Here is a 48682-nt window from a genome sequence, read left to right on the forward strand (position 1 = left end):
GGCAGAGAGGTCACACCCGTTCCCATACCGAACACGGAAGTTAAGCTCTCTAGCGCCGATGGTAGTTGGGACCTTGTCCCTGTGAGAGTAGGACGTCGCCAAGCAACTAAAAACACAAGTCATTTGACTTGTGTTTTTTTGTATTGTTAAAAAGAATGGGAAAGAAGTAATGGAAATACAAACACGTTGCCCAAGAGTTAATCATATTATATAAAAGATGGGTGTATATTTTTCTGTAAATTGTTAAGGATTAGAAGTATAAAATAGGTTCACTTAAATAGGGAGGGAAGATTATGACATTACAAAGTGAAGTTTGTATTGTTTGTGAGACAAAAAGAAAAGAAGGTATATATGTTTATAATAATTTAATATGCCATGAATGTGAAAAGGATATGGTGAATACAGAGACAGATGATCCGAAATATATATATTATTTAAAGCAGCTTCGAAAATTAGAAGTATCATATTTTTAAATAGGCATATGCCTATTATTTTTTTTGTTCTGTATAATAGATAGAGAATGAATAATAAGGAAGAGATGTAGATGAATCAAAATCGTATGCCTTTATATGAGGCGTTAATAGAGTTTAAAGAAAGAGGGCCGTTATCCTTTCATGTTCCTGGTCATAAGAATGGTTTAAACTTCCCTCAGGAGGCAATAAGAGAGTTTAAAGGTATTCTATCTATTGATGTAACTGAATTAGCAGGACTAGATGATTTGCATAGTCCGTTTGAATGTATAGATGAGGCACAACAATTATTGGCTGAAGTTTATAATACAAAGAGAAGTTATTTTTTAATTAATGGTTCAACAGTCGGGAACTTAGCAATGATTTTGTCTTGTTGCGGGGAACATGATATTGTTCTTGTACAAAGAAATTGTCATAAATCAATTATTAATGGTTTAAAACTTGCGGGAGCAAATCCCATTTTTTTAGATCCATGGATTGATGAAGCTTACAACGTACCAGTGGGAGTTCGTAATGAAATTATTAAGAACGCAATTAGAAAGTATCCAAATGCGAAAGCACTTATTTTAACGCATCCTAATTATTATGGTATGGGGATGGATTTAGAGGCAAGCATCGCTTTTGCACATGCACATAAAATCCCTGTTTTGGTAGATGAGGCACATGGGGCACATCTATGTTTGGGAGAACCATTTCCGAAGTCAGCATTAACATATGGTGCAGATATTGTAGTTCATTCTGCACATAAAACATTACCCGCAATGACAATGGGTTCCTATTTACATATAAATAGTCATTTAGTAGACGAAGATAAGGTTACTACTTATTTAAGTATGCTACAATCTAGTAGTCCATCGTATCCAATTATGGCTTCCTTGGATATAGCACGCTTTACAATGGCGCGTATAAAAGAAGAAGGTCACAGTGAAATTGTTGAGTTTTTACGAAGATTTAAGGAACAATTACGTTCTATTCCCCAAATCGCCATTTTAGAATATCCGTTGCAAGATGAGTTAAAGGTCACCGTACAAACTCGTTGTCAGTTATCAGGGTACGAATTACAGTCTGTATTTGAAAAGGTCGGTATATATACAGAGATGGCTGATCCGTACAATGTCCTATTTATTTTACCCTTACAAGTAAATGAGGGATATATGAAGGTTATAGAGATGATCCGAGTAGCATTGCAACATTATGAGGTGAAAGACAAGAGGGAATCTATTCGTTATACTTATAATGGTGAATTCTCTCTTTTACCGTATACGTATAAACAACTAGACGGATATGAAACAAAGATAGTATCTATAGAAGATGCTGTTGGAATGATAGCGGCGGAAATGGTGATTCCGTATCCACCTGGAATTCCATTAATTATGTATGGAGAGAGAATTACTTCAGAGCATAAAGAGCAAATTATGTATTTAGAAAGAGCAGGAGCTCGTTTTCAAGGTAATACGAAATATATGAAAGTGTATGATATAGAAAGTAGGTTTTAGGATGAAGGGATTATTTGTAACAATTGAGGGCCCAGAAGGTTCAGGTAAAACAACGTTAATTAAAAGCTTATTGCCATATTTTGAACAAAAAGCACAAAAGGTAATGGCGACAAGGGAACCAGGCGGTATTGCAATTTCTGAGGACATTAGGACGATTTTACATAAACAAGAATATACGATGATGGAAGCACGTACAGAAGCGCTTCTTTATGCTGCTGCGCGCAGACAACATTTAGTAGAAAAAGTTATGCCAGCACTTAATGAGAACTACCTCGTGTTATGTGATCGTTTTATAGATAGCTCTTTAGCATACCAAGGCTATGCAAGAGGATTGGGTATGGATAAGGTATTTGAAATAAATCGTTTCGCAACAGAGGACTGTATGCCTAGTTTAACAATTTATCTAGACATTGAGCCTGAGGTTGGTTTGGCTCGGATTGAAAAAGATGCAGGACGTGAAGTAAATCGACTAGATATGGAAGATATCTCTTTCCATAAACGTGTGCGCGAAGGGTATTTACAAGTTGTAGAACGTTTCTCGGATCGTATTGTATTGGTAAATGCTGATCAACCGATGGAAAAACTTATAGAAGAAGTTGTTCAGATTATAGAAGATAAATTGTTATAATAGAAGGAAAGAATGAAATAAGTGAGGTATGCATTATGACGAAGACGTGGGAGCAGCTTTCTGCTATACAACCCATCGGTGTAAAAATGTTGATGAATAGCATTGCAAAAGAGCGTATATCCCACGCTTACTTGTTAGAGGGAGGGAAAGGGACAGGAAAGTTTGCGACAGCAATTCAAATGGCAAAGAGTTTCCTCTGTTCTGAGCGGAATGGAGTAGAGCCCTGCCATGTATGTACAAACTGTAAGCGAATTGATTCAGGTAACCACCCTAACTTACATATTGTAAAACCAGACGGATTATCTATTAAGAAGCAGCAAATTCATGATTTACAAGAAGAGTTTTCCAAAACAGGATTAGAGGCAAATAAAAAAATATATATTATTGAGCACGCAGATCGTATGACAGCAAATGCGGCAAATACACTTTTGAAATTTTTAGAAGAACCAAGTAGTGATACAACTGCTATTTTACTTACTGAACAAAGTCATCAAATTTTAAATACGATTTTATCTCGCTGCCAAGTTGTTACGTTTAGACCGTTACCTACGGAATCTTTAATTAGAAGATTACAGGATGAAGGGATTACAGCATCTTTATCGACACTTGCTGCTCAACTTACAAATAGTTTTGATGAAGCTTTAGCTTTATGTAGTGATGAATGGTTTGCACAAGCACGAGCTTTAGTGATAAAATTATGTGAAGCGCTCGAAAAAGATAAAACCTCTATTTTTTTTGTACAAGAAAAATGGGGAAAACACTTTGGAGAGAAAGAACAATTACAGCAAGGTTTAGATATGTTACTCCTTATTTATAAGGATTTATTATATGTTCAACTTGGAGAAGAAGATCGTCTTGTTTTTCATGAGCAGAAAGAGATGTTTGAATCGTTTTCCTATGCTCAGAAGCGCATTGTATCAGCTCTCTTTAATATATTAGAGGCAAAAAATAGAATCAACGCTAATGTAAATGCGCAGCTTGTGTTCGAACAGTTAGTGTTGCGGTTGCAGGAGGGATGACCGTTTTGTATGATGTAGTAGGTGTTCGCTTTAAGAAGGCCGGAAAGGTATATTACTTTGATCCAAACCAGTTCGATATCTCTGAAAATGAGTTTGTCATTGTAGAAACGGTAAGAGGTATTGAATACGGAAAAGTAGTTATTACCAAAAAACAAGTTGATGAAAACGACGTTGTATTACCGCTAAAAAAGGTTATTCGTATTGCAAATGAAAATGATCGTACCATTGTTGAAGAGAACAAACATGCTGCCAAAGAAGCATATCAAGTTTGTCAACAAAAGGTAGTAGAGCATAATCTTGATATGAAACTTGTAGATGTAGAGTATACATTCGATCGTAATAAGATTATTTTCTATTTTACTGCGGATGGTCGGATCGATTTCCGCGAACTAGTGAAGGACTTAGCCGCAATTTTTAGAACAAGAATTGAACTAAGACAAATTGGTGTTCGTGATGAAGCGAAGATGCTAGGTGGTATTGGTCCATGTGGTCGTATGCTTTGTTGTTCTACTTTTTTAGGGGATTTTGAACCTGTATCCATTAAAATGGCAAAGGATCAAAATTTATCATTAAATCCTGCAAAAATCTCTGGTTTATGTGGTCGCTTAATGTGTTGCTTAAAATATGAGAATGATGAATATGAGGCAGCAAAGGAACAACTTCCTGATTTAGATCAACGTATACAAACCCCGCATGGTACTGGCCGTGTTATCGGATTAAATATTTTAGAAAGATTAATTCAAGTGGAACTAGTAGACAAGGAACGGATAGTAGAATATACGTTAGATGAGTTAGTGAATAAAGGGGTCGTTTCGAGTCAAACCACAGATTAATGAGGTGGGTGCTTGTGGAGAAAAAAGATATTTTTGAATCGGTTTCTAGTATGGAAGAGCAAATTGGACATTTATATAAACAGTTGGGAGAGTTAAAACAGCATCTTGCAGAGTTGTTGGAAGAAAACCAACATATAAAAATGGAAAATAACAATTTGCGACACCGTTTTGAAGAAGTGCAGAATAAAGAAAAACAAAAAACTCAAAAACGTAAAGAAGTGAAGCCGAAAACAGATATTGGTGAAGGCTATGACAATTTAGCGAGACTATACCAAGAAGGTTTTCATATTTGCAATCTACATTATGGAAGTGTACGTAAAGAGGGAGATTGTTTGTTCTGTCTTTCATTCTTAAATAAAAAGTGAAATTACCTTTCCAATTATAATTGGAAAGGTAATTTTTTATACATGAAATAGGGTAGGTTAAGGGTAAGAAAAGGAGCAGTATATGAATTTATATGAAGATGAACGTTTAGATTACTTATTAGCACAAGACATGAAGATTATACAAAGCCCATCAGTATTTAATTTTTCTTTAGATGCCGTTTTACTTGCAGATTTTGCATGGGTACCAATTCAAAAGGGGAATTTACTTGATTTGTGTACAGGTAACGCGGTTGTTCCCCTTCTATTAAGTACAAGAACAAAAGGAAATATTACTGGTGTGGAAATTCAAGAACGCTTATATGATATGGGAGTAAGAAGTGTTCAATACAATGGGTTGGAAGAAAGAATTCACCTCATACATGGAGATTTGAAAGATATGCCAGAGAAACTTGGGCGTCATCAATATGATGTTGTTACATGTAATCCACCATATTTTCAAACACCTCAAACTTCAGAGAAAAATATGAATGAACATTTAGCGATAGCTCGTCATGAAATTATGTGTACATTAGAAGATGTTGTATCTGCAAGTAGTCAGTTAGTAAAACAAGGTGGGAAAGTAGCGTTTGTACATCGTCCAGGGCGATTACTAGACATTGTCACATTAATGCGTAAATATAAAATTGAACCAAAGCGTGTGCAATTTGTTTATCCTAAGGTTGGAAAAGAAGCAAATACATTGTTAATTGAAGGAATTAAGGATGGAAATGCAGATTTGAAAATTTTACCGCCTCTCGTTGTATATGAGAACAATAACGAATATACAAAGGAGCTACGTTCAATTTTATATGGAGAAGAATAAGCACTTTTTTTATGTGGTAGAGTGCTCTGATGGAAGTTATTATGCTGGATATACAAACCATATAGAAAAGAGAATTCAGACTCATAATAGCGGCAAAGGGGCTAAGTATACACGCGTCAGGCTTCCTGTCGTTTTAAAATATGTAGAGACCCACGATGATAAGCGTACAGCTATGCAAGCGGAGTATTACTTTAAGCAATTAACGAGAAAACAAAAAGAGGCATATATGCAAAAAGGAGAACGCTATGTGGCAACAAAAAAGCTTTCAACAAAATGAAAAGGGAGTTTTATATTTAGTACCAACTCCTATTGGAAATCTAGAAGATATGACATTTCGTGCAATCCGAATTTTAAAAGAAGTTGATTTAATTGCTGCTGAAGATACGAGACAAACGAAAAAACTTTGTAATTATTTTGAAATTGAAACACCTGTCACGAGTTATCATGAGCACAATAAAGAAGTAAGTGGGAAGAAACTATTAGAGAAATTAGAGGATGGAAAGAATGTAGCACTTGTTAGTGACGCTGGTATGCCGTGTATTTCTGATCCAGGTTACGATATTGTCGTTGAGGCAGTAGCTGAGCAATATCATGTAATTCCGCTTCCTGGAGCAAATGCAGCCCTTACAGCATTAATTGCATCCGGTCTTGAAACAAAGCAGTTTTATTTCTATGGTTTCTTGCAGAGAAACAAAAAGGAACGGAAGATGGAGTTAGAAAAGCTTCGTTATGTACAAACTACAATGATGTTTTATGAAGCACCTCATCGTTTAGATGATACTTTAATTTCGATGCAGGAAGTGTTGGGAAATAGAGAGATTGTATTATGTCGAGAGTTAACGAAAAAATTTGAGGAATTTATTCGAGGAACAATCGAAGAAGCAATTGAGTGGACGAAGCAAAATGAAGTACGTGGTGAATTTTGTATTTTAGTAGCTGGTTCAACAGAAGAACCTGCTCCAGAAGAACAATGGTGGGAATCTCTTTCGGTATATGATCATATTGAATATTATATAAATGAAAAAAGTATGAATTCAAAAGAAGCGATTAAAACAGTCGCTAAAGATCGAGATTTGTCGAAAAGAGATGTATATCAAATCTATCATGTCGATAAAAAATAAGCTTCTCATAATTGAGAAGCTTATTTTGCTGTTTCGATATAATCTTGAAGTTCGTTTAAGATTTGCTCAGCGCCTTCTTTGCTTAAGATGATTTTACCTTCAGCTAAAGAAAGGTTACCGTCAGATACTTCACCAGTTACTTGGCAAGTCATGTTTGGTTTATATTTCTTTAAGATGATTTTTTCGTCATCAACATAGATTTCAAGAGCGTCCTTTTCTGCAATACCTAAAGTACGGCGTAATTCGATTGGAATTACTACACGACCTAATTCATCAACTTTACGAACAATACCAGTAGATTTCATAATTTTTTTCCTCCTAAATAAATAGTTTATAAGTTTCGAGTCTATTTTTAGATTCGTCATTTTTCGACAAAATACCCTATGGACATATGATACCAATCATTTACATTTCCGTCAATTCTTAAATTCTATATTTTTTAAAAAGATTTATAGATTTCTTATTTCTTATATATAATAGATTGAGAGGAAATTCCACAATTATTTACATTATTTTCTGAAAAAATAATAAATTCAAAGTGGATATTGTATATTTTTTTGAAATATGAGCAATAGATGATAAAGATATTGAGCATTAAGACCTAAATTGAAAATTAGGTTGGCGTAAAGAAGATAAGTTAGATTTGGGCTGCTCGTAAAAGCCCAATTAACGTGGGCTAATAATTAGTGGGGAGGAACAAAAACCCTACTGATTAAAGTTTCACTTTATATATGAGTTTTTGATATACTGTTTATAAATACATATGAGGTTATTCGGGAGGTCCAAAACAATGACAGAGGAAAATAAGTCCTTTTATATTACTACCCCAATTTATTATCCAAGTGGAAAATTACACATTGGACATGCTTATACGACAGTAGCAGGAGATGCGATGGCACGATATAAGCGTATGCAAGGTTATAATGTGCATTATTTAACAGGAACTGATGAGCATGGACAGAAGATCCAAAAGAAAGCAGAAGAGTTAAATATTACGCCACAGGCATATGTTGATAACATTGTTGCAGGAATTAAAGAGCTTTGGGAGAAGATGGATATTTCTTATGATGATTTTATTCGTACAACTGAAGATCGTCATAAAGATGTTGTCGAAAAAATCTTTAAACAATTAGTAGATCAAGGTGACATTTATCTTGATGAATATGAAGGTTGGTATTCTGTACAAGATGAGACGTTCTATACAGAGCATCAATTAGTAGATCCAATTATGGAAGGCGACAAAGTAGTTGGAGGAAAAAGCCCAGATAGTGGTCATGATGTAGAACTTGTTCGTGAAGAATCTTATTTCTTTAGAATGGGTAAATATGTCGACAGACTATTAAAGTTCTATGAAGATAATCCACATTTCATTCAGCCGGAGTCTCGTAAAAATGAAATGATTAATAATTTTATTAAACCAGGATTAGAAGATTTAGCAGTTTCTCGTACTTCATTTGACTGGGGAGTTCGTGTTCCTGGTAACCCAAAACACGTTATTTATGTATGGGTTGACGCATTATCTAACTATATTACGGCGTTAGGTTATGGAACAGCAAATGAAGAGAAATATAAAAAATTCTGGCCTGCAGATGTGCATTTAGTTGGGAAAGAAATTGTTCGTTTCCATACAATTTATTGGCCGATAATTTTAATGGCATTAGATTTACCTCTTCCGAAGAAAGTCTTTGCTCATGGCTGGATTTTAATGAAGGATGGAAAGATGAGTAAGTCAAAAGGAAACGTAGTAGATCCAGTTACATTAATCGATCGTTACGGATTAGATGCATTACGTTATTACCTACTTCGTGAAGTTCCATTTGGATCTGATGGCGTATTTACACCAGAAGGATTTGTGGAGCGTATTAATTTCGACTTAGCAAATGACTTAGGTAATTTATTAAATCGTACAGTAGCTATGATTGATAAGTACTTTAACGGAGAAATCCCTGCATTTAAAGCAAATGTGACGGAATTTGATGAAACGTTAGTAGCGTTTGCACAAGATACTTTGAAAAAAGTAGAAGAAGCAATGGAGAATATGGAGTTCTCTGTAGCGTTAGGATCTATTTGGCAACTAGTTAGTCGTACGAATAAATATATTGATGAAACACAACCATGGGTATTAGCAAAAGATGAGAATGATCGTGAAAAGTTAGCCTCTGTAATGGCTCATTTAGCAGAAGTACTTCGTCAAACAGGTATTATGCTTATGCCATTCTTAACAGTAGCACCAAGCAAGATGTTTGCTCAGCTTGGCCTTACTGATGAAGCTCATAAATCTTGGGAAAGTCTCTCTACAATTGGCTGCATTCCAGCTGGAACAAAAGTAGAAAAAGGAAACCCAATTTTCCCTCGTTTAGAAATGGAAGTGGAAGTAGAGTACATTAAAGAACAAATGAAAAGCTCTGCTCCTAAAGTAGAAGAGAAAAAAGAAGAAGAACCGAAGGCAGAAGAAATTACAATTGATGATTTCTTTAAAGTAGAATTACGCGTAGCTGAAGTACTATCTGCTGAACCTGTGAAAAAAGCAGATAAGCTGTTAAAAATTCAACTAGACTTAGGTACAGAAAAGCGTCAAGTTGTTTCTGGAATTGCAAAATTCTATTCGCCGGAAGACTTAAAAGGTAAAAAGGTTATTTGTGTAACAAACTTAAAACCTGTAAAATTACGCGGTGAATTATCGCAAGGTATGATTTTAGCGGGTGAAGAGAATGGCGTATTGTCATTAGCATCAATTGACCAAAATCTACCAAATGGTACAAAAATCAAGTAATTAAGACAAGAAAAGAGATGTTTCACGTGTAACATGTGTGAAGCGTCTTTTTTCTTTTTACACTCTCTATTTTTGCATTAAGATTGTAGTATTGTTATCGTTAAGTTATTAAAGAACTTATTTTTGTAGAATAAACTTGATTTCAATATAAAAGGAGTTATGTATTATGTTGTTTGATACACATTCACATTTGAATGCAGAGCAATTCGAAGGAGATTTGCAAGAGGTTATTGCCCGAATGAAAGAAGCGGGAGTTACTTATACAGTTGTTGTTGGTTTTGATGAAGTAACGATAAAAAAGGCGATGGAATTAGCTGAAGCCTATGATTTTATTTACGCTGCGGTTGGGTGGCACCCAGTTGATGCAATCGACATGACAGAAGAACATTTAGCTTGGTTAGAAGAACTTGCTTCTCATCCTAAAGTCGTTGCACTTGGAGAAATGGGCTTAGATTATTACTGGGATAAGTCTCCAAAAGAAATACAGAAAGAAGTATTCCGTAAACAAATTGCATTAGCGAAAAAAGTAAAATTGCCGATTATTATACATAACCGCGATGCAACTCAAGATATTGTTGATATTCTAGAAGAAGAGAATGCAGCTGAAGTAGGAGGCATTATGCATTGCTTTAGCGGCAGCGTAGAGGTAGCAGAGCGATGTGTTGATATGAACTTTTTAATTTCGTTAGGTGGACCAGTTACATTTAAAAACGCTAAGAAGCCGAAAGAGGTTGCTACGGAGATTCCATTAGAGAAATTGTTAATAGAGACGGATTGTCCGTATTTAACACCGCATCCATTTCGAGGGAAACGAAATGAACCGAGTTATGTAAAACTCGTAGCAGAAGAAATTGCGAATTTAAAAGGAATTTCTTATGAGGAAGTAGCAGAAATGACAACTAAAAATGCAAAAGCTTTATTTGGTGTTGAATAAAAAAGAATGGGGAAACCTGTTCTTTTTTATTTTGAGAAAAACTAGTAGAAGTGATGAAGAAAATAAATGTGAATGATGAAGTGTTACAATAAGGACAGAGAACAAAGATTTTTCTATTCTATTTTTTAAAATATAAGAATGGGGAAAATAATAATGGAAAAGTCGTCATTTTTTTGTTTTACTAAGTAGAGACGAAATGAGTGTGGAGGCAAGCATGAAAATAAAAGAGATTATCGTTGTAGAAGGTAAAGATGATACAGTTGCGATTAAGCGTGCTGTTGATGCGGATACAATTGAAACGAACGGTTCAGCAATCGGTGATCATGTTATTGAGCAAGTTAAATTAGCGCAGCAAAAAAGGGGAGTTATTATTTTCACAGATCCGGATTATCCTGGAGAGCGTATTCGAAAAATTATTTCTGACAAGGTTCCTGGCTGTAAGCATGCCTTTTTACCGAAGGAAGAAGCGCTTGCTAAAAGGAAAAAGGGTGTTGGAATCGAACACGCTTCTAATGAGTCGATTCGCCGCGCTCTAGAGAATATACATGAAGAAATGGAAGCTTACACAAGTGAAATTAGTTGGAGTGATTTAGTCGATGCAGGCTTAGTGGGCGGAGAAATGGCAAAGAGCCGCAGAGAAAGAATGGGTAAGCTATTAAAGATTGGTTATACAAATGCAAAACAGTTACATAAACGATTACAGATGTTTCAAGTTTCAAAGGAATCATTTGCAGAAGCTTATAAGCAAGTAATACAGGAGGAAAAAAGATGAAGGATATCGCAACGCCAAATCGTACAAAAGACATTGTTGAAAAGTATGGATTTTCATTCAAAAAAAGTTTAGGACAAAACTTTTTAATTGATACAAATGTATTAAATCGTATTGTTGATCATGCAGAAATTGGTTCAGAAAGTGGTGCAATTGAAATTGGACCAGGTATTGGTGCATTAACAGAGCAATTAGCAAAGCGTGCTAAAAAAGTAGTGGCTTTTGAAATTGATCAAAGACTATTACCAATTTTAGATGAGACGTTAGCGCCATATGGTAACGTTACAGTTATTAATAAAGACGTACTAAAAGCAGATGTACATGAAGTATTTAATGAGCAATTTGAAGAAGGGCAAGATGTAATGGTAGTAGCTAACTTACCATACTATATTACAACGCCAATTTTATTTAAATTGCTTGAAGAAAAGTTACCAGTTCGTGGATTTGTTGTTATGATGCAAAAAGAAGTTGGAGATCGTTTAGCTGCTAAACCTGGAACGAAAGAGTATGGTTCTTTATCGATTGCCATTCAGTATTATACAGAGGTTGAAACAGTTATGACTGTACCGCGTACAGTGTTTGTACCACAGCCAAACGTTGATTCTGCAATTATCCGCCTTCTAAAGCGTCCTAAACCGGTTGTAGAGGTGACAGATGAAACGTTCTTCTTTGAAGTAGTACGAGCAAGTTTCGCACAGCGCCGTAAAACTTTAATGAATAATTTATCAAATAATTTAAATGGTTTCCCGAAAGATAAGGAGTTATTGGATCGAATTTTAACAGAAGTAGGAATTGATCCAAAGCGAAGAGGCGAAACGCTATCTATTGAAGAGTTTGCAACATTAAGTAATGCATTAGTTCTTCATAAATTATCATAAGAATATGAAAGGGACAGTTCAACTTGAACTGTCCCTTTTGTCACCTTTCTCTCTCTAAATTCATACTTTAAAAACAGGTAAGATGGCCTAATGAGTTTGGAGGTAGGAGAATGGTTTTACATGTTGGAGAATTAGTGGAACGATATTCTCATAAGAGGGATATTCTTTTTCGTATTATAGAAATAAAAGGTGAGATAGCTATATTGTTTGGAGAGGAAATTAGACTGGTGGCGGATGCGCCACTTGAAGATTTAATTAGTATAGATCAAAGAGAACATAAAAAAAGGGTGAAGCGTGAGAAAGAAACAATGGAGCGCACGTATCGTTTGTTTCAACAAGATTATGTACTGATGAAACAAAGGCATGAACATACTTCAACTGGTGGATACACAAGTGAGGTGAATTATTTTCAAATGCCGGGACGTGTATTGCATATAGATGGAGACCCTTTATATTTGCGCAAGTGCTTAGACTTATATAACAAAATTGGCGTTCCTGTTCAAGGTATTCATTGTAAAGAAACGGAGATGCATGAAAAAGTAGTAGACTTAATAGATCACTTTCGCCCAGACATTCTCGTTATTACAGGGCATGATGCATATACAAAATCAAAAGGAGTGAAGGGAGATTTAGCGGCATATAGGCATTCAAGGCATTTTGTACAGGCTGTTCGTGAAGTGCGAAAAAAATATCCATCACTGGATCAACTTGTTATTTTTGCTGGGGCATGTCAATCACATTTTGAGGCACTAATTCGTGCAGGGGCCAATTTCGCTAGTTCACCATCTAGAATTAATATTCATGCACTAGATCCTGTATATGTAGTTGGTAAAATTAGTTTTACTTCATTTATGGAGAGAGTCAATGTATGGGATGTCGTACGTAATACAATTACTGGTGAAAAGGGACTAGGTGGAATTGAAACGAGAGGGATTTTACGAACGGGATTACCTTTTCAACATTACGAAGAGTAAGCAGGATACATATGTATCTTGCTTTTTTGTATGGAAGGATTTAAATGAATTTGGATAAAAAGAGGTAAGAACGTACAGACTACGTAATGATACTTTTACAATATAGTATTTCTTCTATCTATTCAAACGCAGGATGATATTAGCTGTGAATCGCGGTTAATAATTAGGATAGATATATCGTGCTTTAAGTGTTCAATCTAAATTACAGCGAGGTGTAGCGAAGTATATGTCAAAACGTTTAGATGAAATTAAAAGCGAATTAGATCACCATCTTGGACAACGACTTATGTTAAAAGCAAATAGTGGAAGAAGAAAAACTGTGGAGCAATCAGGTGTACTAGCAGAAACATACCGTTCCGTTTTTGTTGTACAATTGGATCAACAAGAAGATGCGTTGCAACGTGTATCTTATAGTTATGCAGATGTTTTAACAGAGACAGTAGAGTTAACATTTTATGGAGACCCTCATAATGAGGTCATTTTATAATCCGTATATCATTACATATATTCCCATAAATGAAAAGCTATATTATTTTGCATACTAACTATACCGTAGCAAAATAAGGAGGGACTCTGCATTGAGTAGACGAAGAGGTGTCATGTCAAACCAATTTAAAGAAGAGCTAGCAAAAGAGCTTGGCTTTTATGATGTTGTTCAGAAAGAAGGATGGGGCGGAATTCGTGCGAAAGATGCTGGTAACATGGTGAAACGTGCTATAGAAATTGCAGAACAGCAATTAATGAAACGAAACCAGTAGTTGTAAGATACTTTCTATGCTACGGTAGCCGAGGAGACATTCCTCGGCTTTTTGTACTCTAAAAGGTGCCATCATTTTACATAAGTAGTTTCATTCTGAATGCTTTTCGTTATAATTAGGGAAGTGTCATCGTCTTACTATAAATTTATGGTAAAATAAACGATAAAAGATTGAGTACATAGAGTGGGTGAATAGATTGAAGCTACTAGTGAAAGCACCAGCAAAGATTAATCTGTCGTTAGATGTACTGGGAAAAAGACAAGACGGATATCATGAAGTGAAAATGATTATGACAACCATTGATTTAGCAGATCGTCTAGAACTAACGGAATTAGCAGAAGACCGTATTGAAATTTTATCCCATAATCGGTATGTCCCAGACGACCAACGAAATTTAGCTTATCAGGCAGCGAAATTATTAAAAGAGAAGTTTAATGTAAAAAAAGGTGTATCTATTACTATTGAAAAAACGATTCCAGTAGCAGCTGGATTAGCAGGTGGAAGTAGTGATGCAGCAGCGACATTACGTGGTCTTAATAAATTATGGAATTTAGGGCTTACAATTGATGAGTTAGCAGAGCTTGGCGCAGAAATTGGATCAGATGTATCGTTCTGTGTATACGGAGGCACAGCAATTGCCACTGGAAGAGGAGAGAAAATTGAGCATATAAAGACTCCGCCTTCTTGTTGGGTTATTTTAGCGAAACCACATATAGGTGTATCTACTGCTGATGTGTATGGAAATTTAAAGTTAAATCGAGTTACACATCCAAATGTAGATAAAATGGTTGATGTCATAAATTCTGGTGATTATAAAGGAATTTGTGATACTGTTGGTAACGTTTTAGAAGATGTAACATTTGGAATGCATCCTGAAGTTGCCCGTATTAAATCACAGATGAAGCGATTTGGAGCGGATGCTGTATTAATGAGTGGAAGTGGTCCAACTGTATTCGGACTTGTACACCATGATTCACGAATGCATCGCATTTATAACGGATTAAAAGGATTTTGTGAACAAGTCTATGCGGTACGTTTATTAGGAGAGCGAGAAACGCTTGAATAAAGACGTATAATACGTTATGATTTGTTTAGAATATTCGTGATTTGAGGTGAGAGTATGAAAATTAGAAGAAGTACAAGGTTAGTCGATATGACTTATTACTTGCTACAAAACCCTCGTCAGCTAGTATCTCTCACTTTTTTTGCTGAAAGGTATCAATCGGCTAAGTCTTCCATTAGTGAAGATTTAGTTATTATTAAGCAAACGTTTGAACAACAAGGGATCGGCACATTGCAAACGATACCAGGAGCAGCAGGAGGAGTGAAATATATACCGTATATAAGTGAAGAAGAGGCAGATCTAATTATTGATGAGCTTTGTGGCTTATTTGAAAACCCAGATCGTATTTTGCCTGGCGGTTACTTATACATGACAGATTTATTGAGTAATCCTCGCCATATTAATGGCGCAGGTCGTTTGTTTGCTTCTGTTTTTGCTAGGCAACCAATTGATGCAGTTATGACGGTGGCAACGAAAGGGATTCCACTTGCTTATGCAGTGGCAAATTACTTAGATGTACCAGTTGTAATTGCAAGGAAAGATAATAAGGTAACAGAAGGTCCGACTGTTAGTATTAACTATGTGTCGGGTTCTTCTAAACGAATTCAAACAATGACGTTAGCAAAACGCAGTCTTCCAGAAGGGTCGAATGTTTTAATTATTGATGACTTCATGAAAGCTGGCGGAACAATTCAAGGTATGATGAGTATGTTAGAAGAGTTCAAGGCTAATGTTGTTGGTATTGGTGTATTAGTAGAATCCACAGATATTGAAGAACGACTAATTAATAATTTTGTATCATTAATTCGTCTATCGGAAGTTGATGTGAAAGAAAAAACGATTCAAGTGGAAAAAGGGAATTATTCTCTTGCGCCATTTGATGAAGGGCTTGTAGAGGCGGAATAAAAGATAGAGCAGATAGCTCTATCTTTTTTTATTTTATTTATAGATTATAAAATAGGTGGACAAACTGCCTTTCGTACACTATTTTTAAAGAGTAAAATAAATAATAAAAGGGTGAAAAGTATGAAAGTTGTTCAAACAAGCAAGGCACCACAAGCAATTGGACCTTATTCACAGGGGATTATTGTAAATAACATGTTCTATAGCTCAGGACAAATTCCATTGACGGCAAATGGGGAGCTTGTAACAGGAGATGTAACAGTACAAACAGAACAAGTATTTCAAAATTTACAAGCGGTATTAGAGGAAGCAGGTGCTTCATTTGATACAGTCGTAAAAACAACAGTATTTTTAAAGGACATGGATGATTTTAATGCTGTGAATGAAGTGTATAGCTCTTATTTCTCTACTCATAAACCAGCTCGATCTTGTGTGCAAGTAGCAAAATTACCGAAAGATGTTTCCGTTGAAATTGAAGTAATCGCCCTAGTTAAGTAACCTTTTGTAAGCGATAACCTCCACTAATCTCTATATTCAACTACTTTAAAAATTTTTATCTTAAAAATTTTTAAAAAATTAAAGGGAAAATAGAAAATTTGTGGAATTTATACAAATATATCGCTTATTTAGAAAAGGGTGGTGAACACAAGATGGAAGTGACTGACGTAAGATTACGCCGCGTAAACACAGAAGGCCGCATGAGAGCAATTGCCTCTATTACTCTAGACCATGAATTTGTTGTTCATGATATTCGTGTAATTGATGGTAATAATGGATTATTTGTAGCAATGCCAAGTAAACGTACTCCAGATGGAGAGTTCCGTGACATTGCACATCCAATTAATTCTGGTACACGCTCTAAAATTCAAGATGCGGTTTTAACAGAGTATCATCGTTTAGGCGAGTTAGAAGAGGTTGAGTTTGAAGAAGCAGGTGCTTCGTAAAATTCGAATGAAAAGGGCTTTTGACAAAAAGCCTTATAATTTTGTAGCAAACTCCTGTAAGCATTTACAGGAGTTTGTTTTTTTTTGCTTTATATTTGGAAACTGCATAATTTATTAACATAAAAAGAAGAAACTACTAATTTTTTCAAAATCATTTTAAATAGTATAGCTTATTTCTTAAAAAAGATACTAAAGAGTAAAACATCTTATAAGAATTATGGTAAAATTTAATAGTTAAAATGTGTTTCTTGAAATATATGATGATTTAGGATAATATCTTTAATGGATAAATAGGTTGCGATGGAGGGTCTATATGTCAAACAGATTTGCAGTGATTCTAGCTGCAGGTAAAGGCACACGTATGAAGTCTAAGCTATACAAAGTGCTGCATCCTGTATGTGGAAAACCTATGGTACAACACGTAGTCGATCAAGTATCTCAATTAGGATTGCAGAAACTTGTAACGGTTGTTGGACATGGTGCTGAAATGGTACAAGAACAGCTAGGGAACGTAAGTGAATTTGCATTACAAGCAGAACAACTTGGTACAGCACATGCTGTAGATCAAGCTGCAAGTGTACTTGCAAATGAAGAAGGAACAACTTTAGTTATTTGTGGTGATACGCCTCTAATAACTGCTGAAACAATGGAAGCATTACTTCAGCAACATAAAGAAGCAGGAGCAATGGCGACGGTGCTAACAGCATACATAGAAGAGCCTGCTGGATATGGCCGTATTGTTCGTAATGAGAATGGTCATGTTGAAAAGATTGTTGAGCATAAAGATGCAAATGAGAAAGAATTAGCTATTAAAGAAATCAATACAGGTACGTATTGTTTTGATAATAAGGCTTTATTTGCTTCACTTTCTAAAGTTTCAAATGATAACGTGCAAGGTGAATATTACCTTCCAGATGTTATTGAGATTTTAAAAAATGAAGGTCATATCGTATCAGCTTATCAAACAGAGCAGTTCGACGAAACGTTAGGTGTTAACGACAGAGTCGCTCTATCGCAAGCGGAAATTATTATGAAAAACCGTATCAACCGAAAGAACATGGTAAACGGTGTTACAATTATTGATCCAAGTAACACTTATATTTCTGCTGATGCAGTTATCGGTAGTGATACAGTTCTTCATCCAGGAACAATTATTGAGGGGAACACTGTAATTGGCTCTGATTGTGAAATTGGACCGCATACAGTAATTCGCGATAGTGAAATTGGAGATCGTACGACAATTCGACAATCTACTGTACATGATAGTAAGCTTGGTACAGAAGTATCGGTTGGTCCATTTGCACATATTCGCCCAGATTCAGTTATTGGAGACGAAGTACGCGTTGGAAACTTCGTGGAAATCAAAAAAACTGTCTTTGGTAATAGAAGTAAAGCTTCACACTTGAGTTATATCGGGGATGCACAAGTTGGAGAAGACGTGAATCTTGGTTGTGGTTCAATTACGGTGAACTATGACGGTAAGAATAAATTCAAAACTGTGATTGGTAATGGGGTATTTATTGGATGTAATTCAAACCTTGTTGCTCCAGTAACAGTTGAAGATGGTGCTTATGTGGCAGCAGGCTCTACAATTACAGAGAATGTTCCATCAAAAGCATTATCGGTAGCACGTGCACGTCAAGTTAACAAAGAAGACTATGTTGATCAATTGCTGAATAAGAAAAAATCATAATGTGGAGGGTTAATCTAGATGTCGACTCAATATCTAAATTCTAATTTGAAAGTATTCTCTTTAAACTCTAATAAGGAACTTGCTGAGCAGATTGCAAAGCATATTGGAGTAGGGCTAGGAAAATGTTCTGTTGATCGTTTTAGTGATGGAGAAGTTCAAATTAACATTGAAGAAAGTATCCGTGGTTGCGATGTATTCATTATTCAATCTACAAGCTTCCCAGTAAACGAACATATCATGGAATTACTTATTATGATTGATGCATTAAAACGTGCATCTGCGAAAACAATTAATATTGTTATTCCTTACTATGGTTATGCGCGTCAAGACCGTAAAGCGCGTTCTCGTGAACCAATTACATCGAAACTTGTAGCAAACTTGCTTGAAACAGCAGGTGCAACTCGTGTAATCACTCTAGATTTACATGCTCCACAAATTCAAGGGTTCTTTGATATCCCAATCGACCACTTAATGGGTGTACCGATTCTTTCAGATTACTTTGAAACAAAAGGTCTTAAAGATATCGTAATCGTGTCTCCTGACCATGGTGGTGTAACTCGTGCAAGAAAAATGGCAGATCGTCTAAAAGCGCCAATCGCTATTATTGATAAGCGTCGTCCTCGCCCGAATGTATCAGAGGTAATGAACATTATCGGTAATATTGAAGGTAAAACAGCGATTTTAATTGATGACATCATTGATACAGCTGGTACAATTACATTAGCAGCAAACGCTCTTGTTGAGAACGGTGCTTCTGAAGTATATGCTTGCTGTACACACCCAGTATTATCTGGTCCAGCAATTGAGCGTATTCAAAATTCAAATATTAAAGAGTTAGTTGTAACGAACTCTATCGTATTACCAGAAGAGAAGAAAATCGACAAAGTACATGAACTTTCAGTTGCTCCATTAATCGGAGAAGCAATCATTCGTGTATACGAAGAAGAATCTGTGAGTGTATTATTCAATTAATTGGATAGAATGAGACGTAACCAAAATTGGTTACGTCTTTTCGTATCGAAAAAAGAAAGTAGTGGTACAAGAATGAAATTGATAGTAGGACTTGGGAACCCAGGTAGAGAATATGAATTAACAAGGCATAATATTGGATTTATGGCCATTGATGAACTTGCGAAGCGTTGGAACATTTCTTTGAATGAACAAAAATTTAAAGGTGTATTTGGTGCAGGGTTTGTTAATGGAGAAAAGGTAATCTTATTAAAGCCGCTAACATACATGAACTTATCTGGGGAAAGTATTCGTCCACTCATGGATTATTATAAAATTGATGTTGAGGACTTCGTTGTTATGTACGACGATTTGGACATTCCTGTAGGTAAATTGCGTCTTCGCATGAAAGGTAGTGCTGGTGGACATAATGGTGTAAAGTCAACGATTTCGCACCTAGGAACACAAGAATTTCAACGTATCCGTATGGGAATCGATCGCCCGAAAAATGGAATGAAGGTAGTCGATTATGTATTAGGACGCTTTACATCTGAAGAGATTCCGGATGTTAACCATTCTATTGAAAAAGCAGCGGATGCATGTGAAGAGTGGCTAAATAAGCCTTTTCTCCAAATCATGAATACTTTCAATAGTTAAAAATGAGATTGGGAATATTTCTCTTTTGTTTTACCCATACTAGTAGTAATTGAATTTTTAGGAGGCTAGTATGGAAGGGTATTATTATTGCAGACACTGCGGAGGTAATGTAGGCTCCATTAACGCAGAAAAAGTATATAGCGACGTTTTATTTCAACTAACAGAGCAAGAAGTAGTAGAAATGATTCATTTTCATGAGAATGGAAATATATATATAAAAACGATTTGTGAATCGTGTCAAGAAACGCTCGCATCTTATCCTGAGTATTATGAGTATGAAAAATTTCTGCAATAAAATGTTGTCGCTTTGGCATGTCCAAAGCATTTTTCTGTTTTCCTTTTCCAAAATATTTGCATAAAATAGAATGACTTGCTCTTTATGTTGAGAGGAGTTTTAAAAATGATAGGTTTATTAGAGCAATTTTATAAAAATGAAGAGATACAATCGGTTATTAATGGATTAGAAGATGGGTTAAAAGAACAACTTATATCAGGGATGGCAACGTCTTCTCGTTCATTATTAATGGCGGCTTTATATAAAAAAACAAAAAAATCACAATTAATCGTGACGCATAACTTATACCAAGCACAAAAAGTACATGAAGATTTAGTGGCGTTACTTGGTGAAAAAGATGTGTGGTTATATCCAGTGAATGAACTGATAGCATCGGAAATTGGAGTTGCAAGTCCAGAATTGAAGGCGCAACGTATAGAAGTGTTAAATCGCTTGGCTGCGGGAGAGAATGGAATCATTGTAGCGCCAGTGGCAGGATTGCGTAGATTTTTACCAATAAAAGAATTGTGGAAGCAAAAGCAAGTTGAAATCAATCTAGGGCAAGAGATTGATTTAGATGCGCTCTTGCATACTTTACATCATATTGGCTATGAACGTAAGTCGATGGTAGAAGCTCCAGGGGAGTTCAGTTTGCGTGGGGGAATATTAGATATTTATCCTTTAACTGAAGAACTACCATTTCGTATTGAATTCTTTGATACAGAAGTCGATTCTATTCGATTATTTGATGTGGATGAACAGCGTTCTCAAGGTAAAAAAGAAAGCGTTAGGTTTGGTCCGGCAACAGAGTTTTTATTTTCACAGGAAGAATTAAAATCAGGAATTCAGCATCTTGAAGAAGGTTTGACTAAGACGATGCAAAAACTTTCTGATGATAAACTAAAGACTACAGTGCTTGAGACGGTAAGTCATGAAATTGAGATGTTGAAAAACGGGCAAAGTATAGAACAGATGTTTAAATACTTATCTATTTTCTATAAAGAACCTGCTAGTCTGATAGATTATTTACTAGAAGACGGTGTTGTAATTTTAGACGAGATTTCCCGTATTCAAGAAACAGCATCGCATCTTGAAACAGAAGAGGCGGAATGGTATATATCACTTCTTGGTGAAGGAACAATTATTCAAGATTTATCTTTCTCTCACCCATTCGAGGGGTTTCTTCATCATAAAAAAAGAAGTTTTGTATATTTAACGTTATTCTTGCGTCATATCGCACACACACATCCGCAAAATATTGTTAATGTAACATGTAAAACAATGCAAGATTTCCATGGACAGATGAATTTGTTAAAAACAGAAATTGATAGATGGAATGAAGGGCATTTTACGACTGTTGTACTTGGAACAGATGATGAACGTGTGAAAAAATTACAACATATTTTAAGTGATTATGATATTGAGGCAGATATTGTAGAAGGTACAGATATTTTATTGCCTGGAAGGTTACAAATTGCTGTAGGTGATTTACATGCAGGTTTTGAAATGCCGATGCAAAAGCTTGTTGTCATTACTGAAAAGGAGCTTTTTCATAAGAAAGTTAAAAAATCACAACGTAAACAAAAGTTATCGAATGCTGAACGTATTAAAAGTTATTCGGAATTAAAAGTTGGAGATTATGTAGTTCATGTAAATCATGGTATAGGTAAATTTTTAGGTATTGAGACATTAGAGATTAATGGTGTTCATAAAGATTATTTAAATATTAAATATCAAGGTAATGATAAGCTATACGTTCCAATTGAACAAATTGATCAAGTTCAAAAATATGTAGGATCTGAAGGTAAGGATCCGAAAGTTTATAAATTAGGTGGTAATGATTGGAAGAAGGTTAAAACGAAAGTTGAAAAATCTGTACAAGACATTGCGGATGACCTAATTAAACTATATGCTGAGCGCGAAGCTTCAAAAGGCTATGCATATACGCCAGATACGGCAGAACAACAAGAGTTCGAATCATCTTTCCCGTATCAAGAGACAGAGGATCAGTTACGTTCTATTGACGAGATTAAAAAAGATATGGAACGCGGACGCCCAATGGATAGGCTCCTTTGTGGTGACGTAGGATATGGAAAGACTGAAGTGGCTATTCGTGCGGCATTTAAAGCAATTATGGATGAAAAACAAGTTGCAATTTTAGTACCGACAACGATTCTTGCGCAGCAACACTATGAAACAATTCGAGAGCGTTTTCAAGATTATCCGATCAATATAGGCTTATTAAGTAGATTCCGTACGAGAAAACAACAAAATGAAACAATTAAGGGCTTAAAGGATGGAACAGTAGATATTGTAATCGGAACACATCGTATTTTATCTAAAGATGTTACGTATAAAGATTTAGGGCTTCTTATTATTGATGAAGAACAAAGATTTGGTGTAACACATAAAGAAAAAATTAAACAATTGAAGGCGAATGTTGACGTATTAACATTAACGGCAACTCCGATTCCGCGGACGCTTCATATGTCTATGCTTGGTGTGCGCGACTTATCTGTTATTGAGACACCACCAGAAAATCGTTTCCCAGTCCAAACGTATGTAGTAGAGTATAATCCAGCATTAATACGAGAGGCGATAGAGCGAGAGCTTGCAAGAGGTGGTCAAGTTTACTTCCTATATAACCGTGTAGAGGATATTGAAAGAAAAGCGGATGAAATTTCGATGTTAGTTCCAGATGCCCGCGTAACGTACGCACATGGGAAAATGAACGAAAGCGAATTAGAGTCTGTTATGCTATCATTTTTAGAAGGACAGCATGATGTTCTTGTAAGTACAACAATTATTGAGACGGGTGTAGATATTCCGAATGTAAATACGTTAATTGTATTTGATGCAGATCGTATGGGATTATCACAGTTGTATCAGCTTCGTGGGCGTGTTGGACGTTCTAATCGTGTTGCATATGCATACTTTGCATATAAACGTGACAAAGTGCTGTCAGAGGTTGCAGAGAAGCGTCTACAAGCAATTAAAGAGTTCACGGAACTTGGATCTGGTTTCAAAATTGCGATGAGAGATTTATCTATTCGTGGAGCAGGTAATTTGTTAGGGGCAGAACAGCATGGATTTATTGATTCTGTCGGATTTGATTTATATTCTCAAATGTTAAAAGATGCAATTGAACAGCGTAGAGGAACAGATGGGGCTGAAAATATAGTTAATGTTGAAATTGACTTAGAGGTAGATGCATATCTACCAGATGCTTATATTTCAGATAGTAAGCAAAAAATTATGATGTATAAACAATTTAGAGGTGTTTCTGCAATTGAGGATATTGAAGAATTGCAGGAAGAAATGATCGATAGATTTGGCGATTATCCACAAGAAGTTGGTTATTTATTACAAATTGCAAATATTAAAGTGTTGGCAATGAAAGAACAAATTGAATTAATTAAGCAGAATAAATTTGAAGTAACATTCCTGTTTTCTGAACAAGCAAGCCAAAATATTGATGGTGGAAAATTATTCATGCTCGGAAATAGTTTTGGACGTATGATCGGTTTAGGAATGGAAGGATCACAATTGAAAATTGTTATGAAAACAAATGGCTTAGAGACATCGAAGTGGTTAACAATTGCTGAAAATTTATTAAAAGGCTTACCAGATGTAAAAAAAGAAGTAATAAATGCCTAAAATAAGATAAAAAAATACAATTCGACGTGCATAGAAGAACTAATGTGTAAAATACTATGTCTAACAGTTGGTGATTTTTACATGAACAGGTAAATTCACCACTTTGATCATCAGTAGAAAGTGAGGCAGCATTAGAATGAAAGCAACTGGAATCGTACGTCGAATTGATGATTTAGGCAGGGTAGTAATCCCGAAGGAAATTCGTAGAACCTTACGTATTCGAGAAGGAGACCCACTAGAAATATTTGTTGATCGCGATGGAGAGGTAATTTTAAAGAAGTATTCTCCAATTAGTGAGCTAGGTGATTTTGCAAAAGAATATGCTGATGCTTTATATGACAGCTTAGGACATAATGTGCTTGTGTGTGATCGAGATTCTATCATCGCAGTATCAGGCGTATCGAAAAAAGAATACTTAAATAAAAGTGTTGGCGATCTAATTGAAAAAACGATGGAAGAACGAAAGTCTGTTATTATGACGGATGAAAGTGATATTTCCATTATTGATGGTGTAACAGAAAAGGTTCATTCTTATACAGTTGGACCGATTGTTGCAAACGGAGATCCGATTGGAGCCGTCATTATTTTCTCAAAAGAAGCCATTATAAGCGAGATCGAGCATAAAGCGGTTAATACTGCTGCCAGTTTCTTAGCGAAACAAATGGAACAGTAAGGGTATATTGATTTTAGAAGTAGCAATCTTTCCTAATTATGATCTTTCTTTTTGAGAAATCAATTATTTGGAGATATATGTATATTGAATGAAGGTAGCACTTTGCTACCTTTTTTCGTTGAATATTTTTAACATGTAGGAACTCATTATTACCCGTGTTGGTAAGGGAGTTTGTTCTTTTCTTTATGATATAATACGAGAGGTGAGAATAGAAAAAGGAGTTTTCTTGTATGGAAGCGAAGAAGTATCAAGCCTTTTGGCGTGGGGCTATTATATTAACGATTGCAAGTTTTGTTACAAAAGTATTAAGCGCTTTTTACCGTATTCCATATCAAAATATAGCGGGGGATATTGGGTTTTATATTTACCAACAAATTTACCCGTTTTATGGATTTTGTTTAATTTTAGCTACTTATGGATTTCCTGTTATCATTTCGAAAATGGTTGCAGAACGACTAGAGCGGGGAAAACAAAAAGAAGCAGAAGAAATTATTTGTGTATCTTTTTGGTTCTTATTAGGAATTGGTTTTATAGGCTTCTTTACATTGTTTTTTGGGGCCGAAACAATTGCGGCAGCTATGGGCGATATACACTTAGATAAGTTACTACGTGTTATTTCATTTTCATTCTTATTGATGCCATTTTTGTCTGTAGCAAGAGGGTATTTTCAAGGATTTAATAATATGATGCCAACGGCTGTTTCGCAAGTAATAGAACAAACAATTCGAGTTTCTATTATTGTGTTTTTATCGCTATTCCTAATTGCTCACGGATTTGATTTATATACAGTTGGTGCAGGGGCTATGTTAGGCTCAATTGCGGGTGGACTTATTGGGATTATTGTACTTATATTGTATATGCGTCAAGATTTTCGTTCTATATTCTTCAAAAGTGCAGCGAGAATTAAGGGTAAAAGGAAGATAGTTAAAATCCTTTTTTGGCAGGGGTTAGCGATTTGTGTTAGTAATTTAGTGCTTATTTTTATACAGATGGCTGATTCAGTGTCCTTTTACAGCTTACTTATTGGTGCGGGAGAACAGGCTGAAAATGCAAAGGTATTAAAGGGTGTTTATGATAGAAGTATTCCGCTAATGCAATTAGGTACTGTTGTGACGACTTCTTTCTCGTTGTCACTTATTCCGATTATTACAGCGGCGAAGGAAAGAGGAGATCTTTCCTTTATTCAAGAAAAGGTAAAGTTAGCAATGAAAATAACATTTGTTATTGGACTTGCAGCAGCTATTGGACTAACTTGTATTATTCAACCTACCAATATTATGTTGTTTGAAAACAGTGATGGATCAGATGTTTTATCTATTTTATCGTTATCTATTTTATTTAGTTCATTGTCAATTACGACAGCTTCTATTTTACAAGGATTAGGGCAAACGTTTAAGCCAGCATTATTTGTTGTATTTGGAGGTTGCTTAAAGTTAGCGTTAAATTATATATTCAAGCCTTATTTTGGTGTGAAAGGTGCAGCTTTTGCGACTTTATGTGCGTTAATTATAATCTCTGGATTAAATAGTTTGTTGCTTACGAGAGCTGTATCAGGGTCACTTATCAATAAGCGAAATATGTTAGGGATAGTAATTAGTGGTATTTGTATGGGATTTGTATTAATGGTGTTCACACGTGTGTTACAGATGTCTGGATTAGTAATTAATACGGAACATAGAGGAAGCGCGACGCTTGAAGCGTTGTTAGGTGTAGCCATCGGCGGATTGACATATATGTTTTTTATTTTGAAATTACGTGTATTTACAAAAAAAGAATTAGGAACCGTTATGAAACAAGAGAAAAAAGAAGGTTCATTGAAGAAGAGTGGATAGAGGTGACTGTTTGTGAGTGGAATCATTACTATTTTAGGTTTAGGAGCTGGTGAATTAGATCAGCTAACGATGGGTGTATATCGAAAAATAAAAGAAGCAGACCATCTGTTTGTTAGAACGAAAGAACATCCAGTTATAGAAGAATTGGAGAAAGAAGGCGTACAATATACGTCTTTTGATGCTGTATATGAAGCACATGATACGTTTGAAATTGTATATGAAACAATTGCGAATAAATTGCTAGAACAAGCTGAAGGTACAGAAATTATCTATGCTGTTCCCGGGCATCCACTTGTAGCAGAAAGAACAGTTCAGCTGCTGTTAGAAAAAGGAGAAGTTTCAAATGTTGAAGTGCGAATTGAGGGTGGACAAAGTTTCCTTGATCCTATGTTTGCAAGTCTAAAGATTGATCCGATTGAAGGATTCCAATTACTTGATGCTACATCATTTGAAAGAGGGCAATTAGAACTGCGTCAACATTTAATCTTTTGCCAAGTATATGATGCATTCGTTGCATCTGATGTGAAATTAACATTAATGGAGATGTTACCAGATGATTATGAAGTGTATATCGTAACAGCTGCAGGAACTTCATTTGAACAAGTAAAGAAGGTACCGTTGTACATGTTAGATCATGAAACGGAATTGAATAATTTAACGAGTGTGTACGTGCCGCCAGTTCAGGAGCGTGCGTCCTTGTATCAACAGTTTGATGTTCTTAGAGAAATTATTGCGGAACTTCGTGGTCCAAATGGTTGTCCGTGGGATAAAAAGCAAACACATCAATCATTAAAGAAATATTTAATTGAGGAAGCTTATGAAGTGTTGGAAGCAATCGATGAAGAGGATGATGATCACTTAGTAGAAGAATTAGGTGATATATTATTACAAGTTATGCTTCATGCTCAAATCGGAGAAGATGAAGGTTGGTTCTCTATAGATGATATCATTCGAACTCTATCTGAGAAAATGGTTCGTCGCCATCCGCATGTGTTTGGAAATACGGATGTAAACAGCGCTGATGAAGTGATTGCAAATTGGGAAGAAATTAAAAAACAAGAAAAAGGATTCGTGAAAGAATCTGTTTTAAATGGCGTTCCCAAAAGTTTGCCACAGTTACTACGCGCCTATGAAATTCAGAAGAAAGCTGGTAAGGTTGGATTTGATTGGGTTGATGTGCAACCGATGATAGAGAAAGCTTTGGAAGAATGGCAAGAGTTCCAACAAGAGGTTACAAATATGGATGAGGAAAAGATGCTGGGTGAGTTTGGTGATTTACTATTTGCATTTGTTAATATAGCTCGTCATTACAAAATAGATCCAGAAGAGGCGTTACGTTCAACTAATGAGAAATTTACTGGTCGTTTTTTATACATGGAGGCAAAAGTAGCTGAAATGAATAAAGAGATGAAAGATTTATCATTAGAACAGTTAGATGTTTTATGGGAAGAAGCGAAACAAACAGAGCGTTAATAGGGGGATTTGATATGCGTCTAGATAAGTTTTTAAAAGTATCACGTTTAATTAAAAGAAGAACATTAGCGAAAGAAGTAGCTGATCAAGGAAGAATATCTATTAATGGTCAAGTGGCAAAAGCGAGTTCTGATGTGAAAGTAGCTGATGAATTAACAATTCGTTTTGGTCAAAAAATAGTGACTGTGAAAATAAATGAATTAAAAGAAACAACTAAAAAAGAAGATGCAGCAAATATGTATAGCTTAGTTCGTGAAGAAAAAGTAAAAGCGGAAGAAGGCTTGTTCTAAAATCATTTATCCCCTCATACATTACTATTAGCTAGTAAAAACCTATGGGGGGATTTACGTGAATAATGGTTACTCACCTACGTCTTCTAATCAACAAAATGTTTCTGTAGAGCATGACATTATTATGCGTGGCAGGCGTATAATTGATATTACCGGTGTGAAGCAGGTAGAGAGTTTTGATAGCGAAGAGTTTTTACTAGAGACCGTAATGGGTTTTTTAACGATTCGTGGTCAAAATTTACAAATGAAAAATTTAGATGTGGAAAAAGGTATTGTGTCGATTAAAGGGAAAGTTAATGAGATGCTGTATATTGATGAAAATCAAGGGGAAAAAACTAAAGGTTTCTTTAGTAAGTTGTTTAAATGAGCTTAACAATTCAGTTGTATACAATGCTTTCAATGATTGGAATGGGTGCTTGGATTGGAGCGTCTTTAGATACATATCAACGTTTTTTAAAGCGCCAAGAACGTAAACGTTGGCTTGTATTTATACATGATATATTATTTTGGATTGTCCAAGCATTATTCGTCTTTTATGTATTGCTTCTCGTAAATGAAGCTGAGCTACGTATATATGTGTTTTTGGCATTATTATGTGGTTTTGCGGCATATCAAAGCTTATTGAAGGCACTATACATGAAGCTGTTAAATTTTCTCATCTATATTTTTATGCAAACAACATATTTTTTTGTTCGAATTATACAGCTACTCATGATAAAACCTGTTATTATTATAGCGCAGCTATTTATTGCATTTATATTATTCTTATTTCGTATACTGCTTTCAATTGGACATGTGTTATGGAAAATGGTGATTTGGATATTACTTTTCATATGGAAAGTTTTTTTCTGGCCTGTTCGATTTATTGCTTCGCTCATATGGAAACTTCCCCCTAATCGTGTTAAACTTTTTATAGTGAAACATATAGGGTTCCTGCAATATATAGCAAAATTGAAGGGACATATCTTCCAACTATGGGAGCATATAAAAAAGAAGTTAGGGGGACCTCGGAAATGAGGGAACTGAGACAAAGAACAATCGAAAAACAGAGTCCAAATCCTGTTAAAGAGCATATAATACAAACGGATGAGAACAGGAAGCGACTTTATCGCCGTTTAGCGGTTTTTCTTGTCTTTACTTTTACAATTATTGCGAGTATTAGTGTAACGTTTTATCAACAAAACAGTTCCATTAAAGCAAAAGAAGCAAAAGTTAAGGACATGAAAAAAGAACTGGATTCATTAACGAATAAAGAAAAAAGTCTAAAAGACGAAGTTCAAAAGTTAAATGATGAAGAGTACGTATTAAAGATTGCTAGAAGGGATTATTTCTTCTCTGGTAAAGGGGAGATAATTTTTCCTGTTTCTAAGTAGAGTATGTCTTATTGACACTATATTTTAGGATTATATATAATAAAGTAAAATTTGACTTTTTAACCACTAAGGAGGAGCATTTTTTTTATGTCAATCGAGGTAGGCAGCAAGTTACAGGGTAAAGTAACAGGTATTACAAATTTTGGGGCTTTTGTGGAGCTGCCAGAGGGCTTAACGGGTCTTGTTCATATTAGTGAAGTTGCTGATAACTATGTAAAAGATATTAACGATCACTTAAAAGTGGGCGACCAAGTAGAAGTAAAAGTTATTAATGTTGAAAAAGATGGAAAGATTGGTTTATCTATCAAAAAAGCGAAAGAACGTGAAAAAACAGAAGGAGATCGTCCACGTGGTGAATACCAACGCGGTGGTGATCAACAACGTTCTGGACGTCCACAACGTAATAATCGCTCTTTCAACAGAGATAATCGCGGTGGCGGTAACGACCGAGCTCCGAAAGAAACATTTGAGCAAAAGATGGCACGCTTCTTAAAAGATAGCGAAGATCGTTTAACTTCTTTAAAGCGTAACACAGAGTCTAAACGTGGTGGCCGTGGCGCGCGTCGCGGATAATAAGGACGTTTAGTTTTTAACATATAGAGAGGTACCCAGAGTGATGGCTCAGGGTGCTTTTTTATATGTAAAAAATATTTTCAAAAAAGTTTTTGAGATGTGTTGACTTTAATCAGTATCTGATGTAAGATACTAATTGTCCGTTAAATAAGACGACATGGCGGTGTAGCTCAGCTGGCTAGAGCGTACGGTTCATACCCGTGAGGTCGGGGGTTCGATCCCCTCCGCCGCTATATTTAATTTAACGGCCCGTTGGTCAAGTGGTTAAGACACCGCCCTTTCACGGCGGTAACACGGGTTCGAATCCCGTACGGGTCATCTAAAAAGATCATGCAAATTTGCATGATCTTTTTTTGTTAAATAAATTAAGATATACAACACTTCTACAAAATCACCCTATATTTTCTGAATATTTAATTAAAATATCGAAAATAACTTACATACCCTGTATATCTGTAGAGTTATTTCGAATAAAAAGTCGAACGATTATAAAAGTGAAAACTGTTGTTTTGACAAAAAAACCAACAATCATCTTTTATAATGACAGTAATTAAACTATGCAGGTGGTGTTAAAAATATGCCTAAAGCAGGAAGGAATACTATGAATACAAGTGCATTGGCAATGAATGAGAGTCAGCTTGGTGGAATAAAGTGGACGAGTAAGTTGCGAATGAAATTTGAGCAAGTTTTCTTTAGATGGGGATTTATTATTGTTGTTATTGGTTTTCTTTTGGGACGAGCATATATATTAACAAATATTTTACCGTTTGCACTGCCATTTTTTGCTGCTGTTTATGTTATGAAGCGGGATAAGATGCCGCTAGCATTTTTAGCTCTAATGGGAGGAGCTCTTTCAGTATCGATAGATAATTTGTTTTTTACCTTTGCATCTATCTTTACCTTCTTCATTTATAATATCTTCTTTAGTCGATTTACACGTAAAACTGTTGGACTTGTTCCATTTCAAGTATTTATCTCCGCATTAACCGCACACTTAGTTGTTGTATATTTTGCGCAACAAACTGTCACTATGTACGATTTACTCGTTAGTACCATTGAGGCTGGACTTAGTTTTGTATTAACTATGATATTTTTACAAAGTGTCCCGCTTTTAGTGGAAAGGAAAGGAAAACAACAGGCATTAGAGACGGAAGAAATTGTTTGTTTGATTATATTACTAGCATCTGTTTTAACGGGTACAACAGATTGGTTTGTATATGATGCTTCTATTCAACATATTTTTACAAGGTATTTAGTGCTAGTATTTGCATTTATTGCGGGTGCTGCCACAGGGTCTACAGTGGGGGTTGTAACAGGACTAATATTAAGTTTAGCAAATGTGTCTAGCTTGTCTCAGCTTAGCCTTCTTGCTTTTTCTGGATTGCTTGGTGGATTGTTAAAAGAAGGAAAGCGTTTAGGTGTTAGTTTAGGTTTATTAATTGGGACAAGCTTAATTACATTATATGTAGACAAACAGACAAATATTGTAACAACTTTAATTGAGTCAGGTGTAGCGATTGTTATCTTCTTATTAACACCGAAGCTTGTTTTGGATCGTATTGCTAAATTTATGCCAGGTACACAAGAGCATTCGCAAGATCAACAACAATATTTAAGAAGGATGCGTGATGTTACAGCAAATAAAATCAACCAATTTGCAAATGTATTTGCTGCTTTATCTAATAGCTTTTCTGTATATGGGTATGTAGAGGAAGAAGATAAAGAGACAGAAGCAGATTTGTTTTTGAGTACAATTACTGCGAAAACATGTCAAACATGCTTTAAAAAGGATCAATGCTGGGTAGTGAATTTTGATAAAACGTACGATTATATGAAACAAATAATGAATGAAACGGAAGAAGGAACCCTGCAACATAATCGTAAATTAGTTCGTGAGTGGGACAAGCATTGTGTGAGAGGGAAAAAAGTGACGGATTTAGTAGCCGGTGAATTAGATCACTTCTATGAGGGACAAAAATTACGAAAACAAATGAAGGAAAATCGTAGAATAGTAGCGGAGCAACTATTAGGTGTATCAAAGGTTATGGAGGATTTTGCTAAGGAGATACAACGAGAGCGTGAAAATCATCAAGTGCAGGAAGAACAGATTATGCAAGCGTTCCGAGATTTTGGTGTTGAAGTAGAGCATGTTGATATTTATTGTTTAGATAGAGGAAGTATTGATATTGAAATGTTAATTCCAGTTGCATCTAATGAACATGGTGAGTGTGAAAAGTTAGTTGCACCGATGCTTTCAGATATCCTTAAAGAAAATATTGTCGTTAAACATGAAGAAAAGTCGTCTTATCCAAATGGCCATAGTTTAATATCATTTGGTTCGGCGAAGACGTATTCTCTTGATACAGGATTGGCTACAGCTGCAAAAGGCGGTGGATTTGTTTCGGGTGACTCTTATGCGATGATGGATTTAAGTGTTGGTAAATATGCACTTGCGATTAGTGATGGTATGGGTAATGGGCAAAGAGCTCATATGGAAAGTAAGGAAACGGTGAAATTATTACAAAAAATACTCCAATCAGGCATTGATGAAGAAATAGCAATTAAGTCTATCAATTCAATTCTTTCTTTGAGAACGACAGAAGAAATGTTTACGACATTAGATTTAGCTATGGTAGATTTGCGGGATGCGAGTGCAAGGTTTTTAAAGATTGGATCGACGCCGAGTTTTGTTAAACGTGCAAATAATATTTTGAAAATTGAAGCAAGTAATTTGCCGATGGGAATCATCGAAGATGTTGAAGTTGATGTGGTGGGTGAACAATTAAAAACGGGCGATATTCTTATTATGATGAGCGATGGGATTTTTGAAGGAGCACAGCATGTGGAGAATCATGAATTGTGGATGAAACGAAAAATTAAAGAATTGCAAACCGAAGACCCGCAAGAAATTGCTGATATCATTATGGAAGAAGTGATTCGCTCTTGTGATGGTTATATAAATGATGATATGACTATTGTAGTGGCAAAAGTGAAGAAAAATATGCCGAAGTGGGCTACGATTCCGATTGTAGGAATGCAGGCGCAGTAAAATGTAAGTGGAATGTTTATCTATAATTTGATTTTAAAAACCTAGGTGAATACCTAGGTTTTTTTGTGGGAAAAGGTAATGTTATTAATTTTGTGAATATACACGGAGGATGTAAGATAAAAATGTAATTTTTGTATATCTTTTTTTTGCACAATGTTTGTAAAAGTTGTACCATTGTAGACAAGGTGACTAAGGTTGCTGTTCTTGTTTAATGAAAGGTGATTGCGAAGTTGAAAGATACATTTGTTGAAAAAGTAGATGACTTTGTAAAGCAGCATGATGTATTAAAGAATGATTCAACAATTGTTGTGGGAGTTTCTGGTGGTCCTGACTCGTTAGCGCTTTTATATTATTTATTAGAAAAAAGAGCGGAAAAACAGTTGGAAATTGTAGTTGCTCATGTGGATCATATGTTTAGAGGTGATGAATCTTATGAGGATTTACAGTTTGTGCAGGGCCTTTGTGAAGAACTGGGAATTATTTGTGAAACGATAAGGATTAATGTATCACAATATCAACAGCAATACGGAATGAATGCACAGGTTGCTGCGAGAGAATGCAGATATGCATTTTTGGAAAGAATAATGAAGAAATATGATGCGAGATATGTTGCTCTTGGACATCATGGAGATGATCAAGTCGAGACAATTTTAATGCGTCTTGTAAGAGGGAGTACTCCGAAAGGATATGCAGGAATTGCAGTGAAGCGTCCTTTTCATAATGGATATTTAATTAGGCCGTTACTTGGCGTAACGAAGGAAGAAATTGTTGATTACTGTAATAAGCTAAATTTAATGCCACGTATAGATCCGAGTAATAAAAAGGAAGTATATACAAGGAATCGATTACGTAAATATGTCCTTCCTCATTTGAAAGAAGAAAATCCACAAATGCATGAGAAATTCCAAAAATTTAGCGTGCAGATGCAAGAGGATGAGGCTTATTTGCAGGAATTAGCTTTTGAGAAAATGAATAAAGTAATTACAAAAAAAAGTGATAAACAAATTAGCTTATCAATTCCTGCCTTTGAATCCATGTCTATGCCTTTACAAAGAAGAGGGATTCAACTAATATTAAACTATCTTTATGAATATAAGATTCCATCTTCTCTTTCTTCTATACATATTGACAAGTTGATTGAGTTTTTTAAGCGGACACAACCTTCAGGTTCACTTGATTTTCCGGGTGATTTGAAAATTGTTCGTTCATACGAGGAGTGTAGCTTTAGATTTAAACAAGAAATTGTCTCTCCTTTTTCACAAGATTTATTAGTACCCGGGACCATTACGCTATTGAACGGGGATGAATTTGTAACAGAGGTGAGCGAAGATATACCAAGTAACATGAATGAAACAGTATTTGTTGCTAAGTATAATGATATATCATATCCACTTCGTATTCGTTCTAGAGAAAATGGAGATCGCATGTCAATACAAGGTATGAATGGTACGAAAAAGATAAAAGCTATTTTTATCGAAGCGAAAGTACCGAAAGAAAAAAGAGAAGAATGGCCGGTCGTTTGTGATGCAAGTGGGACTATTATTTGGGTACCCTTGTTGAAACGATCTGCATTTGCAATTTCGAAAGAGATGGCAAAGAAGGATAAATATATGATTATTCACTACAAAAGCAAGGAGTCTTCCGGGAGGATAATGAAATGATGAATCAAGATATCGAAAAAGTATTAATTTCTGAAGAGCAAATACAAGAAAAGGTGCGCGAACTAGGTGCAATTATTGCAGAGGATTATAAAAACACAGTACCTCTTGCAATTGGTGTATTAAAAGGCGCAATGCCATTCATGGCAGATTTATTAAAGAGAACAGATACATATCTTGAAATGGATTTTATGGCTGTATCTAGTTACGGTCACTCTACAGTTTCAACAGGCGAAGTGAAAATTTTAAAAGATCTTGATACTTCTGTAGAAGGTCGCGATATTTTAATCGTCGAAGATATTATTGATAGTGGTCTTACACTAAGCTACTTAGTAGACTTATTCAAATATCGTAAAGCGAAGTCTGTAAAAATTGTTACATTATTAGATAAGCCAACAGGCCGTAAGGTTGATCTGAAAGCGGATTATGTTGGATTTACTGTTCCACATGAATTTGTAGTAGGATATGGATTAGATTATAAAGAGCAGTACCGTAATCTTCCTTATGTAGGCGTATTAAAACCAAGCGTTTACTCAAATTAATTAAATATAGGCTTCACAATTGTATAGGAAAGTTTTTCTATGTTACGATTTACTATAGTGTTTATGCCGTGAGAGGAGGTTAGGAATGAATCGTATCTTCCGTAATACCATCTTTTATTTACTGATATTCTTAGTAGTAATTGGAATCGTGAGCTATTTTAATGGTTCGACACAAAAAACGACATCAGTTAGCTACGACAAATTCATTACTAAACTAGAAAGCGGTGAAGTGCGTAATGTGCAACTTCAACCGAAAAATGGTGTATTTGAGGTAAAAGGACAATTTAATAACTCTAGCCAAGGAGAACAATTTGTTACTTATGCACCAAATACTGAGGAATTACAAAAGAAAATTAATGATAAAGCGAAAGGTGCCGAAGTTAAGTATCAACCAGCAGAAGAAACAAGTGCTTGGGTAACATTCTTTACTTCAATCATTCCATTTGTCATCATCTTCATTTTATTCTTCTTCTTATTAAACCAAGCTCAAGGCGGCGGTAGCCGTGTTATGAACTTCGGGAAAAGTAAGGCGAAGTTATATAATGATGAAAAGAAAAAAGTTCGTTTCAGAGATGTTGCTGGTGCGGATGAAGAGAAACAAGAACTTGTTGAGGTAGTTGAATTCTTGAAAGACCCTCGTAAGTTCTCTGAAGTTGGTGCTCGTATTCCAAAGGGTGTCCTATTAGTTGGACCTCCAGGTACAGGTAAAACTTTATTAGCACGTGCTGTTGCAGGTGAGGCTGGCGTTCCATTCTTCTCTATCAGTGGTTCTGACTTCGTAGAGATGTTTGTCGGTGTCGGTGCATCACGTGTACGTGATTTATTTGAAAATGCAAAGAAAAATGCTCCTTGTATCATTTTCATTGATGAAATTGATGCAGTAGGTCGTCAACGTGGGGCAGGTCTTGGTGGTGGTCATGATGAGCGTGAGCAAACATTGAACCAATTACTTGTTGAAATGGATGGATTCGGTGCAAACGAAGGTATTATTATCATTGCTGCGACAAACCGTCCAGACATTCTTGACCCAGCGTTATTACGTCCAGGTCGTTTTGACCGTCAAATTACAGTAGATCGTCCAGATGTAAATGGCCGTGAAGCTGTACTGAAAGTACATGCGCGTAATAAACCACTTGATGAGCATATTAATTTAAGAGCGATTGCGACTCGTACACCAGGATTCTCTGGTGCGGATCTTGAAAACTTATTAAACGAAGCTGCTTTAGTAGCTGCACGTCAAGATAAGAAGAAAATTGATATGAGTGATATCGATGAAGCGACGGATCGTGTTATTGCAGGTCCAGCTAAGAAAAGTCGTGTTATCTCTGAAAAAGAACGTAATATCGTTGCTTTCCATGAAGCAGGTCATACTGTAATTGGTGTTGTTCTCGATGAAGCAGATGTCGTTCATAAAGTAACAATTGTCCCTCGTGGTCAGGCTGGTGGATATGCGGTAATGCTTCCGAAAGAAGATCGTTACTTCATGACGAAACCAGAGTTACTTGATAAAATCACTGGTTTACTTGGTGGCCGAGTAGCTGAGGAGATTGTATTTGGTGAAGTGAGTACAGGTGCTCATAATGACTTCCAACGTGCGACTGGTATTGCAAGACGTATGGTTACGGAATTTGGTATGAGTGACAAACTTGGACCGATGCAATTTGGTAGCTCGCAAGGTGGTCAAGTGTTCTTAGGAAGAGACTTCCACTCAGAACAAAACTATAGTGATGCGATTGCACATGAAATCGATATGGAAATGCAATCAATTATGAAAGAATGTTATGCTCGTGCAAAACAAATTCTTACTGAAAACCGTGATAAACTAGATATTATCGCACAAACGTTACTTGAAGTAGAAACATTAGATGCAGAGCAAATCAATCATTTATGTGATTACGGCAGATTGCCAGAACGTCCAACATCTTCAGATGATGTGAAAGTAAACATCAACATGAAGAAAGACGATGAAGATAAAGAAGATAAGTAAGAAGTGAAGGAGTGACTATCGTCACTCCTTTTTTGTTTGTTAAAATCTTTGTTAATTACTATTGAGAACTTAGTGGATAAAGTAATTTAAGTAAAACTAGTATTAAAAATTGAAATAGAGAGCAATCTTTTTGTAAAATGATGAGGGTAGGAAAGCTGATTATATAAGTATGTGTGATATGATGTTTTTATAAGTTTTATACATACTGCACAAATATAGATTAAATAAGATAAGTGGTGAGAATATGATTTTTGTATTGGATGTAGGGAACACAAATGCTGTACTAGGTGTGTTTGAAGAGGGGGAACTTCGTCAGCATTGGCGCATGGAAACAGATCGTCATAAGACAGAAGATGAATATGGAATGCTTGTAAAGCAATTGCTTGAGCATGAGGGTCTTTCGTTTGAAGATGTGAAAGGTATTATTGTGTCTTCAGTCGTACCACCAATTATGTTTGCTTTAGAGCGCATGTGTGAAAAATATTTTAAAATTAAACCGCTTGTAGTAGGGCCTGGGATAAAAACAGGACTAAATATTAAATATGAAAATCCGCGTGAAGTAGGCGCAGACCGAATTGTAAATGCAGTAGCAGGAATCCACTTATATGGAAGTCCGCTCATTATTGTTGATTTTGGTACGGCTACTACATATTGTTATATTAACGAAGAAAAACATTATATGGGTGGAGTTATTACGCCAGGAATTATGATTTCAGCAGAGGCTTTATATAGCAGAGCAGCAAAACTTCCTCGTATCGAAATTACAAAACCAAGCAGTGTTGTTGGGAAAAATACAGTAAGTGCGATGCAATCTGGTATTCTTTATGGTTATGTTGGACAAGTGGAAGGTATTGTTAAGCGTATGAAAGAAGAAGCTAGACAAGAACCTAAAGTTATTGCAACAGGTGGATTGGCAAAATTAATTTCCGAAGAATCGAATGTAATTGATATTGTAGATCCGTTTTTAACGTTAAAAGGTTTGTATATGTTATATGAACGTAATGCAAATTTACAGCATGAGAAAGGTGAATAAATACGTATGAAAGATTATTTAGTAAAAGCGTTAGCATTTGATGGAGAAGTGCGTGCGTATAGTGTGCGTACAACAAATACAGTAAGTGAGGCGCAAAGACGTCATGATACATGGAGAACAGCTTCAGCGGCACTAGGGCGTTCTTTGACTGCGGGTACAATGATGGGCGCAATGTTAAAGGGCGAGCAAAAGTTAACGATTAAGGTAGAAGGTAACGGTCCAATTGGCCCTATCTTAGTAGATGCTCATGCAAATGGAGATGTACGTGGTTATGTAACGAATCCGCATGTTGATTTTGAAGGAACAGAACAAGGGAAGTTACGTGTATATCAAGCGGTAGGTACAGAGGGGTTTGTAACTGTAATTAAAGATATTGGAATGCGTGAGCCGTTTATTGGTCAATCTCCAATCGTTTCAGGAGAATTAGGAGAAGACTTTACGTATTATTTTGCAGTTTCTGAACAAACGCCTTCTTCTGTAGGTGTTGGTGTTCTTGTAAATGGAGATGATAGCATATTAGCGGCAGGTGGATTCATCCTTCAAATTATGCCGGGTGCGCAAGATGAAACGATTTCATTTATTGAAGACCGTTTACAAAAGATTCCACCTGTATCAACGTTGATTGAACAAGGTCTTTCTCCGGAAGAGCTACTATATGCAGTTCTTGGAGAAGATAAAGTAAAAGTATTAGAAACAATGGATGTTCAATTTAATTGCACATGCTCACGCGAGCGTATTGAGAGTGTATTAATTAGTTTAGGTAAAACAGAGTTAGAGCAAGTTCGTGAAGAAGAGGAAGAGACAGAAGTTCACTGTCATTTCTGTAATGAACGATACAAGTTCTCTAAAGAAGATATTACAAATTTAATCGAGAATTTGTAATAAGGGAATTAAGAGGAGCAACCCTCCAAATGAATTGACAAACAGGGAATTTTCTGACAAAATCTAAATATAGATAAAACCAATAAAAATACTCGGTGTTAGGAGTGACAGGAATGCGAGTGGCACAATCAGTTTCAGAATTAATCGGGAAAACGCCGATCGTTAAGTTGAACCGCATCGTAGAATCAGACAGCGCAGATATATACTTAAAATTAGAATTTATGAATCCGGGGAGTAGTGTTAAAGATCGTATCGCATTAGCTATGATTGAAGATGCTGAAAAAAAGGGATTATTAAAAGAGGGCGATACAATCATTGAGCCGACAAGTGGTAACACAGGAATTGGTTTAGCGATGGTAGCGGCTGCTAAAGGATGTAATGCAATCTTAGTAATGCCAGAAACAATGAGTATTGAGCGTCGTAATTTATTACGTGCTTACGGTGCGGAATTAGTATTGACTCCAGGGCCTGAAGGAATGGGTGGAGCAATTCGTAAAGCGACTGAATTAGCAAAAGAACATGGCTACTTTATACCACAACAGTTCAAAAACCAATCGAATCCAGAAATTCACCGTTTAACAACAGGTCCAGAAATTATTGAACAAATGGGCGACCAATTAGATGCGTTTATTGCAGGTATTGGTACAGGTGGAACGATTACTGGTGCTGGTGAAGTACTGAAGGAAGCGTATAAAGATATTAAAATTTATGCAGTAGAACCTGCAGATTCACCAGTATTATCTGGTGGGAAGCCAGGTCCACATAAAATCCAAGGAATTGGGGCGGGATTTGTTCCGGAGACGTTGGATGTAGAAGTATATGATGAAATTATTCAAGTGAAAACAGAGCAAGCATTTGAATATGCGAGAAGAGTGGCTAAAGAGGAAGGTATTTTAGTTGGTATCTCTTCAGGCGCAGTTATTTATGCAGCAACAGAAGTTGCGAAAAAGTTAGGTAAAGGGAAAAAGGTACTTGTTATTATCCCAAGTAACGGTGAACGTTATTTAAGTACACCACTTTATCAATTTGAATCCTAATTAAACGCGATTGAAAAAGCATCCTTGAAAAAGGGTGCTTTTTCTTTTGGGATTGGAAATAGGAAAAGAGTGAATGACTAGAAAACTTCATGTAAAATAAGAGGTAGTATAATTAAATTATTTTCACTAGCCTTCGAGTATAATCAATCTCTATATAAATAACTTATGTAGTTTGAGCTGGTTTATCTAAGAGGGTGGGATAAAAGAAGACGGGGTGTTGATATGCAACGAAGAAAATCTTTAGCGCTTTCTATTCCATATCAGTTAGATTTCTTTAAGCAATATAAATTTCTTTCTCAGGGTAAATCGCAACATATTTTGTTAGAAAGCGGCCGTGGCGGTCGTTATAACATTGTAGGGCTGAACCCAGTAGCGGTAATTCGAGGGAAGGATGAAACGTTACATATAAGTGAAAGTGGTAAGGAAACAATAAAACGAGGGAATCCGTTAGATTTAATGCAAGAATATATGGAACAATGGAAGACGGACTATAACCCAGAGTATCCGCCTTTTCAAGGTGGTGCAATTGGCTATTTCAGTTATGACTGTATCCGTTATATTGAAAAGCTGCCTTCTCTTGCGGAAGATGATATTAATATACCTGACATCTTCTTTTTATTATTTGATGACGTATTTGTCTATGATCAAAAAGAACAAGTGTTATGGGTTATTACGCATTATGTAGATAAATATGAAGAGGCGAATGAACGGCTAAATGAGTGGAAGAGTCTTTGGATGACAGAAGCGCCTGAAGTGACCGTGCCTTTTGAAAGTCCTGAAAAGAAAAGTGAAGCAGTTGCTTTTACTGAAGCCAGCTTTATGAAGGCAGTTGAATGTATTCAAGAATATATTGGGGCGGGTGATGTGTTCCAAGTAAACTTGTCGACGAGACAAGAAAGAACGTTACAGACACACCCACTAGAAATTTATACAAGTCTTCGTAAGATTAATCCATCTCCATATATGGGTTACCTGGAGCTTGGGGATTTTCAAATTGTTAGTGGATCGCCAGAGTTGTTAATTAAGAAACAAGGAACTGAAGTGAGTACAAGACCGATTGCTGGAACGAGATCTAGAGGCGCGGATGAGCAAGAGGATGAAGAATTAGCAAGAGAATTAATTGAGAACGAAAAAGAAAGAGCAGAGCATGTAATGCTTGTGGATTTAGAAAGAAATGATTTAGGACGTGTTTGTAAATATGGAACTGTAGAAGTAGATGAATTTATGGTAATTGAGAAATACTCACATGTTATGCATATTGTTTCTAATGTGCGTGGTGAGGTGGAAGAAGATAAGGATGCTTTTGATTTAGTGAAGGCTGTATTCCCTGGGGGAACAATTACTGGTGCCCCAAAAATACGTACGATGGAAATTATTGAGGAATTAGAACCTGTTCGAAGAGGGATTTATACAGGTTCAATCGGTTGGATTGGTTATTCTGGAGATACCGAATTGAATATTGTAATTAGAACACTTCTTGCTAAAGATGGAAAAGCTCATGTACAAGCAGGGGCGGGAATTGTAATTGATTCAAATCCGGAAAATGAATATAAAGAGTCGTTAAAAAAGGCGATTGCTTTATGGCGTGCAAAAGAACGTAGCGAAGAAACGGTTAGGTGAGAGAAATGATATTAATGATTGATAATTATGATTCTTTTACATTTAATTTAGTGCAGTTTCTTGGAGAACTTGGACAAGAGCTCGTTGTTAAACGTAACGATGAAGTGACCATTTCAGATATTGAGAATATGAAACCAGATTTTCTAATGATTTCTCCAGGCCCATGTAGTCCTAATGAAGCTGGGATTAGTATGGAAGCTATTAAATACTTTGCTGGAAAGACTCCGATTTTTGGTGTTTGTCTAGGGCATCAATCTATTGCACAAGTGTTTGGGGGAGAGGTTGTCCGTGCAGAGCGATTAATGCATGGAAAAACCTCGCTTATGCATCATGATGGAAAGACGATTTTTTCGGATATTCCTAATCCGTTTACTGCGACGCGCTATCATTCCCTTATTGTTAAGAAAGAGACGTTACCCGATTGCTTAGAGGTAACATCTTGGACAGAGGAAGGGGAAATTATGGCACTTCGTCATAAGACATTGCCGATAGAGGGTGTGCAATTCCATCCAGAATCTATTATGACTTCTCATGGGAAAGAGCTGTTGCAGAATTTCATTCGTAAATACAGTCCAAGTGCGACATTATGTTAATTTACGTAAATGGTCAGTATGTAGAAGCAAGTGAAGCGAGAATTTCTCCTTATGATCATGGTTATTTATATGGTCTTGGAGTTTTTGAAACGTTTCGTATTTATAATGGTCATCCTTTCTTATTGGATGATCATTATAACCGTTTAATAGAGGCGCTGGATACATTGCAAATTAAATGGACAATGACAAAAAATGATGTGATGCTTATTTTGAAAGATTTACTCGCTAAGAATGAATTGAAGCATGCATATGTACGTTTTAATGTATCAGCGGGTATAGATGAAATAGGATTACAAACGGAAATGTATGAAGAGCCTTCTGTTATTGTTTTTATAAAACCTTTAACAGCTCCAGGGGATGTAGTGGAAAAAGAAGGTGTTATTCTAAAACAAGTGCGAAATACACCGGAAGGGACATTTCGCCTGAAGTCTCATCACTATTTAAATAATATTTTAGGGAAGCGTGAAATTGGAAATGTTGTGAGTAAGGAAGGTATTTTCCTCACTGAAGCAGGTTATGTTGCAGAGGGTATTGTTTCGAATCTATTTTTTGTGAAAGGTGATGTTTTATATACACCTTCGTTAGAGACAGGGATTTTAAATGGTATCACTCGTGCGTTTATTATAAAGAGTGCTGAAGAATTAAATATAGAAGTAAAGGAAGGTTTCTTTACAAAAGATGAGCTACTTTCAGCGGATGAAGTCTTCGTAACAAACTCCATTCAAGAAATTGTTCCGCTTTATCGTATAGAAGCGCAGGATTTCCCGGGTAAAGTAGGAGTGGTTACAAAAAGTTTAATGTACCTTTATGGAATGCAAAGAGAGAAATTATGGAGCAGAAATGAATTACGAAGAGGAGATGTGTAGTTTGAAGTGGGATTATGATTTGCGCTGCGGCGAATATACATTGAATTTAAATGAAAAAACATTAATTATGGGGATTTTAAATGTAACACCAGATTCGTTTTCTGATGGTGGGAGTTACAACGAGGTAGATGCTGCGGTACGTCACGCAAAAGAAATGCAAGGTCAAGGTGCTCATATTATTGATATTGGTGGCGAATCTACTCGCCCAGGTTTTGCTAAAGTATCAGTAGAAGAAGAAATAAAGCGAGTTGTCCCGATGATTCAAGCAGTTTCAAAAGAAGTAAAATTGCCTATATCTATCGATACATATAAAGCTGAAGTTGCAAAGCAAGCAATTGAGGCTGGTGCTCATATTATTAATGATATTTGGGGAGCGAAGGCGGAGCCAAAAATTGCTGAAGTCGCAGCTCATTATGATGTACCCATCATTTTAATGCATAACCGCGATAATATGAATTATCGTAATTTAATGGCGGATATGATTGCTGATTTGTATGACAGTATTAAAATTGCTAAAAATGCTGGTGTGCCAGATGAGAATATTATTTTAGATCCAGGTATCGGTTTTGCTAAAACACCTGAGCAGAACTTAGAGGCGATGCGTAATTTAGAACAGTTAAATGTGCTAGGTTATCCGGTTCTCTTAGGTACTTCGAGAAAGTCCTTTATTGGGCACGTATTAGATTTGCCAGTGGAGGAACGTCTTGAGGGAACAGGAGCTACCGTTTGTCTTGGTATTGAAAAGGGCTGTGAGTTTGTTCGTGTCCATGATGTGAAAGAAATGGCGCGTATGGCTAAAATGATGGATGCGATGATTGGTAAGGGGGTAAGGTAATTGGATAAAATTTATATCCATGATATGGAGTTTTATGGTTATCATGGTGTGTTCCCAGAGGAGAATAAATTAGGTCAGAGATTTAAAGTTGACTTAACGGTGGAGTTGGATTTAAAGCGTGCAGGGGAAAGTGATGACTTAGAGCATTCGGTCAATTATGGAGAGCTTTTCGAATTATGTAGAAAAGTTGTTGAGGATAGAAAGTATAAGCTTGTGGAGAGTATCGCTGAAAATATTGCTGCAGATATATTAAAACAATATGAAAGTATTTCACGCTGTACAATTAAGGTAATTAAGCCGGATCCACCGATACCGGGTCATTATCGTGCTGTAGCAGTAGAAATTACGAGAGAACGTCCATGAACAATATAGCTTACATTGCATTAGGGTCAAATATTGGAGAGCGTTATACGTATCTAACTGAAGCGATTCAGTTTTTAAATAAAAATCCTTATATTCAGGTTGATGATATTTCATCTGTATATGAAACTGAGCCAGTTGGCTATACTGACCAAAGTTGTTTTTTAAATTTAGTTATAAAAATTTCTACCAATTTATCACCACAAGAGTTATTGAAAGTAACACAAAAAGTAGAAAATGACCTAGGAAGAAAAAGGGAAATTAGGTGGGGGCCGAGGACTATCGACCTTGACATTTTACTTTATAATCAAGAGAATATTGAAGCAGAGAATCTTATTGTTCCGCATCCGCGGATGTTTGAAAGAGCTTTTGTTATCGTTCCGTTGTTAGAGATTAATCAAGACATAAAACAAAACATTTCACGTTCACAAGTAGAAGAAATGAAAAGGCGAGAGGGAGTAACGGTATGGAAGCAGAAAAATGGGGAAGACGCATTCGTGCTTTTCGAAAGCTAAAAGGCTATACACAAGAAGGTTTTGCTAAAGAACTAGGGGTATCTGTATCTGTTTTAGGTGAGGTTGAGAGAGGGAATAGATCGCCTTCTCAAGATTTTGTAGTAGAAGTTGCTAAGGCATTAAATGTTTCGATAGAGGAATTAATGCCAAAGTGATTGTACAGGAAGGAGTAGGTTGATTGTTAAAGATTGCAAATATCGAGATGAAAAATCCGGTTGTACTAGCACCGATGGCGGGAGTGTGTAACTCTGCATTCCGTTTAACAGTAAAAGAATTTGGTGCCGGCTTAGTTTGTGCTGAAATGGTAAGTGATAAGGCAATATTACTTAATAATAAAAGAACATTAGATATGTTATATATCGACGAGAGAGAAAAGCCATTAAGTTTACAAATTTTTGGTGGAGAGAAAGAAACTCTTGTAGATGCTGCGAAATATGTAGATAAATATACGACAGCAGACATAATTGATATTAATATGGGTTGTCCAGTGCCGAAAATCGTTAAATGTGATGCGGGGGCAAGGTGGCTTTTAGATCCGAATAAAATATATGAAATGGTAGCAGCGGTTGTAGATGCTGTTGAAAAGCCGGTTACAGTTAAAATGCGTATCGGTTGGGATGAAGAACATATTTTCGCAATAGAAAATGCTAGGGCTGTTGAGCGTGCTGGTGGCCAAGCTGTGGCGGTTCACGGACGTACACGAGTGCAAATGTATGAAGGAAAAGCGGATTGGGATATTATTAAACAAGTAAAACAATCTGTAAATATCCCGGTTATCGGAAATGGTGATGTCGCAACGCCGCAAGATGCAAAGCGTATGCTTGATGAAATTGGTGTAGATGGTGTTATGATTGGTCGTGCGGCTCTTGGAGATCCGTGGATGATTTATCGTACGGTAAAGTATTTGGAGACGGGTGAATTAATGCCGGAACCAACAGTGCGCGAGAAAATTGATGTATGTATGTTACATCTAGATCGTCTTATTGACTTAAAGAACGAAAGTGTCGCTGTAAGAGAGATGAGAAAACATGCAGCTTGGTATTTAAAAGGTGTTCGTGGTAATGCGAGTGTACGTAATGGTATTAATGCTTGTAACACACGGGAAGACCTTGCGAATGTGTTAGGTACATTTGTAGAAGAAGTGGAAGCGAAACAACAAACAATTTACGTTGGTTAATAATGGACATAGGAGATTGACATTCTTCTATACACTTCCTATAATTACGTGAAAGAAAGAAGAGCTGCCAGTTAGTTGCTGGCAGTTTTTCTAGTTGAGTAGAAAATGCTATACTGTATATATTGTAAAATTAAATAGAGCTGGAGTGATATCAATATCATGGATAACATGAACCACGAAGAATTAAACGACCAATTGATTGTTCGTCGTGAAAAGCTACATAATTTACGTGAACAAGGAATTGACCCGTTCGGTAAAAGATTTGAACGCACAAATTCAACAACTGATTTAGTGAGTCTATATGGAGAGTTCTCTAAGGAAGAATTAGAGGAGAAGGAAATCGCTGTTTCTATCGCTGGTCGTATTATGACAAAACGCGGAAAAGGGAAAGCTGGATTTGCACACGTTCAAGATTTACATGGACAAGTTCAAATTTATGTTCGTAAAGATGCTGTTGGAGATGACGAGTACGAATTATTTAAAACAGCAGATTTAGGTGATTTAGTAGGTATTGAAGGTAAAGTGTTCAAAACAAACGTTGGAGAACTTTCAGTAAAAGCAACAGGCTTTACGCTATTAACGAAATCTCTTCGTCCATTACCAGATAAATACCATGGATTAAAAGATGTTGAACAACGCTACCGTCAACGTTACTTAGACTTAATTACAAGTATGGAAAGTCGTGAAACGTTCGTTACTCGTAGTAAAATCATTCGTGAGATGAGAAGATACCTAGATGACAACGGTTATCTTGAAGTGGAAACACCTATGATGCATGCAATTGCAGGTGGAGCTTCTGCGCGTCCTTTCACTACACATCATAATGCGTTAGATATGGAATTATATATGCGTATCGCAATTGAGCTACATTTAAAGCGTCTTATTGTAGGTGGTTTGGAAAAAGTATATGAGATCGGCCGTGTATTCCGTAATGAGGGTGTATCAACTCGTCATAACCCTGAGTTTACGATGATTGAATTATATGAAGCATACGCTGATTATAAAGATATTATGAAGTTAACAGAAGATATGGTTGCTCATATCGCGAAAAAAGTACTGGGTACAACAACAATCCAGTATGGTGATTATGAAATTAATCTAGAACCAGAATGGACACGTCTTCATATGGTAGATGCGATTAAGCAATACTCTGGAGCTGATTTCTGGAATCCGATGAGTGTAGAAGAAGCACGTGAGCTTGCAAAAGAACATAATGTAGAAATTAAAGATACAATGGAAGTTGGTCATATTATAAATGAATTCTTCGAACAAAAAGTAGAAGATAAATTAATCCAACCAACATTTATTTACGGTCATCCGGTAGAAATCTCGCCGCTTGCGAAAAAGAATGATGAAGATCCAAGATTTACAGATCGTTTCGAATTATTTATCGTTGCGCGTGAACATGCAAATGCATTCACTGAGTTAAATGATCCAATCGATCAAAAAGAACGTTTTGAAGCGCAATTAAAAGAGCGCGAACAAGGTAATGATGAAGCTCATATGATGGATGACGATTATATTGAAGCTCTTGAGTACGGTATGCCTCCTACGGGTGGATTAGGAATCGGTATTGATCGTCTAGTTATGTTATTAACAAATGCACCATCTATTCGTGATGTATTATTATTCCCTGCTATGCGCCATAAACAAGACTAAGCTTTGGAGATTTCTCCAAAGCTTTTTTTATTTGAGCATGAGTTGCGTGGGTATAGTAAATCTTGATAGTGCGAGAAATTATATTTATATAGAAGAAAGGTGCTGTTTTTATACTTTTTTACTAAGTTAAAAATTTTATTAGAAAAACTATTGCATTTTAATAATCAAACTGGTATATTTATATTCGTTGCCACGAAAGGTAACAAACAAAACAAACGAAAAACAACTTATTGAAAAAAGTTGTTGACGAAAATATAACGAAATGTTATATTGATAAAGTCGCTTCTGAGCGACGAAGTAGTTCTTTGAAAACTGAACGAAACAAACAACGTGAAACGTCAATTTTTATTTTAGATGCTAGACAAACTAACTTTATTGGAGAGTTTGATCCTGGCTCAGGATGAACGCTGGCGGCGTGCCTAATACATGCAAGTCGAGCGAATGGATTAAGAGCTTGCTCTTATGAAGTTAGCGGCGGACGGGTGAGTAACACGTGGGTAACCTGCCCATAAGACTGGGATAACTCCGGGAAACCGGGGCTAATACCGGATAACATTTTGAACTGCATGGTTCGAAATTGAAAGGCGGCTTCGGCTGTCACTTATGGATGGACCCGCGTCGCATTAGCTAGTTGGTGAGGTAACGGCTCACCAAGGCAACGATGCGTAGCCGACC

The 48682-nt window shown here is 36.1% G+C and carries 50 protein-coding genes, 2 tRNA genes and 2 rRNA genes; 53 read left to right on the plus strand and 1 reads right to left on the minus strand.

Annotated features, from left to right (window positions below):
- The 10 genes from rrf to rsmI form a co-directional block, all read left to right on the plus strand.
- Positions 1-104, plus strand: a 5S ribosomal RNA gene (gene rrf, locus MR168_RS12985); the annotation flags it as partial.
- Positions 105-293: 189 nt separating this feature from the next.
- The gene (locus MR168_RS12990) at positions 294-473 is read left to right on the plus strand and encodes a sigma factor G inhibitor Gin (protein WP_000175076.1); all 180 of its coding nucleotides are present in this window, start codon (positions 294-296) and stop codon (positions 471-473) included.
- A gap of 71 nt (positions 474-544) precedes the next feature.
- Positions 545-1966 carry an aminotransferase class I/II-fold pyridoxal phosphate-dependent enzyme gene (locus MR168_RS12995; RefSeq protein ID WP_006920522.1) on the plus strand — a complete coding sequence of 474 codons (1422 nt, stop codon included), beginning with the start codon at positions 545-547 and terminating at the stop codon, positions 1964-1966.
- 1 nt (position 1967) lies between these two features.
- Positions 1968-2594: a dTMP kinase gene (tmk, locus tag MR168_RS13000; RefSeq protein WP_000677218.1), complete on the plus strand. Its 627-nt coding sequence runs from the start codon at positions 1968-1970 to the stop codon at positions 2592-2594.
- Positions 2595-2629: 35 nt separating this feature from the next.
- Positions 2630-3613 carry a DNA polymerase III subunit delta' gene (holB, locus tag MR168_RS13005; protein WP_000169561.1) on the plus strand — a complete coding sequence of 328 codons (984 nt, stop codon included), beginning with the start codon at positions 2630-2632 and terminating at the stop codon, positions 3611-3613.
- Between the two features lie 5 nt (positions 3614-3618).
- The gene (locus tag MR168_RS13010; protein WP_000272429.1) at positions 3619-4446 is read left to right on the plus strand and encodes a PSP1 domain-containing protein; all 828 of its coding nucleotides are present in this window, start codon (positions 3619-3621) and stop codon (positions 4444-4446) included.
- A gap of 14 nt (positions 4447-4460) precedes the next feature.
- A complete protein-coding gene (gene yabA, locus MR168_RS13015) occupies positions 4461-4811 on the plus strand; it encodes a DNA replication initiation control protein YabA (protein ID WP_000412063.1) in 351 nt (116 codons plus the stop codon).
- Between the two features lie 82 nt (positions 4812-4893).
- A complete protein-coding gene (locus MR168_RS13020; RefSeq protein ID WP_001055366.1) occupies positions 4894-5634 on the plus strand; it encodes a tRNA1(Val) (adenine(37)-N6)-methyltransferase in 741 nt (246 codons plus the stop codon).
- Entirely contained in the window at positions 5621-5911 is a 291-nt protein-coding gene (locus MR168_RS13025; protein ID WP_000414350.1) for a GIY-YIG nuclease family protein, read from the plus strand. Before MR168_RS13020 ends, MR168_RS13025 begins: the two co-directional genes overlap by 14 nt.
- A complete protein-coding gene (gene rsmI / locus MR168_RS13030) occupies positions 5880-6755 on the plus strand; it encodes a 16S rRNA (cytidine(1402)-2'-O)-methyltransferase (RefSeq protein ID WP_000267821.1) in 876 nt (291 codons plus the stop codon). The genes MR168_RS13025 and rsmI overlap by 32 nt, the downstream gene beginning before the upstream one ends.
- 20 nt (positions 6756-6775) lie before the next feature.
- Here the strand turns inward: rsmI and MR168_RS13035 are convergent, their stop codons facing one another.
- Complete coding sequence (locus tag MR168_RS13035; RefSeq protein WP_000843036.1) at positions 6776-7060, minus strand: AbrB/MazE/SpoVT family DNA-binding domain-containing protein; 285 nt, start codon at positions 7058-7060, stop codon at positions 6776-6778.
- 485 nt (positions 7061-7545) lie between these two features.
- On the opposite strand from MR168_RS13035, the gene metG reads away from it, so the two are divergent.
- The 43 genes from metG to MR168_RS13250 all read left to right on the plus strand — a co-directional run.
- Positions 7546-9528 carry a methionine--tRNA ligase gene (metG, locus tag MR168_RS13040; protein WP_000134132.1) on the plus strand — a complete coding sequence of 661 codons (1983 nt, stop codon included), beginning with the start codon at positions 7546-7548 and terminating at the stop codon, positions 9526-9528.
- A gap of 166 nt (positions 9529-9694) precedes the next feature.
- The gene (locus tag MR168_RS13045; protein WP_086411679.1) at positions 9695-10462 is read left to right on the plus strand and encodes a TatD family hydrolase; all 768 of its coding nucleotides are present in this window, start codon (positions 9695-9697) and stop codon (positions 10460-10462) included.
- Positions 10463-10676: 214 nt separating this feature from the next.
- Positions 10677-11234 (plus strand): ribonuclease M5, encoded by a 558-nt coding sequence (gene rnmV / locus MR168_RS13050; protein ID WP_000692836.1) that lies wholly within the window; start codon positions 10677-10679, stop codon positions 11232-11234.
- The gene (gene rsmA / locus MR168_RS13055) at positions 11231-12109 is read left to right on the plus strand and encodes a 16S rRNA (adenine(1518)-N(6)/adenine(1519)-N(6))-dimethyltransferase RsmA (RefSeq protein WP_000651548.1); all 879 of its coding nucleotides are present in this window, start codon (positions 11231-11233) and stop codon (positions 12107-12109) included. Before rnmV ends, rsmA begins: the two co-directional genes overlap by 4 nt.
- 110 nt (positions 12110-12219) lie before the next feature.
- Complete coding sequence (yabG, locus tag MR168_RS13060) at positions 12220-13083, plus strand: sporulation peptidase YabG (RefSeq protein ID WP_000242868.1); 864 nt, start codon at positions 12220-12222, stop codon at positions 13081-13083.
- A gap of 226 nt (positions 13084-13309) precedes the next feature.
- Complete coding sequence (veg, locus tag MR168_RS13065) at positions 13310-13570, plus strand: biofilm formation stimulator Veg (protein WP_000044347.1); 261 nt, start codon at positions 13310-13312, stop codon at positions 13568-13570.
- A 91-nt stretch (positions 13571-13661) separates the two neighbouring features.
- Entirely contained in the window at positions 13662-13841 is a 180-nt protein-coding gene (gene sspF, locus MR168_RS13070) for an acid-soluble spore protein SspF (protein WP_002094215.1), read from the plus strand.
- 196 nt (positions 13842-14037) lie between these two features.
- The gene (ispE, locus tag MR168_RS13075) at positions 14038-14907 is read left to right on the plus strand and encodes a 4-(cytidine 5'-diphospho)-2-C-methyl-D-erythritol kinase (protein ID WP_000772104.1); all 870 of its coding nucleotides are present in this window, start codon (positions 14038-14040) and stop codon (positions 14905-14907) included.
- Between the two features lie 54 nt (positions 14908-14961).
- Entirely contained in the window at positions 14962-15810 is an 849-nt protein-coding gene (gene purR / locus MR168_RS13080; RefSeq protein ID WP_098220161.1) for a pur operon repressor, read from the plus strand.
- 120 nt (positions 15811-15930) lie between these two features.
- Positions 15931-16305: a RidA family protein gene (locus MR168_RS13085; protein WP_000869815.1), complete on the plus strand. Its 375-nt coding sequence runs from the start codon at positions 15931-15933 to the stop codon at positions 16303-16305.
- Between the two features lie 152 nt (positions 16306-16457).
- Positions 16458-16751: a septation regulator SpoVG gene (gene spoVG / locus MR168_RS13090; RefSeq protein ID WP_000454041.1), complete on the plus strand. Its 294-nt coding sequence runs from the start codon at positions 16458-16460 to the stop codon at positions 16749-16751.
- A 313-nt stretch (positions 16752-17064) separates the two neighbouring features.
- A complete protein-coding gene (gene glmU, locus MR168_RS13095) occupies positions 17065-18444 on the plus strand; it encodes a bifunctional UDP-N-acetylglucosamine diphosphorylase/glucosamine-1-phosphate N-acetyltransferase GlmU (protein WP_000071041.1) in 1380 nt (459 codons plus the stop codon).
- 18 nt (positions 18445-18462) lie between these two features.
- Positions 18463-19416 (plus strand): ribose-phosphate diphosphokinase, encoded by a 954-nt coding sequence (locus MR168_RS13100; protein ID WP_000107420.1) that lies wholly within the window; start codon positions 18463-18465, stop codon positions 19414-19416.
- Positions 19417-19488: 72 nt separating this feature from the next.
- A complete protein-coding gene (gene pth / locus MR168_RS13105) occupies positions 19489-20049 on the plus strand; it encodes an aminoacyl-tRNA hydrolase (RefSeq protein WP_000767702.1) in 561 nt (186 codons plus the stop codon).
- A gap of 70 nt (positions 20050-20119) precedes the next feature.
- Complete coding sequence (locus MR168_RS13110; protein WP_000399438.1) at positions 20120-20344, plus strand: anti-sigma-F factor Fin family protein; 225 nt, start codon at positions 20120-20122, stop codon at positions 20342-20344.
- Between the two features lie 105 nt (positions 20345-20449).
- Entirely contained in the window at positions 20450-23980 is a 3531-nt protein-coding gene (gene mfd, locus MR168_RS13115; protein ID WP_086411681.1) for a transcription-repair coupling factor, read from the plus strand.
- A gap of 136 nt (positions 23981-24116) precedes the next feature.
- Entirely contained in the window at positions 24117-24653 is a 537-nt protein-coding gene (gene spoVT, locus MR168_RS13120) for a stage V sporulation protein T (protein ID WP_000648302.1), read from the plus strand.
- Between the two features lie 230 nt (positions 24654-24883).
- Positions 24884-26485 (plus strand): putative polysaccharide biosynthesis protein, encoded by a 1602-nt coding sequence (locus tag MR168_RS13125; RefSeq protein WP_242291341.1) that lies wholly within the window; start codon positions 24884-24886, stop codon positions 26483-26485.
- Between the two features lie 12 nt (positions 26486-26497).
- Positions 26498-27958 carry a bifunctional methyltransferase/pyrophosphohydrolase YabN gene (gene yabN / locus MR168_RS13130; RefSeq protein ID WP_000014239.1) on the plus strand — a complete coding sequence of 487 codons (1461 nt, stop codon included), beginning with the start codon at positions 26498-26500 and terminating at the stop codon, positions 27956-27958.
- A gap of 14 nt (positions 27959-27972) precedes the next feature.
- Positions 27973-28248 (plus strand): RNA-binding S4 domain-containing protein, encoded by a 276-nt coding sequence (locus MR168_RS13135; RefSeq protein ID WP_001234876.1) that lies wholly within the window; start codon positions 27973-27975, stop codon positions 28246-28248.
- Positions 28249-28306: 58 nt separating this feature from the next.
- Positions 28307-28615 carry a sporulation protein YabP gene (gene yabP / locus MR168_RS13140; protein WP_001059104.1) on the plus strand — a complete coding sequence of 103 codons (309 nt, stop codon included), beginning with the start codon at positions 28307-28309 and terminating at the stop codon, positions 28613-28615.
- The gene (gene yabQ, locus MR168_RS13145; protein WP_242291342.1) at positions 28612-29265 is read left to right on the plus strand and encodes a spore cortex biosynthesis protein YabQ; all 654 of its coding nucleotides are present in this window, start codon (positions 28612-28614) and stop codon (positions 29263-29265) included. The genes yabP and yabQ overlap by 4 nt, the downstream gene beginning before the upstream one ends.
- Positions 29262-29621, plus strand: coding sequence for a cell division protein DivIC (gene divIC, locus MR168_RS13150; RefSeq protein WP_001208739.1), 360 nt, complete (start codon positions 29262-29264; stop codon positions 29619-29621). Before yabQ ends, divIC begins: the two co-directional genes overlap by 4 nt.
- A gap of 87 nt (positions 29622-29708) precedes the next feature.
- Positions 29709-30194, plus strand: a complete 486-nt coding sequence (locus MR168_RS13155; RefSeq protein WP_000021451.1) for a S1 domain-containing RNA-binding protein — start codon at positions 29709-29711, stop codon at positions 30192-30194.
- Positions 30195-30353: 159 nt separating this feature from the next.
- Positions 30354-30427, plus strand: a tRNA-Met gene (locus MR168_RS13160).
- 13 nt (positions 30428-30440) lie between these two features.
- Positions 30441-30512: transfer RNA gene (locus MR168_RS13165), tRNA-Glu, on the plus strand.
- Between the two features lie 259 nt (positions 30513-30771).
- Positions 30772-33243, plus strand: coding sequence for a stage II sporulation protein E (spoIIE, locus tag MR168_RS13170; RefSeq protein WP_001123552.1), 2472 nt, complete (start codon positions 30772-30774; stop codon positions 33241-33243).
- 230 nt (positions 33244-33473) lie between these two features.
- Positions 33474-34904: a tRNA lysidine(34) synthetase TilS gene (tilS, locus tag MR168_RS13175; RefSeq protein ID WP_000655463.1), complete on the plus strand. Its 1431-nt coding sequence runs from the start codon at positions 33474-33476 to the stop codon at positions 34902-34904.
- Entirely contained in the window at positions 34901-35443 is a 543-nt protein-coding gene (gene hpt / locus MR168_RS13180) for a hypoxanthine phosphoribosyltransferase (RefSeq protein ID WP_000981842.1), read from the plus strand. The genes tilS and hpt overlap by 4 nt, the downstream gene beginning before the upstream one ends.
- Positions 35444-35528: 85 nt before the next feature.
- The gene (ftsH, locus tag MR168_RS13185; RefSeq protein WP_001079667.1) at positions 35529-37430 is read left to right on the plus strand and encodes an ATP-dependent zinc metalloprotease FtsH; all 1902 of its coding nucleotides are present in this window, start codon (positions 35529-35531) and stop codon (positions 37428-37430) included.
- A 244-nt stretch (positions 37431-37674) separates the two neighbouring features.
- A complete protein-coding gene (locus tag MR168_RS13190; RefSeq protein ID WP_000578368.1) occupies positions 37675-38463 on the plus strand; it encodes a type III pantothenate kinase in 789 nt (262 codons plus the stop codon).
- Positions 38464-38469: 6 nt separating this feature from the next.
- Complete coding sequence (hslO, locus tag MR168_RS13195) at positions 38470-39345, plus strand: redox-regulated molecular chaperone HslO (protein ID WP_000656372.1); 876 nt, start codon at positions 38470-38472, stop codon at positions 39343-39345.
- Between the two features lie 113 nt (positions 39346-39458).
- A complete protein-coding gene (gene cysK / locus MR168_RS13200) occupies positions 39459-40382 on the plus strand; it encodes a cysteine synthase A (RefSeq protein WP_086411682.1) in 924 nt (307 codons plus the stop codon).
- A 222-nt stretch (positions 40383-40604) separates the two neighbouring features.
- A complete protein-coding gene (gene pabB / locus MR168_RS13205) occupies positions 40605-42002 on the plus strand; it encodes an aminodeoxychorismate synthase component I (protein WP_086411683.1) in 1398 nt (465 codons plus the stop codon).
- A gap of 5 nt (positions 42003-42007) precedes the next feature.
- Positions 42008-42595, plus strand: coding sequence for an aminodeoxychorismate/anthranilate synthase component II (pabA, locus tag MR168_RS13210; protein ID WP_000602290.1), 588 nt, complete (start codon positions 42008-42010; stop codon positions 42593-42595).
- Positions 42589-43461, plus strand: coding sequence for an aminodeoxychorismate lyase (pabC, locus tag MR168_RS13215; RefSeq protein WP_000909884.1), 873 nt, complete (start codon positions 42589-42591; stop codon positions 43459-43461). Before pabA ends, pabC begins: the two co-directional genes overlap by 7 nt.
- Positions 43436-44296, plus strand: a complete 861-nt coding sequence (folP, locus tag MR168_RS13220) for a dihydropteroate synthase (RefSeq protein WP_002164656.1) — start codon at positions 43436-43438, stop codon at positions 44294-44296. Before pabC ends, folP begins: the two co-directional genes overlap by 26 nt.
- On the plus strand, positions 44297-44659 hold the full coding sequence (folB, locus tag MR168_RS13225) for a dihydroneopterin aldolase (protein ID WP_000358062.1): 363 nt from the start codon (positions 44297-44299) through the stop codon (positions 44657-44659).
- Positions 44656-45171: a 2-amino-4-hydroxy-6-hydroxymethyldihydropteridine diphosphokinase gene (gene folK / locus MR168_RS13230; protein ID WP_001059450.1), complete on the plus strand. Its 516-nt coding sequence runs from the start codon at positions 44656-44658 to the stop codon at positions 45169-45171. Before folB ends, folK begins: the two co-directional genes overlap by 4 nt.
- Complete coding sequence (locus MR168_RS13235) at positions 45123-45326, plus strand: helix-turn-helix domain-containing protein (RefSeq protein ID WP_000387031.1); 204 nt, start codon at positions 45123-45125, stop codon at positions 45324-45326. The genes folK and MR168_RS13235 overlap by 49 nt, the downstream gene beginning before the upstream one ends.
- Before the next feature lie 23 nt (positions 45327-45349).
- Entirely contained in the window at positions 45350-46348 is a 999-nt protein-coding gene (gene dusB / locus MR168_RS13240) for a tRNA dihydrouridine synthase DusB (protein ID WP_000912251.1), read from the plus strand.
- Between the two features lie 159 nt (positions 46349-46507).
- Positions 46508-48007: a lysine--tRNA ligase gene (lysS, locus tag MR168_RS13245; RefSeq protein ID WP_000369668.1), complete on the plus strand. Its 1500-nt coding sequence runs from the start codon at positions 46508-46510 to the stop codon at positions 48005-48007.
- Between the two features lie 372 nt (positions 48008-48379).
- A 16S ribosomal RNA gene (locus tag MR168_RS13250) occupies positions 48380-48682 on the plus strand; the annotation flags it as partial.

This window comes from Bacillus cereus group sp. BfR-BA-01356, from assembly GCF_022663635.1.
Classification (GTDB): Bacteria; Bacillota; Bacilli; order Bacillales; family Bacillaceae_G; genus Bacillus_A; species Bacillus_A cereus.

Coding starts and splice junctions, on each gene's coding strand:
- pabC (WP_000909884.1), top strand. CDS start 42,589: ATGTTAATTTACGTAAATGGTCAGTATGTAGAAGCAAGTGAAGCGAGA.
- MR168_RS13155 (WP_000021451.1), top strand. CDS start 29,709: ATGTCAATCGAGGTAGGCAGCAAGTTACAGGGTAAAGTAACAGGTATT.
- yabG (WP_000242868.1), top strand. CDS start 12,220: ATGGTTTTACATGTTGGAGAATTAGTGGAACGATATTCTCATAAGAGG.
- MR168_RS13035 (WP_000843036.1), bottom strand. CDS start 7,060: ATGAAATCTACTGGTATTGTTCGTAAAGTTGATGAATTAGGTCGTGTA.
- lysS (WP_000369668.1), top strand. CDS start 46,508: ATGGATAACATGAACCACGAAGAATTAAACGACCAATTGATTGTTCGT.
- tmk (WP_000677218.1), top strand. CDS start 1,968: ATGAAGGGATTATTTGTAACAATTGAGGGCCCAGAAGGTTCAGGTAAA.
- yabQ (WP_242291342.1), top strand. CDS start 28,612: ATGAGCTTAACAATTCAGTTGTATACAATGCTTTCAATGATTGGAATG.
- pabA (WP_000602290.1), top strand. CDS start 42,008: ATGATATTAATGATTGATAATTATGATTCTTTTACATTTAATTTAGTG.
- MR168_RS13110 (WP_000399438.1), top strand. CDS start 20,120: ATGGAAGGGTATTATTATTGCAGACACTGCGGAGGTAATGTAGGCTCC.
- MR168_RS13125 (WP_242291341.1), top strand. CDS start 24,884: ATGGAAGCGAAGAAGTATCAAGCCTTTTGGCGTGGGGCTATTATATTA.
- mfd (WP_086411681.1), top strand. CDS start 20,450: ATGATAGGTTTATTAGAGCAATTTTATAAAAATGAAGAGATACAATCG.
- folP (WP_002164656.1), top strand. CDS start 43,436: ATGAATTACGAAGAGGAGATGTGTAGTTTGAAGTGGGATTATGATTTG.
- spoVG (WP_000454041.1), top strand. CDS start 16,458: ATGGAAGTGACTGACGTAAGATTACGCCGCGTAAACACAGAAGGCCGC.
- cysK (WP_086411682.1), top strand. CDS start 39,459: ATGCGAGTGGCACAATCAGTTTCAGAATTAATCGGGAAAACGCCGATC.
- spoIIE (WP_001123552.1), top strand. CDS start 30,772: ATGCCTAAAGCAGGAAGGAATACTATGAATACAAGTGCATTGGCAATG.
- divIC (WP_001208739.1), top strand. CDS start 29,262: ATGAGGGAACTGAGACAAAGAACAATCGAAAAACAGAGTCCAAATCCT.
- metG (WP_000134132.1), top strand. CDS start 7,546: ATGACAGAGGAAAATAAGTCCTTTTATATTACTACCCCAATTTATTAT.
- glmU (WP_000071041.1), top strand. CDS start 17,065: ATGTCAAACAGATTTGCAGTGATTCTAGCTGCAGGTAAAGGCACACGT.
- holB (WP_000169561.1), top strand. CDS start 2,630: ATGACGAAGACGTGGGAGCAGCTTTCTGCTATACAACCCATCGGTGTA.
- veg (WP_000044347.1), top strand. CDS start 13,310: ATGTCAAAACGTTTAGATGAAATTAAAAGCGAATTAGATCACCATCTT.
- MR168_RS13020 (WP_001055366.1), top strand. CDS start 4,894: ATGAATTTATATGAAGATGAACGTTTAGATTACTTATTAGCACAAGAC.
- purR (WP_098220161.1), top strand. CDS start 14,962: ATGAAAATTAGAAGAAGTACAAGGTTAGTCGATATGACTTATTACTTG.
- rsmI (WP_000267821.1), top strand. CDS start 5,880: ATGTGGCAACAAAAAAGCTTTCAACAAAATGAAAAGGGAGTTTTATAT.
- MR168_RS13085 (WP_000869815.1), top strand. CDS start 15,931: ATGAAAGTTGTTCAAACAAGCAAGGCACCACAAGCAATTGGACCTTAT.
- pabB (WP_086411683.1), top strand. CDS start 40,605: ATGCAACGAAGAAAATCTTTAGCGCTTTCTATTCCATATCAGTTAGAT.
- MR168_RS13045 (WP_086411679.1), top strand. CDS start 9,695: ATGTTGTTTGATACACATTCACATTTGAATGCAGAGCAATTCGAAGGA.
- rsmA (WP_000651548.1), top strand. CDS start 11,231: ATGAAGGATATCGCAACGCCAAATCGTACAAAAGACATTGTTGAAAAG.
- spoVT (WP_000648302.1), top strand. CDS start 24,117: ATGAAAGCAACTGGAATCGTACGTCGAATTGATGATTTAGGCAGGGTA.
- folK (WP_001059450.1), top strand. CDS start 44,656: ATGAACAATATAGCTTACATTGCATTAGGGTCAAATATTGGAGAGCGT.
- MR168_RS12995 (WP_006920522.1), top strand. CDS start 545: ATGAATCAAAATCGTATGCCTTTATATGAGGCGTTAATAGAGTTTAAA.
- hslO (WP_000656372.1), top strand. CDS start 38,470: ATGAAAGATTATTTAGTAAAAGCGTTAGCATTTGATGGAGAAGTGCGT.
- MR168_RS13025 (WP_000414350.1), top strand. CDS start 5,621: ATGGAGAAGAATAAGCACTTTTTTTATGTGGTAGAGTGCTCTGATGGA.
- MR168_RS13190 (WP_000578368.1), top strand. CDS start 37,675: ATGATTTTTGTATTGGATGTAGGGAACACAAATGCTGTACTAGGTGTG.
- MR168_RS13100 (WP_000107420.1), top strand. CDS start 18,463: ATGTCGACTCAATATCTAAATTCTAATTTGAAAGTATTCTCTTTAAAC.
- ftsH (WP_001079667.1), top strand. CDS start 35,529: ATGAATCGTATCTTCCGTAATACCATCTTTTATTTACTGATATTCTTA.
- MR168_RS13135 (WP_001234876.1), top strand. CDS start 27,973: ATGCGTCTAGATAAGTTTTTAAAAGTATCACGTTTAATTAAAAGAAGA.
- hpt (WP_000981842.1), top strand. CDS start 34,901: ATGATGAATCAAGATATCGAAAAAGTATTAATTTCTGAAGAGCAAATA.
- pth (WP_000767702.1), top strand. CDS start 19,489: ATGAAATTGATAGTAGGACTTGGGAACCCAGGTAGAGAATATGAATTA.
- MR168_RS13235 (WP_000387031.1), top strand. CDS start 45,123: ATGGAAGCAGAAAAATGGGGAAGACGCATTCGTGCTTTTCGAAAGCTA.
- rnmV (WP_000692836.1), top strand. CDS start 10,677: ATGAAAATAAAAGAGATTATCGTTGTAGAAGGTAAAGATGATACAGTT.
- MR168_RS12990 (WP_000175076.1), top strand. CDS start 294: ATGACATTACAAAGTGAAGTTTGTATTGTTTGTGAGACAAAAAGAAAA.